The sequence below is a fragment of the Xenorhabdus ehlersii genome (genome assembly GCF_003610465.1).
Classification (GTDB): domain Bacteria; phylum Pseudomonadota; class Gammaproteobacteria; order Enterobacterales; family Enterobacteriaceae; genus Xenorhabdus; species Xenorhabdus ehlersii.
The window spans coordinates 1207489-1265159 of sequence record NZ_RAQI01000001.1; the positions used below are offsets into that span (position 1 = coordinate 1207489).

General features: G+C 45.5%; 46 protein-coding genes, 1 tRNA gene and 3 pseudogenes (2 of these 50 only partly in view). 11 read left to right on the forward strand and 39 right to left on the reverse strand.

The annotated features are described in order from the left end of the window. A protein-coding gene (locus BDE27_RS05750; RefSeq protein ID WP_099131845.1) for an acyl-CoA reductase crosses the window boundary here: on the reverse strand, positions 1 to 576 show its beginning. Its footprint begins 1860 nt before the window's first position; only the first 576 of its 2436 coding nucleotides appear in the window; its start codon is at positions 574 to 576; its stop codon lies beyond the left edge, outside the window. A gap of 1 nt (position 577) precedes the next feature. Beyond that, positions 578 to 1708, reverse strand: a complete 1131-nt coding sequence (locus BDE27_RS05755; RefSeq protein ID WP_099131844.1) for a LuxE/PaaK family acyltransferase — start codon at positions 1706 to 1708, stop codon at positions 578 to 580. Between the two features lie 693 nt (positions 1709 to 2401). On the opposite strand from BDE27_RS05755, the gene BDE27_RS05760 reads away from it, so the two are divergent. Continuing rightward, a complete protein-coding gene (locus BDE27_RS05760; protein WP_099131843.1) occupies positions 2402 to 2971 on the forward strand; it encodes an Ail/Lom family outer membrane beta-barrel protein in 570 nt (189 codons plus the stop codon). Between the two features lie 115 nt (positions 2972 to 3086). Here the strand turns inward: BDE27_RS05760 and BDE27_RS05765 are convergent, their stop codons facing one another. After that, the gene (locus BDE27_RS05765; RefSeq protein ID WP_099131842.1) at positions 3087 to 4304 is read right to left on the reverse strand and encodes a BaiN/RdsA family NAD(P)/FAD-dependent oxidoreductase; all 1218 of its coding nucleotides are present in this window, start codon (positions 4302 to 4304) and stop codon (positions 3087 to 3089) included. A 298-nt stretch (positions 4305 to 4602) separates the two neighbouring features. Here BDE27_RS05765 and pitA point away from each other — a divergent pair, with 298 nt between their 5' ends. Beyond that, a complete protein-coding gene (pitA, locus tag BDE27_RS05770) occupies positions 4603 to 6093 on the forward strand; it encodes an inorganic phosphate transporter PitA (RefSeq protein WP_099131918.1) in 1491 nt (496 codons plus the stop codon). A gap of 60 nt (positions 6094 to 6153) precedes the next feature. Here pitA and uspB read toward each other — a convergent pair whose 3' ends face one another. After that, positions 6154 to 6483: a universal stress protein UspB gene (uspB, locus tag BDE27_RS05775; protein ID WP_099131841.1), complete on the reverse strand. Its 330-nt coding sequence runs from the start codon at positions 6481 to 6483 to the stop codon at positions 6154 to 6156. A 290-nt stretch (positions 6484 to 6773) separates the two neighbouring features. Between uspB and uspA the strand changes: the two genes are divergently transcribed. Beyond that, entirely contained in the window at positions 6774 to 7205 is a 432-nt protein-coding gene (uspA, locus tag BDE27_RS05780) for a universal stress protein UspA (protein ID WP_099131840.1), read from the forward strand. 258 nt (positions 7206 to 7463) lie between these two features. After that, the gene (gene gdhA / locus BDE27_RS05785) at positions 7464 to 8807 is read left to right on the forward strand and encodes an NADP-specific glutamate dehydrogenase (protein WP_099131839.1); all 1344 of its coding nucleotides are present in this window, start codon (positions 7464 to 7466) and stop codon (positions 8805 to 8807) included. 85 nt (positions 8808 to 8892) lie between these two features. On the opposite strand, the gene rsmJ is transcribed toward gdhA, so the two are convergent. Both rsmJ and prlC read right to left on the reverse strand, forming a co-directional pair. Beyond that, positions 8893 to 9636, reverse strand: coding sequence for a 16S rRNA (guanine(1516)-N(2))-methyltransferase RsmJ (gene rsmJ / locus BDE27_RS05790; protein WP_167450550.1), 744 nt, complete (start codon positions 9634 to 9636; stop codon positions 8893 to 8895). Between the two features lie 5 nt (positions 9637 to 9641). Next, complete coding sequence (gene prlC / locus BDE27_RS05795; protein ID WP_099131837.1) at positions 9642 to 11684, reverse strand: oligopeptidase A; 2043 nt, start codon at positions 11682 to 11684, stop codon at positions 9642 to 9644. A 225-nt stretch (positions 11685 to 11909) separates the two neighbouring features. Here prlC and BDE27_RS19390 point away from each other — a divergent pair. Continuing rightward, positions 11910 to 11978: transfer RNA gene (locus BDE27_RS19390), tRNA-OTHER, on the forward strand. Between the two features lie 391 nt (positions 11979 to 12369). Here the strand turns inward: BDE27_RS19390 and BDE27_RS05805 are convergent. The 14 genes from BDE27_RS05805 to BDE27_RS05870 all read right to left on the reverse strand — a co-directional run bounded on the left by BDE27_RS05805 (position 12370) and on the right by BDE27_RS05870 (position 33627). Then, positions 12370 to 12696, reverse strand: a complete 327-nt coding sequence (locus BDE27_RS05805) for a lysozyme inhibitor LprI family protein (RefSeq protein ID WP_099131836.1) — start codon at positions 12694 to 12696, stop codon at positions 12370 to 12372. Continuing rightward, the gene (locus BDE27_RS05810; RefSeq protein WP_099131835.1) at positions 12697 to 13128 is read right to left on the reverse strand and encodes a hypothetical protein; all 432 of its coding nucleotides are present in this window, start codon (positions 13126 to 13128) and stop codon (positions 12697 to 12699) included. A 189-nt stretch (positions 13129 to 13317) separates the two neighbouring features. Next, complete coding sequence (treC, locus tag BDE27_RS05815) at positions 13318 to 14979, reverse strand: alpha,alpha-phosphotrehalase (protein WP_099131834.1); 1662 nt, start codon at positions 14977 to 14979, stop codon at positions 13318 to 13320. A gap of 18 nt (positions 14980 to 14997) precedes the next feature. Then, positions 14998 to 16431: a PTS trehalose transporter subunit IIBC gene (gene treB, locus BDE27_RS05820; protein WP_099131833.1), complete on the reverse strand. Its 1434-nt coding sequence runs from the start codon at positions 16429 to 16431 to the stop codon at positions 14998 to 15000. 434 nt (positions 16432 to 16865) lie between these two features. Beyond that, entirely contained in the window at positions 16866 to 18404 is a 1539-nt protein-coding gene (locus tag BDE27_RS19860) for a M28 family metallopeptidase (protein ID WP_244208698.1), read from the reverse strand. A gap of 82 nt (positions 18405 to 18486) precedes the next feature. Next, entirely contained in the window at positions 18487 to 19029 is a 543-nt protein-coding gene (locus BDE27_RS05830; RefSeq protein ID WP_244208699.1) for a dihydrofolate reductase family protein, read from the reverse strand. A 257-nt stretch (positions 19030 to 19286) separates the two neighbouring features. Further along, positions 19287 to 20318 carry a methyltransferase gene (locus BDE27_RS05835; protein WP_099131831.1) on the reverse strand — a complete coding sequence of 344 codons (1032 nt, stop codon included), beginning with the start codon at positions 20316 to 20318 and terminating at the stop codon, positions 19287 to 19289. A 128-nt stretch (positions 20319 to 20446) separates the two neighbouring features. Then, positions 20447 to 21514 (reverse strand): methyltransferase, encoded by a 1068-nt coding sequence (locus BDE27_RS05840; RefSeq protein WP_099131830.1) that lies wholly within the window; start codon positions 21512 to 21514, stop codon positions 20447 to 20449. Positions 21515 to 21593: 79 nt separating this feature from the next. Continuing rightward, complete coding sequence (locus tag BDE27_RS05845; RefSeq protein WP_339352507.1) at positions 21594 to 21842, reverse strand: MbtH family NRPS accessory protein; 249 nt, start codon at positions 21840 to 21842, stop codon at positions 21594 to 21596. Beyond that, positions 21826 to 22884: a hypothetical protein gene (locus BDE27_RS05850; protein WP_099131828.1), complete on the reverse strand. Its 1059-nt coding sequence runs from the start codon at positions 22882 to 22884 to the stop codon at positions 21826 to 21828. Before BDE27_RS05850 ends, BDE27_RS05845 begins: the two co-directional genes overlap by 17 nt. Position 22885: 1 nt before the next feature. Next, positions 22886 to 27220: an amino acid adenylation domain-containing protein gene (locus BDE27_RS05855; protein WP_099131827.1), complete on the reverse strand. Its 4335-nt coding sequence runs from the start codon at positions 27218 to 27220 to the stop codon at positions 22886 to 22888. Positions 27221 to 27223: 3 nt separating this feature from the next. Then, complete coding sequence (locus BDE27_RS05860; RefSeq protein WP_167450551.1) at positions 27224 to 29131, reverse strand: non-ribosomal peptide synthetase; 1908 nt, start codon at positions 29129 to 29131, stop codon at positions 27224 to 27226. After that, positions 29052 to 30446 (reverse strand): condensation domain-containing protein, encoded by a 1395-nt coding sequence (locus BDE27_RS05865; protein WP_120211320.1) that lies wholly within the window; start codon positions 30444 to 30446, stop codon positions 29052 to 29054. The genes BDE27_RS05860 and BDE27_RS05865 overlap by 80 nt, the downstream gene beginning before the upstream one ends. 13 nt (positions 30447 to 30459) lie before the next feature. Next, positions 30460 to 33627 (reverse strand): non-ribosomal peptide synthetase, encoded by a 3168-nt coding sequence (locus BDE27_RS05870; protein WP_099131825.1) that lies wholly within the window; start codon positions 33625 to 33627, stop codon positions 30460 to 30462. 241 nt (positions 33628 to 33868) lie between these two features. Here BDE27_RS05870 and BDE27_RS05875 point away from each other — a divergent pair, with 241 nt between their 5' ends. From BDE27_RS05875 to BDE27_RS05895, 5 genes and pseudogenes are all read left to right on the forward strand, one after another. Next, the gene (locus tag BDE27_RS05875) at positions 33869 to 34531 is read left to right on the forward strand and encodes a class I SAM-dependent methyltransferase (protein WP_099131824.1); all 663 of its coding nucleotides are present in this window, start codon (positions 33869 to 33871) and stop codon (positions 34529 to 34531) included. Then, the gene (locus tag BDE27_RS05880; RefSeq protein ID WP_167450553.1) at positions 34521 to 36026 is read left to right on the forward strand and encodes an FAD-dependent monooxygenase; all 1506 of its coding nucleotides are present in this window, start codon (positions 34521 to 34523) and stop codon (positions 36024 to 36026) included. Before BDE27_RS05875 ends, BDE27_RS05880 begins: the two co-directional genes overlap by 11 nt. Before the next feature lies 1 nt (position 36027). Further along, positions 36028 to 36174, forward strand: a pseudogene (locus tag BDE27_RS05885) (RNA-guided endonuclease InsQ/TnpB family protein); the annotation flags it as partial. 123 nt (positions 36175 to 36297) lie between these two features. Further along, positions 36298 to 36381: pseudogene (locus BDE27_RS19865) on the forward strand (hypothetical protein); the annotation flags it as partial. Between the two features lie 25 nt (positions 36382 to 36406). Next, positions 36407 to 37597 carry an FAD-dependent monooxygenase gene (locus BDE27_RS05895; protein WP_099131822.1) on the forward strand — a complete coding sequence of 397 codons (1191 nt, stop codon included), beginning with the start codon at positions 36407 to 36409 and terminating at the stop codon, positions 37595 to 37597. A 5-nt stretch (positions 37598 to 37602) separates the two neighbouring features. Here BDE27_RS05895 and paaX read toward each other — a convergent pair whose 3' ends face one another. From paaX to paaA, 12 genes and pseudogenes are all read right to left on the reverse strand, one after another. Beyond that, entirely contained in the window at positions 37603 to 38544 is a 942-nt protein-coding gene (paaX, locus tag BDE27_RS05900; RefSeq protein WP_099131821.1) for a phenylacetic acid degradation operon negative regulatory protein PaaX, read from the reverse strand. Between the two features lie 169 nt (positions 38545 to 38713). Beyond that, a complete protein-coding gene (paaK, locus tag BDE27_RS05905) occupies positions 38714 to 40000 on the reverse strand; it encodes a phenylacetate--CoA ligase PaaK (protein ID WP_120211321.1) in 1287 nt (428 codons plus the stop codon). Between the two features lie 186 nt (positions 40001 to 40186). Beyond that, positions 40187 to 41401, reverse strand: coding sequence for a 3-oxoadipyl-CoA thiolase (gene pcaF / locus BDE27_RS05910; RefSeq protein WP_099131819.1), 1215 nt, complete (start codon positions 41399 to 41401; stop codon positions 40187 to 40189). After that, positions 41401 to 41880 carry a hydroxyphenylacetyl-CoA thioesterase PaaI gene (gene paaI / locus BDE27_RS05915; protein WP_099131818.1) on the reverse strand — a complete coding sequence of 160 codons (480 nt, stop codon included), beginning with the start codon at positions 41878 to 41880 and terminating at the stop codon, positions 41401 to 41403. The genes pcaF and paaI overlap by 1 nt, the downstream gene beginning before the upstream one ends. Continuing rightward, positions 41870 to 43502 (reverse strand): annotated as a pseudogene (locus BDE27_RS05920) (3-hydroxyacyl-CoA dehydrogenase). Before BDE27_RS05920 ends, paaI begins: the two are co-directional and overlap by 11 nt. 2 nt (positions 43503 to 43504) lie before the next feature. After that, on the reverse strand, positions 43505 to 44302 hold the full coding sequence (gene paaG, locus BDE27_RS05925) for a 2-(1,2-epoxy-1,2-dihydrophenyl)acetyl-CoA isomerase PaaG (protein ID WP_099131816.1): 798 nt from the start codon (positions 44300 to 44302) through the stop codon (positions 43505 to 43507). A 3-nt stretch (positions 44303 to 44305) separates the two neighbouring features. Further along, a complete protein-coding gene (gene paaF / locus BDE27_RS05930) occupies positions 44306 to 45079 on the reverse strand; it encodes a 2,3-dehydroadipyl-CoA hydratase PaaF (protein ID WP_099131815.1) in 774 nt (257 codons plus the stop codon). Positions 45080 to 45117: 38 nt separating this feature from the next. Continuing rightward, the gene (paaE, locus tag BDE27_RS05935) at positions 45118 to 46206 is read right to left on the reverse strand and encodes a 1,2-phenylacetyl-CoA epoxidase subunit PaaE (protein ID WP_099131814.1); all 1089 of its coding nucleotides are present in this window, start codon (positions 46204 to 46206) and stop codon (positions 45118 to 45120) included. Between the two features lie 31 nt (positions 46207 to 46237). After that, positions 46238 to 46756, reverse strand: coding sequence for a 1,2-phenylacetyl-CoA epoxidase subunit PaaD (paaD, locus tag BDE27_RS05940; RefSeq protein ID WP_099131813.1), 519 nt, complete (start codon positions 46754 to 46756; stop codon positions 46238 to 46240). A gap of 39 nt (positions 46757 to 46795) precedes the next feature. Further along, complete coding sequence (gene paaC, locus BDE27_RS05945; protein ID WP_099131812.1) at positions 46796 to 47566, reverse strand: 1,2-phenylacetyl-CoA epoxidase subunit PaaC; 771 nt, start codon at positions 47564 to 47566, stop codon at positions 46796 to 46798. An 11-nt stretch (positions 47567 to 47577) separates the two neighbouring features. Then, positions 47578 to 47865: a 1,2-phenylacetyl-CoA epoxidase subunit PaaB gene (gene paaB / locus BDE27_RS05950; RefSeq protein ID WP_099131811.1), complete on the reverse strand. Its 288-nt coding sequence runs from the start codon at positions 47863 to 47865 to the stop codon at positions 47578 to 47580. A 39-nt stretch (positions 47866 to 47904) separates the two neighbouring features. Further along, complete coding sequence (gene paaA / locus BDE27_RS05955) at positions 47905 to 48846, reverse strand: 1,2-phenylacetyl-CoA epoxidase subunit PaaA (protein WP_099131810.1); 942 nt, start codon at positions 48844 to 48846, stop codon at positions 47905 to 47907. Between the two features lie 328 nt (positions 48847 to 49174). On the opposite strand from paaA, the gene paaZ reads away from it, so the two are divergent. Next, a complete protein-coding gene (gene paaZ, locus BDE27_RS05960) occupies positions 49175 to 51241 on the forward strand; it encodes a phenylacetic acid degradation bifunctional protein PaaZ (RefSeq protein WP_099131916.1) in 2067 nt (688 codons plus the stop codon). A gap of 327 nt (positions 51242 to 51568) precedes the next feature. Here paaZ and soxR read toward each other — a convergent pair whose 3' ends face one another. The 7 genes from soxR to BDE27_RS05995 form a co-directional block, all read right to left on the reverse strand. Beyond that, positions 51569 to 52030, reverse strand: a complete 462-nt coding sequence (gene soxR, locus BDE27_RS05965) for a redox-sensitive transcriptional activator SoxR (RefSeq protein WP_099131809.1) — start codon at positions 52028 to 52030, stop codon at positions 51569 to 51571. A 148-nt stretch (positions 52031 to 52178) separates the two neighbouring features. Beyond that, positions 52179 to 53147: a methyltransferase gene (locus BDE27_RS05970; protein WP_099131808.1), complete on the reverse strand. Its 969-nt coding sequence runs from the start codon at positions 53145 to 53147 to the stop codon at positions 52179 to 52181. A 324-nt stretch (positions 53148 to 53471) separates the two neighbouring features. Then, on the reverse strand, positions 53472 to 54557 hold the full coding sequence (locus BDE27_RS05975; protein ID WP_099131807.1) for an aminotransferase class V-fold PLP-dependent enzyme: 1086 nt from the start codon (positions 54555 to 54557) through the stop codon (positions 53472 to 53474). Positions 54558 to 54561: 4 nt separating this feature from the next. Then, entirely contained in the window at positions 54562 to 55911 is a 1350-nt protein-coding gene (locus BDE27_RS05980; protein ID WP_099131806.1) for a YhfT family protein, read from the reverse strand. Positions 55912 to 55921: 10 nt separating this feature from the next. Next, complete coding sequence (locus BDE27_RS05985) at positions 55922 to 56284, reverse strand: DUF2620 domain-containing protein (RefSeq protein WP_099131805.1); 363 nt, start codon at positions 56282 to 56284, stop codon at positions 55922 to 55924. Positions 56285 to 56386: 102 nt separating this feature from the next. Beyond that, positions 56387 to 57295 (reverse strand): phosphotriesterase-related protein, encoded by a 909-nt coding sequence (locus BDE27_RS05990; RefSeq protein WP_099131804.1) that lies wholly within the window; start codon positions 57293 to 57295, stop codon positions 56387 to 56389. A gap of 89 nt (positions 57296 to 57384) precedes the next feature. Beyond that, on the reverse strand, positions 57385 to 57671 hold the final stretch of the coding sequence (locus tag BDE27_RS05995) for a YhfX family PLP-dependent enzyme (protein ID WP_120211322.1). It continues 904 nt past the right edge of the window; 287 of the gene's 1191 nt are visible here — the last part of the coding sequence; its start codon lies beyond the right edge, outside the window — the gene reads right to left on this strand; the stop codon is at positions 57385 to 57387.

The window sequence follows — 57671 nt, forward strand, 5'->3', positions numbered from 1 at the left end:
AGCCTGGCTGAACAGCTCAGTCAATTGTGTCACTGGCAACGGTAAGACTGCTACCCGAGCAGCTAAATCACCTGAAATATCATGAGCCAAAAATTCTGCCAGCAGTTGTGCACTAAACCCGTTATCGCTGCTGCTTGGACGTAACCAGTTAATATTACCCACCAGCAAACTCTCTATTACGGCCATAAAGGGCAGAAGTTCAGCATTGGAAGGTGTAATATGGACGACCAAGCCTAATGGCTTCCAGGTCTCGTATCGGTTCTGGTTATAATCGAATCGACGCAGTGAAAAAGGGTTTTGCCCAAGTTCCCGCTCCAGTTTGGCTTCCAGGGCTTCACGTTGGCAAAAAGCGCTAAGTGATTCTCGGGTTTGGGCATCAAACAATGGGTGTTCACCCAGATTGGCAAGATATTCGGCAAAGCGTTGTGCGCAATCAAGTACCTGCTCAGAAGTATGGGGGTGTGCCAACAGATCAGGTAAACACTCATGCAATTTCGCGATTTCTTGCCCTGCCAATTGCTCTGAAGACATCGGATTATTCATCATTTTTACGGAAACGGTATTTACGGAAGACATATCAATATCTCTTAATCAATTCTGAAGCGGCAATCGCACAACTACGGCTTTTGCTAGTGCCAGCGCGGCCAAGCAGTTCAAACCAATCTGTTTCAAGTTCACAACCACAGCTTTCACCGTAATGCAGTACAGCCAGATCACTTGTAACGATGCTATGGGCTGGGCAGGAAGTGATATAAGGTGATGTAAGATGCAGAAATCCTGGTTCCCCATAGGGTTGGCAGGTTAAATTTTGGGTGTGGCGTACATAAGCACGGGCATAGACCGGAACATGAAAATTATGGTGAGAACATTCAACATAAGGGACTGGGTGTTCAACGGAACCATAACCATCGCGGCAGCGAATATCTGGGATACCCAATTGCTCGGTTATCCGTTGGTACAGTTCTTTTTTAGGAATGGATTGATCGGCATGTGTTTTCCAGCCCCCACCGAGGAAAACCAGCGATTCAGGATGTAATTCTAGTGCTGGCAGCCCCATCTTCTCCATCCTTTGCAGGGTGAACCACAAAAAGGCAGGAAAACCGAAAATCCGAACTGGCAATCCTTCCTGAGCGAATTGCTGGAGTGCTGTAATAGTACCGAAAGGATCGAATTCATTACCTTGTCCGTTATGGCGCAAAGCATAATAAGCCCGATTTACCGGAGCATATTTACACAGGAATTGATCGGTGTAGGCTGTACCCAGTGTGACGGCACCAGCGGGTTCGTAGCTAAGCAGCAGGTAGTTACAGAGTTGATTAGGAGTATTCCAGCCATAATAGTCAAAAATACAGTCCACCATATGCTGGGCAGCCGCAATACTTACAGCATCATAGCGCATACGGCTTTTTTGTCCGGTGGTTCCAGAGGAAGTCAGTTCCAGCGCATCGTGTGCACTATCGCTGAGTATTAGGTTACGTTTGAAATAATTGGCAAATAGCAAAGGCAGATTTGACCAATCATCCAGTGCCATTAGTGCTTGTTTATCCAAGCCATGATCTGACAGCCATTGCTTGTAACCAGGGGTATGTGCGCAGTGATATAGCGTCAGTTCACACATGGCGTTATTAAATAGTGCATCATATTCGGTACAAGCACGGTAAGGATGTGTGATAGCACACAGTGCTTTGACGTGAGGTAAGTTTTGCATATCAGTACTCATTCTTCAGTAACAGCTACAAAGGATTATTAATTAAAATTTATTAATTAATTTTTTATTCTTAGGTTGGGTGTAATAATTAATTTGACGTCTATTTTAATTTAATATTTGGGCGTTGTTGGAGGATGATATGTTGGATCTGACAGTGGTATTTTTTTTGAAAATAGTGATATTGCGTATAATGATAAATGTTTTTTTTACCGTATTACAGTTAATGTCAGTCCTGCGTTTGCGGAGCACATTATTTCAAACCAAATGATAGCAATCAAACTTTTTTTCTAATGTTTTGTTTTTAATTCAATCATTATTTAATACATCTATCTTATTATTTATTATTATGTGTGACGGAGTTAAGTTTCTTTTGGTGTGTGAATGGATTAGGAAAAACACCTATTTTAGAGATAATTTAAGAAATTAAAGCGAATTTTATATTCAAAAAGAGTCTGGCTTTGCCATATGGAAAATTAAAAGTAAATATACCATCAATTGGGGATTATTTGTGTCTCAATTCGTAAAATTCAGTCAGCAATATTATAAAAATATCATCATAACATGCGGTGTAAAAGATAATAATAAATTGTGATTATTTTATATGAATTATTTTTATGGGTTATATTTTACGTTGTATTTTTTCGAAATTTAAGTATATTTCTATGCGATTTATACAACAAAGAGATACTTATAATGAAAAAAGCTCTATTGACTTCAGCGATCGTTGCTGGGTTATCTATTTCTTCATTGACAGCGCATGCAAGTGGTAAACACACCATTTCATTAGGCTACGCCCAAACCGATATAAAGGCGCAAATTGAGGGAAGTGAACCAAATATGAAGGATCTGGATAAGGATCCAAGAGGTCTCAACCTGAAATACCGTTATGAGATTAATGATAATTGGGGCTTTATCAGCTCGGTCACACAAACCAAGCTAGAAATTAACTACTATCATCCTCATAATCGACAGTTATCAGTTGGTAATGGGGACATTACTTATAGATCATTGATGGCTGGTCCGACATATCGCTTCAATGAATATGTCAGCGCCTATGCCTTGATTGGTGCAGCTAAAGTTGAAGGTAAAGCTCGTTTGACTGCACAACCAAGTGTAAGTAAAAAGAAAACAGCTGTTGCCTACGGTACAGGATTACAATTTAACCCGATACCAAGTGTAGCTGTTGATGTTTCCTACGAATATTCTGATTTAAGCCAGGCTAAAACAGGAACGTGGACAGTTGGCGTTGGCTATCGTTTCTAATTTGCTCCAATAGCTATCCCAAAACTTCACCCTGAATGTCAAACTGATGTATGAGTATTTAGGGTGTTGTTCTGTCCAATATTCTCAATTTTTAGGGAATATCAACTCCATTCAACTAAATGCCTTCTTCAGAAAAATTTCTGCACAACACCAAAGCCTGCGCACAAGCCCACGCCGAACTCCATGCCCATTGGAAATTATATCCACCAAGCCAACCGGTTACATCGACCACTTCACCAATAAAGTACAATCCCTTCACCTTATGGGTTTCCATCGTTTTTGATGACAACTCGTGAGTATCCACGCCGCCAAGAGTCACTTCCGCTGTGCGATAGCCTTCCGTACCATTGGGTTGTACCTGCCAGCATTGCAGGGTTGTGATCAGCGCTTTTTTCTGTGCGGGATTGAGTTGTTTCAGGGACAGTTCCGGCAATTGCCCAAGGGACTGCAAACATTCCACCAGACGTTTGGGCAGTAATTTAGCCAGTGTGTTTTTCAAACTCTGGTTGGGATGAGATTCCTGTTCCTTATCCAGAAAATTCTCGAAATCTGTGTCAGGAAGTAAGTTAATACTCACATATTCACTAGGTTGCCAATAACTGGAAATCTGCAAAATAGCTGGGCCAGAAAGGCCGCGATGGGTGAACAGAATGTTTTCCCTGAATACGGTACCATCTTTTGCGGTCACGACAGAAGGAACTGAAACGCCGGAAAGCGTTTGAAGTTGTTCCAGTAGTGGTTTATGCAGGGTAAAGGGAACTAATGCTGCACGTGTAGGCAGGATGTTGAGTCCAAATTGCTCTGCAATGCGGTAGCCCAAAGGAGAAGCTCCCAGGCCAGGCATGGACAAACCACCGGAGGCTACAACAAGTGAGTGTGCACTTACTTGTCTTCCTGTTACTGTAATGACAAAACCCTGCTCTTTCTTTTCGACATGGGTAACTTCACTGCGCAATCGAATCGTTACTTGCCCTATTTCGCACTCTTTCAAAAGCAGGTCTATGATTTGTTGCGCGGAGTTGTCGCAGAAAAGCTGTCCCAATGTTTTTTCGTGGTAAGGGATATTATAGCGTTGTACAAGATCAATAAAATCCCACTGGGTATAGCGAGCAAGTGCTGACTTACAAAAATGGGGATTGGCGGAAAGGTATGCCGTTGGTTCGGTATACATGTTGGTGAAATTGCAGCGCCCTCCACCGGACATCAAAATCTTGCGACCAGCTTTTTTGCCATTATCCAGTACCAGAACGTTTAATCCAGCTTGCCCTGCTTGTGCAGCACAGAATAAGCCGGCAGCGCCAGCACCAATAATAACTACATCAAATTTTTCCATTCATTTGTCTCTTTTAGCCGAGTTAATTGTGGGAATTCACTGCATTGTGAGGGCTCTGTTCACGAACTACGGAGAAAAATAGGCATTTGGTTTAACTTTCTACGATAAAAAGTTATTTTTCATCAAAAAAATATCAAAATATTAAAATTAAATAACTCTTTGATATAGTTAATAAATGCAAGGATTTTTATGCCATTTGACCATCATTAAATCAAAAAAAGGTCATATTTCTCTTTTCCCGCTAACGTTTGTCACTGATAATGCGCGCGTTCATGTCCTACTAACTGGCTTAACGTTTATGCTACATCTGTTTACTGGCCTGGAATTTTATACCGGCCTTATGTTAGTGCTTGCTCTGTTGTTTGTGCTTTTCTATGAAGCCATCAATGGGTTTCATGATACCGCAAACGCAGTAGCAACTGTTATTTATACCCGGGCAATGCGTTCACAGCTCGCTGTTGTGATGGCAGGGGTTTTTAACTTTTTGGGTGTTCTCCTTGGTGGGTTAAGTGTCGCTTATGCGATTGTGCATCTACTACCTACGGATCTTCTGCTAAATGTCAGTTCAGCTCACGGTTTGGCTATGGTTTTTTCCATGCTGCTGGCGGCGATCATCTGGAATTTAGGTACGTGGTATTTCGGCATTCCTGCATCCAGTTCCCATACGTTGATTGGTTCTATTATCGGCATCGGCCTGACTAATGCGATAGTGACCAGTTCTTCAGTGGTTGATGCGTTGAATATTCCGAAGATGATACAGATTTTCATGTCCTTGATTCTGTCTCCTCTTGTTGGCCTGATCATTGCCGGAGCGATGGTGTTTTTACTGCGTCGCTACTGGAGTGGTACAAAAAAACGTCGTCGTATCCATATGACGCCTGTTGAGCGTGAAAAACAGGATGGCAAACGTAAACCCCCATTCTGGACACGTACTGCCCTGATCCTCTCTGCTGTTGGTGTGAGTTTCTCCCACGGAGCGAACGATGGTCAGAAAGGAATTGGTTTGATTATGCTGGTTCTGATTGGCGTTGCGCCTGCAGGGTTTGTCGTCAATATGAATTCAACCAGTTATGATATTGCACGTACTCGTGATGCCGTTGTCCACTTGCAGCAGTATTATGGGCAGCATACTCCAGCGCTGACACATGCGATTGAGCTGAATCCAGCCGTTTCTTCTGTTGACGATCAGCTAGATATGACGTTCCATTGCGATAGTTCACGCGCATTAGTGGTGCTGAACAAGGCTGAAAGCATGTTGGCGAGTATTCAAAATTTCAACGAGTTAACGCCGGATCAACGTAACAGTATGCGCCGTATGTTGATGTGCGCCGCTGATACGACCAACGTTGTGGCTAAGCTGCCAGAAACCAGCCTTGAAGATGCACGTTTCCTGAATAAGCTGCGTAAAGATCTGCTAAGTACCGTGGAATATGCGCCATTATGGATCATTGTTGCCGTGGCTCTTGCCTTATCTTTGGGCACAATGGTTGGCTGGAAACGTGTTGCTGTGACTATCGGTGAGAAGATTGGCAAAAAAGGCATGACTTATGCCCAAGGTGTTTCTGCGCAGGTGACTGCTGCGGTTTCTATTGGTGTTGCCAGTTATACCGGTATGCCGGTATCCACGACACAAGTGCTCTCTTCTGCGGTAGCGGGGACGATGCTGGTTGATGGTGGTGGTGTGCAGAGCAAGACTATCAAGAATATCATGTTGGCGTGGGTTTTGACGTTGCCGATTTCCATTGCATTGTCGGGCTTACTGTATTGGATCGCCCTGAAACTGATCTAATCACATCTTAGAAAAAAGGTTGGCTGTTCGTTATTGCAAGCCAACCTTTTTTATTTTATCTCAGATCATCATCGCTACCAGACATAGCAGAACAACGCCACATAGCATTTCTGTCAATATAAATTGTTTTCTCATCCTTTCGCATAACAAGACGACATCAGGGTCGTGATGGTTGATATAACTTTGTGAATTGATATAACGCACGAGCCGAATCTGCTTATTGAATTGACCATTAGCTTTAAAAAAACCATTCCCATCAACGGCTTGATACAGCATTGGATCTGACTCGCGTAAAATTGACAGAAGTACACGGAGCGAAGAAAAGTAGCGCATTATGTTAACAATGCAGATAAGACAAACAGCCCAAAATAGTGCCGTGGTATTGAACATACTTCCCCCTCCTGATCGTGGCAGCAATAGTTGCCAGCAAAAGAAGAAACCAACCGGAAACGTTTTTATTTGAATAATGACTATATTAAATATTAGTTAAAAATACAGTGCTCAGCGGGTATTATCGTAAGGCATATAATCCGCTATTGTGGCCAGACTGCGAGAAATAAAACAATAAGTTGTGATCAAAACAACACTCAAAAGACACATTGAGCGGTTATAGTATAAACATCGAATCATGGCGTTTAATGTTGCCAATCCATTTAATCGACGTTATGGAAGGAGTTCTTATGGCTTACAAACATATTCTTGTTGCGGTTGATTTATCTCCAGAAAGTCAGATTTTGGTGGAAAAAGCTGTATCATTGGCGAAACCGTACAATGCCAAAATTTCCCTGATCCATGTTGATGTTAACTACTCTGATCTTTATACCGGCCTGATTGACGTAAATCTTGGTGATATGCAGGAGCGTATCGCGGATGAAACCCGTAATTCCCTGAAAGAACTCTCTGCTAGTGCAGATTACCCCATTCAGGAAACGTTGAGTGGCAGTGGTGATTTAGGACAAGTCCTTGTGGATGCTATTAAGCAATACGATATGGATCTGGTTGTATGTGGTCACCATCAGGACTTTTGGAGTAAGTTGATGTCTTCAGCTCGCCAGCTTATTAACACCGTTCATGTTGATATGTTGATTGTACCTTTGCGTGACGAAGAATAATCTTCGGTTGATATTTTATTCCGTAAAATCGCCTGCTTATGCAGGCGATTTTTTTATCCTCAGAAAAGATAATGAAACTGGTTTAGAAATTGTCAAAGTTATTTTTGAGAAAATATATAAAAAATAGTTGTTGAAATTTAAGCATAGAACAGTGCTATATTCAGAAAGCAAACCGTAATTACCTCACATTTTCGACAAAAAAATAATATGGGAAATGGCAGGGGGTCATCACATCTGAATGACAAAAAGGAAGCCCAAATGAATGTTTCATTATCTTTAGTTTCATTTCTTGATTCGGTTCAATCCCGTAATCAGCATCAACCAGAATACCTACAGGCAGTACGAGAAGTGTTGACCTCTCTCTGGCCTTTTCTGCAACAAAACCCGCAATATTGTGAGCAAGGGTTATTGGAACGCCTAGTGGAGCCGGAAAGAGTTATCCAATTCCGCGTTTGCTGGGTGGATGATCACGGGAAAGTACAGGTTAACCGCGCATGGCGGGTTCAGTTCAGCTCTGCTATTGGGCCATTTAAAGGTGGGATGCGTTTTCACCCTTCTGTTAATCTTTCTATCCTGAAATTTTTAGGCTTCGAGCAGACATTGAAGAATGCGTTGACAACTCTGCCGATGGGAGGCGGAAAAGGGGGTTCTGATTTCGATCCCAAAGGGAAAAGCCACGGTGAAATTATGCGATTCTGTCAGGCATTGATGACAGAACTGTACCGGCATCTGGGGCCAGATACCGATGTGCCTGCCGGAGATATTGGCGTAGGCAGCCGTGAAGTAGGTTTTATGGCGGGTATGATGAAAAAACTGTCGAACAATACGGCGTGCGTTTTTACGGGTAAAGGTCTTTCTTTTGGTGGTAGCCTGATCCGCCCTGAAGCCACCGGATATGGGCTGGTTTATTTCACCCATGAAATGCTCAAACGGCATGGTATGGAACTTGAAGGTATGCGGGTATCTGTGTCTGGTGCGGGAAATGTCGCCCAGTATTCTATTGAGAAATGTATGGAACTGGGGGCAAAAGTCGTCACAGTATCGGATTCAGGCGGTACGGTATTGGATGAAGATGGTTTTACACCGGAGAAACTGGCTCATCTTCAAGAGATCAAAAACCAGCGTTACGGCCGTGTAGAAGAGTATGCCAAAGAGCGTGGACTGACTTTCCTTCAAGGCCAGGATCCGTGGTCTATTCCTGTGGATATTGCCCTGCCTTGTGCGACGCAGAATGAACTGGATTTGGAAGCAGCAAAAACATTGATTAAAAATGGTGTGAAAGCGGTTGCGGAGGGCGCCAATATGCCGGCGACAATTGCGGCTACTACGGCTTTCCTTGAAGCAGGCGTTTTGTTTGCACCGGGTAAGGCGGCTAATGCGGGTGGAGTGGCAACTTCGGGTCTGGAGATGGCACAGAACGCAGCACGTTTGAATTGGAAAGCAGAGAAAGTGGATATTCGTTTACATCACATCATGCTCGATATCCATCAGGCTTGCGTAGAATATGGTGGAGAAGAGAAACAAACTAACTACGTACAAGGTGCAAATATCGCTGGCTTTGTCAAAGTGGCGAATGCGATGTTGTCACAAGGTGTTGTGTAGTTAGGTAGTTATGCAATTAATTTATTGTCTAACTACATGATTCGTTGTAATTAATAACCCCATTCAGAACATGGGGTTTATTTTTTTAACAAGGATAAATATCGAAACGGTGGTTTTTGGTGGTAATTGCAGCGGAAGCTTTAACACCTGCCAGTGGTTCTGCATAATCTGGTCGTTTCACTACAACACGACGTTTTGCCAATGTTCGGGCAGGTTCCAGCAAACTATCAGCATCCTCATCCGCCCCGACCAGCGATTGGAAAACCCGCATTTCTTTTTTGACCAGCGCGCTTTTTTGTTTATGTGGATACATAGGATCAAGATAAACCACATCTGGCGGCGGTGTAATATCCGTCAAAGCTGTAATGCTTGAGGCATGGATCAACGTCATGCGCTCTTTCAGCCAGCCGCCAATCTCTTCATCCTGATAGCCACGTTGTAGGCCGTCATCCAGCAATGCGGCTACCACTGGGTTGCGCTCTAACATCCTGACATGACAACCGATAGAAGCCAGTACAAAAGCATCGCGTCCCAATCCAGCGGTAGCATCCACAACATTGGGTAAATAATCTTTCTTGATGCCGACTGCTTTCGCGACGGCTTCGCCACGACCACCACCAAAGCGACGACGGTGTGCCATTGTACCGCTGACAAAATCGACATAAATCCCGCCCAGCTTAGGTTCATCGCACTTGCGCAATTCCAGTCGTTCGGGAGTCAGTACTAATGCCATGACTGATTCTTCATCGTGGATCAGATTCCAACGTTCAGCCAATCGCGATAAGGCGCTGCGATCAGCGCCTTCTTCACAAATCAAACAAATCTTCACTGGTTTTATCCGCCGATGCCGTAGCTCTTCAGCATTGCATCCAGTTCTGGTTCACGACCACGGAAGCGGACAAACAGAGTCATTGGATCTTCTGAGCCGCCACGGGTCAAAATGTTGTTGAGGAATGACTGACCGGTTGTGCGATTGAAAATTCCCTCTTCTGAGAAGCGAGAATAGGCATCGGCTGCCAGCACATCCGCCCACAGATAACTGTAATAACCTGCTGCATAGCCACCATTAAAGATATGGCTAAAGGAGTGTGGGAAGCGCCCCCAATCTGGTGATGGCACAACCGCAACCTGTTTTTTCACTGATTGCAACGTTTCCAGGATTTGCGCCCCCTTAGCTGGATCATATTCCACATGCAGACGGAAATCGAACAGTCCAAACTCAAGCTGACGCAGAATTCTCATTGCGGCCTGATAGTTTTTGGCTGCCAGCATATTATCCAGCATCTCTTGTGGCAGCGGTTCCTGAGTTTGATAGTGACCGGAGATAAATGCCAATGCTTCCGGCTCCCAGCACCAGTTTTCCATAAACTGGCTTGGGCACTCTACCGCATCCCACGGTACGCCACTGATGCCAGCAACATCCAAGGCTTCAATCTCGGTCAGCATGTGGTGCAGGCCATGCCCAAATTCATGGAACAGTGTTGTGACTTCATTGTGCGTAAACAGGGCGGGTTGATCACCGACTGGCTTGTTGAAGTTACAAGTCAGATAAGCGACAGGGTTTTGCAATTCACCAGATGCATGACGCATTCTGCCAACATAACTGTTCATCCATGCGCCACCGCGTTTATGTTCACGGGCGTAAAGATCTAAATAGAAACTGCCGCGCAATACCTGCTTATCATCATACAGATCAAAGAAACGAACATCAGGATGCCATGTATCTACACCATGGCGCTCTTTGGCAGTGATGCCATAAATGCGGCGAACCACTTCAAACAGCCCTTCCAGCGCTCGTTGTTCAGGGAAGTAAGGACGTAGTTGTTCATCATCAATAGAGAAATCGTGCTGCTTTTGCTTCTCGCTGTAATATGTCAGATCCCACGCTTCCAGCTCATTAACACCGTAGTGAGATTTGGCGAAGTCAGTGAGTGCTTCCAACTCTTCTTTACCTTGTTGGTGGGCACGTTTGGCCAGGTCGTTCAGGAAATCGAGTACTTGCTGAGGTGTTTTAGCCATTTTGGTCGCCAGCGAACTTTCAGCATAGTTCTTGAATCCCAGTAATTGGGCCAGTTCATGACGTAATGCGAGTAGTTCCGCCATCACTTCACTGTTATCCCATTTTCCGGCATCTGGCCCTTGATCGGAAGCACGGGTTGTATAGGCGTAATACATTTCTTTGCGCAGTTCACGATTATCGCCATAGGTCATGACCGGCAGATAACTTGGCATATTGAGTGTCAACAACCACCCATCCAGCCCCTTGGCTTCGGCGGCGGCCTTGGCTGCGGCTTTGGCACTTTCAGGCAGACCGGCCAGATCGCACTCGTCGGTAATCAGCTTGGTCCACCCCATAGTGGCATCCAGCAAATTATTGCCGAACTTTGCCCCTAGCTCAGATAAACGGGCAGTAATTTCACCGTAACGCTTCTGTTTCTCTTCTGGCAAGCCAATGCCGGTCAATTCAAAATCACGCAAAGTATCTTCAACAACCTTGCACTGTGGCAGGGAAAGGGTCATGAAGGCTTGGCTATCTCTCAGGGATTTGTAGGCTTGATATAACCCCTTGTGTTGCCCCAACCAGGTATCGAACTCAGAGAGCAAGGGCAGGCTTTGCTCATAGGCTTCGCGAAGCTCTGGACTATTCTTGACCGCATTCAGGTGTTCGACTGGCGACCACATACGGGAAAGCCGATCTTTCTCTTCTGAAATGGGTTGGCACAGATTATCCCAAGTAAAAGCGGAGTTTTCGGATAAAATCTTCTCAATTAATTGGCGGTAATTGGCTAACGTCTCTTCCACAGCAGGCACGACATGTTTTGGTTCGATTGCAGAGAAATCAGGCAATGCAGAAGATGTCAGTAGCGGATTAGTCATAATGAGCGCCTTATATGTATATTTAGGTATAGGCTGAAACCAGCCCCGCATCCCAATGGGTTGTTGACGATAGATGGGGATAAGATACCGTGAGTTCAATGCTAATGCTGCACTTTTATGCGAATAATTAGGCTCTTTTTCTATCAGAGATCTGTGAAGTCACGGAGAAGTTTAGATATTCTTGGAGACGCGCTATAATCCCTGCTCTTCATCAGTTTCATTAATGGAAGATCATCGTCCCCGGTGGGGCCGCCAGCGGCCCTCGGCAGGTTCGACTCCTGTGATCTTCCGCCAATTACCCTCCGCTTAACTCAATTTTTCCATTCAAATAAGTAAGCATAATAAGTATGCTGATGTTGATGCAAGGTTGCGTTGGGATTGTGTTAGCCGCTTTTATTACTCAAGTACCAATGTTTGCTTCTCAATGGGGAATGTTTCCAGGTCAGGCTGCATTTCTTATCACATTATTCGGGCTGATAGGTTGGCTCTCTCGTTTAGTACTCACACAGTAGTACACATTACTGGGTTTCTGTAGGATAAAAATGTCGGAGAATAAAAGTATGGCGCAACACTTTCATTGGCAGAAAGAAAATAGTTCGTCCAGATATTTATAATAAATATTAACGATTATTATTGATTGGAAGTTGTATTACGCTCCGTTCCTTGGAACCCTAATTATTTATTATCAAATCGGTTTCTCTATCCAATTATACAGTGTATCAAGTTGATGAATGCGTTGGTGGTAACTTTGCAGCAAACAGGCTGTATCACCCTTGCACTTTTGGCGCTGTTTCAGCCATGCAGTTTGGTTATCATACATTTCACCAGATACGCCCATGGCAAATAACCCTCGCAGAAAGTGATATTTCACATTTAATTCCACATCCAAATCATTTAGCTTTAGGTCTGAACAAATTGCTTTTTCATCCGGTGCCTTGGCTTTGGCACAGTCAAAACTGGCAGCAAAACTGAGTGGGGAGAAGATAAGTAACATAAGCCAGAGATATTTCATTTAATTCTCCTTTATGGGAAAGAACTTGAATGATCGGGCTTTACCAGTTGCATCTAATTTGCAGGAAAATCGAATGTCGTGCCAGCCATCATCCGTCCTATACATACCGATACCGACCAACTCAGAAGGGTGTTTGAGTCTTATACTATCTTCTGAAACCACACCGAGGAAAACTTTATCAGCATCTTTGTGATATTTCTTAATGATGGGTAAGGCAAAAGGACGACAAATAAACTCTGCCACTTTTTTGGTATCTGACCAACTTTCTACCATTGGTAGTGCAGATTTATCTGTAACTTGCTCATTAATCTGCTGTTGCAGGTATTTTTTCTGGTCTGGAGATAATTGTTGAGATGGTACTTTTGCTTGTGCAAAGGCAGATAATAGTAGGCTGATGATCCCCAAATAAGTTAAGTATCTTGAGTAAAACATAATGGCATACTCCTTGTTTGAGATTAAAAAAGTATGGCATGGATTTTGTGGGTGCGCCATTAATATACATGCATTTCATGAGTCTTTAAAAGAAAATACCCTACCTCGTTTTATTTTTAGTGAGGTAGGGTATTTTAAGTATTTTATAAATAATTCATTATGCCAAATGACGATATATCAATAATATTATCATTTGGATATTAAGTATATTGATTCATAAGGTTTAATTTTAATCTCATGATCTACCGTTGCAGGTGATGGGTAATTGCTCATCAATACCTGCCATTCTTTGCTTAAAAGAGCAGGTTCTGGAGACCAAAGTTGAGTTTCATCGCTTAGGTTTGCAATAACCAGCAAGGTTTGATCCTGCCAACGACGCAGATAGCACCACAGTGAAGGGTGTTCTGGCAGCAGATCCAGGTAATCACCGTATGTCAGAATGGGCTGTTGCTTTCTCAATTTAATCAAATTGTGGTAGCAATAGAAGACGGAATCTTCGTCCTGTAAGACGGTTTCGGCGTTGATCTCTGAGTAATTACTGCAAGGCGCAATCCACGGTGTTCCGGTGGTAAAACCAGCGCTTGCTGAATTATCCCACTGCATGGGGGTTCGGCTGTTATCACGGGATTTCTGCGCCAAAATCGCCAGTATATCCTCTGGTTGCACACCTTTCTCAATACGCTCTTGATACATATTCAAGCTTTCGATATCCCGATAATCTTCAATGCGCGTAAAGTGAGGATTTGTCATGCCCAGCTCTTCGCCCTGATAAATATAAGGCGTGCCTTGCATACCGTGCAACACCATCGCCAGCATTTTAGCGGATGTTTTATGGTGTTGGTGTTCATCCCCGAACCGAGAAACAATGCGCGGCTGATCATGGTTACACCAAAAAAGCGCATTCCAGGCTTTTTGGTGCATACCCTGCTGCCATGTTGCGAAAATCTTTTTCAGTTCAACGTAATCTGGTTTTGCCCGAGTCCATTTTTCTCCATTTGGGTAGTCAACTTTTAGATGGTGAAAATTAAACGTCATGGACAGCGTTGTTCCGTCCAGGGCAGCATAGCGTTGGCAGTTCTCAAGGCTGGTGGATGACATTTCACCAACGGTCATTAATCCTTTAGGCTGGAAAACATCACGGCTCATTTCTTGCAGAAACTCATGTATCCGCGGGCCATCGGTGTAGAATCGGCGGCCATCGCCGTGATCATCATTAGGATAATCTTGCTGTTTTGAGACAAGGTTAATGACATCCAGACGCAAGCCATCAACGCCACGATCAGCCCAGAATTCACAGATTTTTTTCAGCTCAGCGCGAACCGGTTCATGCTCCCAATTTAAATCGGCTTGTTCAACCGCAAACAGGTGGAGGTAATATTGTTGACTCTCTGCATGCCATTGCCACGCATTACCACCGAATTTGGATTTCCAGTTATTGGGCAGGGAATCTTCAGAACCATCCCGCCAGATATAAAACTGGCGATAAGGGCTATTAATGTCCTGTGCCGCCTGGAACCACGGGTGTTGGGTTGAAGTGTGATTGAAAACCATATCCAAAATAATGCGCATGCCACGTCGATGGGCATTTTGCACCAAATTATCAAAGTCCTCCATGGAGCCATAATCAGGATTGATAGCACAGTAATCAGCGACATCATAGCCATTATCAACCTGCGGAGAGGGATAAATCGGCGTGATCCAAATGGCCTCAACGCCGAGTCGCTGTAAATAATCCAGCCGTTGGGTGATCCCGTTGATATCTCCCGTACCGCTACCGGTACTATCCTGAAAACTTTTTGGATAAATTTGGTAGATAACGCTATCCATCCACCATGGTTTTTGTTCCGTCATAAATAGATACCTACAAAATTAATTGGCCTGTTCATTGGGTAAGAGCGCCTTGCGTTCATTTCTGCGATAAGCCAGAACAGTCAGGAAGAATGGCACAACAATAGCGATGAGCATGGCAATCAGATAAATCATCCAGAACTGTGGCTTGATAGAAAGAATTCCTGGTATTCCGCCAACGCCGATACCATTAGCAATCACATGGTTGAGTCCACAAACCAGTCCAGCCAGAGCTGCGCCAATCATCGCACAGAACATGGGGTAACGGTATTTGAGGTTGATACCATACATGGCGGGTTCGGTTACGCCCAGATAGGCTGAAATTGCCGCAGGAACAGAGATTTCGCGTTCTTTTTGTTTCTTGCTTGCCCAGACAATGCCGAGAACGGCAGAACCTTGTGCGATATTAGATAGCGCAATAATAGGCCAGATCGGTGTTCCTCCGGTGCTTTGGATCATTTGCAGGTCGATGGCCAGTGTTGTTTGGTGTACACCCGTGATAACCAGTGGAGCATAGAAGAAACCAAACAAGGCGGCTCCGATAGGGGCAAAGCTACCCGTCATTAGACTTTTAACAACCCAGGCAACACCATCCCCGATAGCACGTCCGGCAGGGCCTATCAGGGCGTGGGCAAGGAGGACAGCCAGTACCAGAGAAGCCACAGGGACAATCACAAGATAGAGATAGTCTGGTACCCATTTTTTCAGCCGGGTTTCAATCCACCCCAACGTGAGGCCAGCTAATAGGGAAGGAATAACCTGTGCCTGATAACCGACTTTAGAAATGGTAAACCAGCCGAAATTCCAGACTTCGGGCGTTTGTTGCCCAAGCAGGTAGGCATTCATCAATTGTGGGGAAACCAGGGTAATACCGAGAATAATCCCCAGAATGGGTGTTCCGCCCATCTTTTTGACGGCAGACCAACAGATACCTACAGGGAGGTAGAAGAATACAGCTTCACCGATTAGCCAGAGAAAATCATAAATACTCTGCCAGACAGGATAGAGTTGCGCGAGCGATTTGCCTTCACTAAACGGGATATCGCCGATCAGGTTACGAAAACCGAGGATTAAACCGCCGCTGATCAGGGCTGGCAGTAGGGGGAAGAAGATCTCAGCAAAATGTGAAATTGCATTTTCATACCATTTCATATTTTGGCGAGCAGCTTGTTTAACTTCTTCTTTATTAACGGATTGTTTCCCTGTGGTTTCAAGCAGAGCTTTATAATAGACATCCACATTTGTCCCAATCACGACCTGAAATTGTCCGGCATTAGTGAAGCATCCCTTGACCATTGGTAACTCTTCAATGGCTTTGGCGTCGGCATTTTCTGGTGTATTAAGAACGAATCTGAGGCGGGTGATACAATGACTGACGGAAGCGATATTTTCTTTACCACCAATCAAGGTAATAAGATTATCAATATCCTTTTGATTTATTTGTTTTTTCTTCATGCCTTTCTCCTTGGTGTGGCAGGAGTTATAAATAATGGAGTTTTGCGATTAACAGAATGATTTCTCTCATGATGAGATAATGAATAGACTGAAGTAATAGCAGGTTAATCCTAGACAGATTTTTATATTTTGAATATGAAAAGTTGCTTTGTTTGAGTTTTAGATCACATTTTAGGCCATTGATTTGAAATTAAAGGGTTTTTTATATTCGTAGTACTTATTATTATCGGGTTTTTAGTTTTTTCAGTAATTAATAGATGTGACTTATAGGTTCATACCATCGATGGCTTGGTAAAATAAAGAAAGATCCGTACCCTAGCGAGTCACAACTTGGATCTGCGCCCGGTGGCGGCGCAGAATGTTATTCAATTCGATGATATCCGTGTGAATGGTGTGGTTGGAAAAACAGATCCACGGGAATTTTAACCTGTTATCTATCGGTTTTTCGTGAATGAATGAGGTATTGCTCTCCATAAGCACCAATAATTGATACTCCATATGATTGTCGGTATTAAGGCTATAATGAAAGCAAATAGTAAGCTTTGTAATCCGCTGTTGATCAGGTAAACCACAGGCGTATATAAGAGGCTTGAAAAGTATATTCCTAATGTTGTGATAATGAGCGCGAGATAAAATCGATTAAATTTAAATAGAATAATGTGTGAAATTAATAAAAATAGGCACGGGATGGTAATTAAATAAGACAGGGCGGGTATTTTTATGGAAATTATTGCACAGAGTAATCCAATAAAAATAAAGGGGATCTGTCTGTAAGATTTTTTTACATTACGATTCATCTGATGGTGAAAAAGATGTTTTCCCCAGAATAAACAAAGAATTAAAATGCTGATACCAAGGACAGCGGTGATATCGGAGGGAATTATAACTAACCCGTATATGGGCAACGGAAAGTAAACTGCATCTTTATTATGTCCCAGTAGTTCCATATCTTGCTGTACGATAAAATAATAACCCACTTTTCTCACGGTATTCTGGTATTGAAATAAGGTTTCAGGGGAAAGATTTTCTAGCGTATCGCTCATTCTGTGATAATGTTCGAAGCCTTGTACGACTGCAAAATTCAGTCCGGCTATCCCTTTTTCTTTAAATACCGTGTAATCAGTATCGTTCTGTAAAATATCATATATCAAAGGGGTAAATGAGAATGCAGTGACGTTGCTTAAATTCTTATTTAATGCCGTCATCAGAGCATAAGGTTGAGCAGAGGTTTCAAATAATACAGGAATACCATGATTTCCCCTTGCTTCAAAATTCAAAACAAGGCTAATCGATTGTAACTCTTCATCGGTCAATTGGTTGGCAAAATAATTTGCGCCTAATAAACCTAACTCTTCACCATCGGTTAGTAAGAAGATAACATTATTTTTTATCGTCGTTACTTGGGTCAGATCCCGCATTAGCTGCAACATGGAGGCAACAGCCATGCCATCATCCCCTGCTCCAGGAGAGGTGCCCACACTGTCATAATGCGCGACAATCAATATCGTGTTTTTAGCGGCAGGAGAAGTTCGTTTAGCAATGATGTTGGTGCCGTAAGCGGAGTTTCCCTGTTTTAGCCCTGAGCGGATGCGCACTTCTTCTTCAAAAGTTTTGGCACCGACTCGTGCTAGTTCTGCATCAAATGCGCGGCGTTGGTATTCATCAAGTTGTGAGTAGATTTTTTCCTGACGAGCAACAAGTTCATCGATAGTGAACAGGAACGGTTGTTCGATAACATGGTATCCCATTGCTTGAATTTCTGTGAGTAAATAGCGGCGGATCTGTTCTTGCTGTGTGGATACTGTAGGATGTGGTTTGGCTGCAATGATACTGAGCGCTTTTTGTACGTTTAAATATCCTGTTTCTTTAGTTGGTAAGGTGGTCATCGTTGTCGGTTGTACCATGCTGACACCTTGATATACAGATAAACCAAGAACAACGACTAAAATCAGGCTCAAAATGATACGAGTCATGTTGTTTCCCCAGTGTTGTCAATAGGCTGCGTGATAACAGTTTCTTGGCAAGAACAAGTACTGTCACACGCAGTGCTAATACTTAGCTCATTTTTACGTCCATTAAGGTTTCGATAGCACCACTTTGTAATAATCGCTGCATCTTAGGAACCACTTTAGTCTTTTGGTCAATTGGCAGAACATTAACGCCAGAACCCAGAAATACGGGAATGGTTGTAATGAACAATTGTTGCAATTCACCTGCATTAGCAAAATATGCAGCTGTTTTTCCTCCTCCCACGACCCAGACATTTTTGTCTTTTGCTGCCAGTCTTGCCTTGGAAGCGATGGACTTAGGGGATTCTTGGGTGACTACCGCGTTGATCCCTACAGGAATGGATAGTTTTCTTGAAGAAAGAATAAATGACGGAATATCTTTATAGGGCCAGTCATCCGCTGAGTTTTTCATGATCCATTCATAAGTTTCAGCACCCATAATGGCCGCGCCAATTCCACGGTAAAAATCATCATACGGGGTGGCATCATCGCCAAGTGTGAATTCATAGAGCCAATCCAACTCGTGGTTTTCCGTTGCGATATAACCATCCATTGTTGCAGCGACAAAATAAATGAGCTTTGACATCATTTTTCCTCATAGTTACACATTACAATTAAAACTTTGGCTAATTAACCCTGTTTGACAAGTAAAAAGTTTCATTAATTAATTTCAGCCAATTTAATAACATTATTAAATTAGTTTTATAAAGCCTATTCCCTTAGGCTCTAAATTATCAGGTCGATTAGGCCGTGTTCTTTATAATCTATAAAGTAAGATGTGTCATTGTATATTCGCATTATGGTGTTACTGGTTTATTAGTGTTACGAGTTTATTGGCGCCATGCGTCACTTGGGTGTGGCATATATAATGCCGTTGCCACTGGGTAATTGGGTGATCTCTTTAACGGTAAAATTAGCTTGTCCGAGTAATTCTCTAAATTCTTTTTCCGTGCGTTCCTTACCGCCAGAAATACCAAAAAGAGACAGCATATATAAGTCCATCATGGCAGCAGTTTTATTTGCATTTGTGTCTTCTATGTCTGAGGCTAATAAATCGATAATGATGAGTATGGCCTTTTTAGGCATATTTCGATGGCACGTTGATAATATTTTTCTGCAATTGTCATCGCTCCAATCATGGAGTACATGTGACAGCAGGTAAATACTGGCATTTTCAGGCAATGCTTTGAAAAAATCACCTGCGATGATTTGGAATAACCCCGTTTTTCCTTGTTCAGCCAATTTCTTCCGAGCTATCTCTGTAGCGACAGGTAAATCAAGGAGAATCCCCTGATTGTTCGGCCATTTTTCTAATATTCGCGTGAGTAGATAGCCTGATCCTCCCCCAATATCTAAAATGGTTTCTGATTCACCAATGACAAGATGATCTAATAATTCAGGGACTTCCAATTCTAATCCCATATCCTGTGAACGGTCGAAAATAGCTCTTTTTTCTGGATTGGCTTCAAGATATTTGAACAGGGTAGCGTGATAGAACTCTTCAAAGCTGGATTTTCCACTACGGATAGTCTCTGTTATACCACGCCAGGCCTGCCCTATTTCTCCGTTGATCAGCAATGCAGTTGGCTGTGCAGAGGCGACTGCTTGTCTTGTTAGGCTCTTACCTAATAAGGTTAAAGCAAATTCTCCATCCGTGTTGGTGACGAGACCAAATTGGGTCAGCGCCCGAAGTAGTCTCGCCAGAGCGGCCGGATTGGTTTGAGTTTGGTTTGCTAATTGTTCAATTGAGCTGTTAGACGTGTCAATTAAATCGGGCAAATTGAGGACACAGAAAGTCTGTATAGCTTGGGATATCAATTGACTGTATAAGATCTGTCTAATTTGTTGAGGTGTGTTGTTGTCACTTTGCGTGTCCATTGTTGTTTCCTTTCATTGAGCATGTTGTTAAATGGGTATCGTGTTGAATGTGTGGCAAAAAGTCATCCGGCTTTAAGAGGCTGGATGACTTAATGTGATTTATACCCTCAGTCTTTTATAGGTAATAATTATTTATGGGCAATGATGATGCCATGTGGCGTCCAGCCTGGAATGCGGATGCGTTGTGGATCTTTGAATCCGGCTTCATTCAGGCAGTGTTCATATTGTTCCCAAGAATAAATCATCCCTCCTTCAGCGGGCAGACAGGCGAAGTAAACGCTGTCTAGCGCAGCAACAACAGGGCCATCTCCTTCATCGTTTGACATTGAGTTGAAAATCACAACCCGTCCCCCTTTTGGCAGGGCATCATAGGCTTTGCGCAACATGCGTATGTTTTCTTCCAGTGTCCAAATAACCAGTTGATGGGCGAAAAGGATGCAATCGTAGCCTGTTGGGAAAGGATCATGCAGGATATCCAACGCCTTGGCTTCAACTCTGTCTCCAAGCCCTGCTGCTGCAATTTTGGATTTGGGAACTGCCAACGCTGATTCTATATCGAGCAAGGTCACATGCAGGTGAGGATTGGCCTGTGCCAGGGCAAGAGCATTGACTGCATCGCCACCACCTGCGTCCAGCAGACGATGTGTGTTGGACAGGTCAAGGTGTTTAATCAAATCTTTGTTGGCAAGTTCAGACCAAGAACGCATATATTTATAGAAAACTTTTTCAAGTTCAGGATGTTGGTGCATACGGTGGTAAAGGTCACGACCTGTGCCTGGAAAACGCCGTAAACCGACATTGTTATTTGCCCGCAGAGATTCGGTAAAGTCGAGCTGGCTCTCATAGACAATATACTGCTCAAATGCCACAGTATCTTTAAAGCGTTGCCAATCAGCCGTGCTCATGAGTTCTTCCAGGACCTCAGCATTTCTGTAAATTCCGTTGTCTTTTGTCAACATACCCAATGAGGTGACACCTAATAGCAAGATATCTGTTGCTCGCTCTTCCAAACCCAACGCTGTTCTGATTTTTTCCTTCGTAGGTTCATGAAGGTCTGTGATCGTTTCAAACAAATTAAGCTCACAAGCTGCTCTAAGATATTGGAATGCCGCATGACTAAATAGGAGATAACTGAGTCCCGCCATATCAAGTTGAGCAGGCTTTGTATAGTCAACTGAGCGATGGGTAGATGTCATATCTTAATTCCTTAATAATAATATTGTTATAGGTTAATGGTTGGGTCGGCATATAACGTTTTTACTACTGTTTTTACTATTACTGTGTCGAGCCATAAGCCGTAGGCTCTGTCCATACGAGGTCGATGTATTTCAGACAGTCACTACGTGATCCTTCAAACCCTTCTTTAGACCATCCAGACGGGAGTTCCCGCCCACTTGGCCAGATTGAATATTGTTTGTTGGCGTTAGTAACGACAAGGCACAACACGGAGTCATTTTCACCAAGAAAAGTTGCCATATTGGTCTCCTTAATAAATGGCATGCTGGGATTATTTTTTGTGTTCATCTGGGGTCAGGGAGCTTGTATCCAGGGATCTCATCCGAGTTTTTTTAAGCCCTTCCAGAATTTGGCCGGCAGGGGTAGCCGCTTTTTTTCTGGCGAGTAGGCTACTGCTGCTTTCCCCCACAAATTTTTCGCAAACGCTACGATGAGCGGTGTAAACTTCAGTCAGCACCGAGCGCATGCGCTCAACAGTTTTGGGATGTGTTTGTTCAATAAAACTCCAGATTGGTGTCGACTGGCGCATCAGGCGAACCAATACTTCGTGATCACGCCAATTAATGCCGCTCATTTTGGGAGGTGCTATGGGCGGCATTAATGTCGGCCGGATTTCGCTTAGATATTGTTCTTGATTGAGATCGGTAGCGAACTCAAGCGTGATCCGAGAGATATCCATCAATTGAATAATTCGGTTGGCTTGTGCATGAGCAAGTTCTATATCGTTATTCTGGGCGGCCCTTGTCATCAGGTTGAGGGACAGGCTCATTCCCTGGCAGAGCACCATAAACAGCAGGTGTCCTCTTACCCAGCGTCTAAAGGGCATGTTTGGATCTTCTTGCCGAGCAGGGAGGGCCAATGAATAGTTCCTGGTTTGCGGCATACTGCGTGGCTCGATAATCGTATGCAAAATAGCATCGACGGTAGAGATGACCTGATTCCACTCGTCTTGGCTCAAGTTGGTGCCCCAACGCTCGACTAATTCACAGACCTGCACGGTGGCTTCCAGTGTAGCTTTGATTAATAGAGCGGTGCTTTCTCCCCGATGCCTCTCAATCCAGAACGCTTTATCATTATCTCTGTTTTCCTGACTTTCTCGGGGATCATCCACTACGACGCCATCGGAAACCTGAGGGAGTTGTTGGTGAATTTTGTTTAATGTGCTTATGAACGTCGTCAAGCTCCGATAAGCCTGTGCTGCTTCAATTTGTGTTATAACTTGACTTGCCAGCATTTTTGCTGACTGCAAACCTTGTTCGTCCACGGGTAAGTCTTCAGGTATGCCCAGAATGAAAGGATTGCTTGATATCGGGAAAGATGACTGACTCATGTTATTTCTGTTCCTGTGTCTGGTGTTGTAGAGTTTCTGGTGCTATCAGGAAATCGGTCTCAATCAGATAATTCAGGATCTTGTGGGCATATCCTTTCATGGTAATTGGACGGGGGATGTCTGAGGATGCCAGTAACTCAAACGTCTGCTGTCCTTCTAATTCTGGGTTCACTTCATGCCTATAAGCCGGATCAAGTGCCCGATGTGGTTTGGGATCGGCATCTTTGATCAGGGGGATCAATGGGTAAAGGTGATGACCGGGTGGAACGGCTAAAGCGCGTTTTCTACCTTCCTCAAAAGGCACTATCTTGAATTTATAGCCGAAGTCCTGGATCCAATCGCAGAATTGGCGAATGGAGACGGGGTCTGGGTTAAAGAGATGGAAGAATTTACCCCGACTCTGTGGTTGCTGTGAAATATGCACAATGGCGGCAGCAACATAATCTACCGGTACGATATCAAAAATACGTGGATAATCCGGCACGATGCCCATTGGCAAAAAGCCGCGTAGTGCAACCAATAAATAGTCGATACTCTGAGATGCACCTGTTTCTGTATGTCCCAGAATCAATCCAGGACGGAAAATACTTACGGGAATACCTCGCTGGCGAGCGAGATTGGCGACCCCTTCGGCTACCCACTTACTGCCCGTATAGCCAGCCGGAACGCCAACGGCGGACTTCAATGGGTTGTCATTTTCCAGGAATGGTCGTGGCATGTGTGTCGCCAGCAGAGTATCCACAGTAGAAACGTAGTGGACGTTTTTTAATCTGGCTGTACAGGCGAGTTCGAAGACTGTTTGAGTACCACCTACGTTGGTGGCTTTTAGTGCACTGTAGGGATAAACAAAGTTGACCAAAGCACCATTGTGGTAGATCACATCTACATGGTTGGCTAGTGATTGCCATTGATTATCGGATAGGCCGAAGTGGGGAAGCGCCAGATCACCGACCCAAAAATCGACCCGCTGCAGTTCGGTTTCAATTTCAATGCGATATTTTTTCAGGCCTTCAATAACCCGTTCTTTGGCATGTTCACTGTCTTTAGCACGACACAGGCAGATTATTTTGCTGGATGTCCGTTTCAGGAGTTGTTCGATCAGATATAACCCCAAATAACCTGTTGCTCCGGTAAGGAAGACTAATTCAGGCTGATACCAATTGGCATGTGGCAGTCCCAGAGATTGTATGTTGTCATCCAGCCAGATATCGCCTTCCAGGGTTTGTGCATGCTGACGGGCAAGGAGGGAAGACAAACCTTCGCGCCGATAAATTTCTATGGCTTCTGCCACCGCAGCGGGCGTAGGAACCCGGAAAAATTCATGTAATGGGATCTGAACTTGGTGCAGTGTGGCCAGTTTACCCGCCAATCGGGTTAAGAGAATGGATGTACCACCTTGAACAAAGAAATCGGTATCAGGTGTGACTTCTGACAAGCCTAGTACCTGAGCAAAATCTTGCATGACGGATTCTTCCAGTTTTGACAGGGGATCACGTCCCTTGAGTGTGGTAGTCTCCGTTTTAGTTGGTGTTGCCAATTCAGCTAGTTTTAACAGATCCACTTTTCCGGTGGTGGTTTTGGGTAACTTATCCATCAGCAGGAATTGTGCTGGTACTAAATAAGTCGGTAAATGTTGGAATAATTGCGAGAGGATCTTGTTAGCATCCCATTCTGTTTTTTGGTCTGTTGCTGCAATCAGTCTTGCTTGTTCTGTTCCTGCATCAATCGCAAAAACGATCACTTCACTGATATCCAAAACCTGACGTATTACATGGGCAACTTCGTTAAGTTCAATGCGATGCCCGCGGATTTTTACTTGATGATCACGCCGTCCCAGATAACTGATCGCGCCATTAGACAAACGACGCCCTATATCTCCAGTGGCATATAGACGCCCTGTACCGAAAGGATTGGGCAGGAAACGCAGGGCGGTTTCCATCGGTTTACTCCGATAACCGCGAGCCAGACTTTTGCCGGTAATCATGATCTCGCCAGGAACACCACAGGGGACGAGATTAAGATCAGGATCAACGACAAAGGCATCAACATTGTTCAGGGGATAACCGATGGGAATAGGGTCGTAAATATCATTCGGAACAGCATAAGCCAGTGCATCAATAGTTGTTTCTGTTGGCCCATACAGGTTAATGACCTTGGCCTGCCAAACGGTGTGGAACCTCTGTACCAAATCTGAATTCAGTGCTTCACCGCCGCTGAGTACAAGCCGGATGGAATGACAACTTTCTGCCTGGGGATGATCGACCAAGGCTCCTAGCAAGCTGGGTACACCTCCCAATATACTGATTTGATGTTGTTTAATCAGGTTGATCAGGATGTTTGAATCTTCCATTGCTGCCGTATCTGCCAGCACAATGGTGGCGCTGCTGGTGAGAGGCCAGAATAGTGCCCAGATACTGGGATCAAAACTGAATGAATGATTATGTAGGACGTTATCTTGCGGATGCAGAGGCCAAGTTTGTTGACGCCATATTAAGTTATTGACCACTTGCTGATGTTCAACGAGTACCCCTTTGGGTTGTCCGGTGCTGCCAGAGGTGTAAATAATGTAAGCGGCATCTTTGTCTGACAAGTTTTCAGGGGCTTGCCAGCTAATTGAAGTATCAAGGTCTTCCATGCAAAGTATAGGCACTTTGGGCCAGTCACTGGTGATCTGCCCTTGTGAAGTGACGACCAATGAGCTACCGCTGTTTTCCAATAAAAAGCGGATTCGGTCACTGGGCAGGCGTGGATCAAGGGGCAGGAATGCGTGACCTGAACGTAATATACCTAATACTGTAGTAACGAAATCAACCGTTCTGGGCAGGCATACGGCAATAATTAGTTTTGATTGTGCAACGTGTGATTGAATATTCGCAGCCACAGATTCAGAGCGATTCCATAATTCTGCATAACTCAACTGTTGAGTATCATCCACGATAGCGATGTTGTCCGGCGCTGATTTTACCGTCTCAGCAACCAAATCAGAGAGTGTTGCATTCAAGGCTGGTGTTCTGCTGCCCTGTGAAACTGCCAAGATATTTTCCCGCGTTTTGTCTGATATCAACAATGCAGTTTCAAGACACTGATCAGGGGGAGCAAATAGCAGTGTTGTTAACGCTTCTTCCAGTGTATCGACCAATTTCTTGGTCAAAACGTTGCAGTCATAGTCCATTACCAGCGTCATCTCTTGTTCTCTCTCATAGCAGGTGATGTAGAGATCAAGGTCATTGGATGAGAACAGTGGCGAGCATTCCACCAGCTCGATCTTACGGTTTAAATCGGGATATTGCCTGGTTTCGACATATCTCAAGCCAGTTTGGAAGTAAGGTGTTCGGCTCAGATCCCTTTTGGGTGGGCAGATTTCCAACAAACTGGAAAATGACACTTTGTTTTCCGCGGCCAACTGTTCAGCGACCTGTTGGCTGATATCCCCCAGTGTACCGTTTTCGGCCAAATCAACCCGAATGGGCAGGAATGTTTGCAATGGCCCGATAACAGCAGAAAGAGAAGGATCGCGAACCTTAACGCCACAAACGGCAGCATGGGAACCTTGCCAGCGCATCAACACGGCGAGCCAGCAAGAGATAAAATGTTCTGGGCTTTTTGTCTGCCATGCTTTGCTGAGTTGTATTTTGTGGATTTTACGTTGTGTCAGTTTGATCTCTGGTCGAGGAAATTCAATCGGGATTTCGGTTGCGGCTGGAGCTTGCAGTTTTTGTCCCCATTGATAAATTGTGCTTCTGACTGCTTCATCGTCTAAGCGAACTTGTTCTGCCTGAAATGCAGCCGTCAAATCACCAGCCGATAACGAAGGCAAATCACTTGCTGGTAAAAATATCAATTCTGCAATAAGTCTTAGTGAGACTTCATCCAGAGAGATGGGGTGACCAGCCAAAACAACATCATATTTTTCTTCAGAGAATTTGTTGATGAAAATGCGCAGTAATGGGCCTTCACTGACATCAATAGGTTGCTGAAGTTGTTTGATGATAAGCTCAGATTCAAACTCAGAGGGGGTTGCATTGAAAAATTCAAATTGTACCTGTCCTGTCGGCATTAATAGCCTGACGGGTTGACCTGCCACTTCAATGAACAGGCTACGCAGGGTTTCAGCCTTGGTCACTAACTGACTGAGAGTAATTTGCACTGTTGCAATATCTACATGCCCGTTTACCTGAACGCGAGCAGTAATGGGCATCATGTTGGCATCAGATAAATGAGTCAGTAACCAGATCCTTTTTTGTTCTGTGGAAAGTGGATGTGCACTGAGTGCTCTCTGAGCCAGTGGGTGTGAACGCAGTTCATCTTCGAAAGCGACCATGTGTTTAGTTTGCACGATTTATTTCTCCTGAACCTGAGAAGAGGATGGGTCGTGGGCATGATTGTTGAAGGTATCGTTGGGGGAATTGAGTGCTATCGTGTTAAATTCCCAGTTCCCCTGGACTCCTTCGGTTTTTATTCCTGTATCGAATTGCATGGATTCCAGTGTTGCTGCGATACGGGCGATTGTTGGGGAAATATAAATATCTGCGATAGGTATACGTTCCCCGAACTCCATTTCAATACGTTCCACCATCTGGGCGACTAAAATGGAATGACCGCCAAGTTGGAAAAAATCATCGGTGACACCAAAATGGTTTATGCCAAGTAATTGGCTCCAAACAGCATGGATCTTAGCTTCTGCCCCATTTCTTGGAGCTATGCTTTCAACCGTAGTACTCATGCGGACGGCATGGGTTTGCAGGTGTTTTTTATCCCGCTTGCCATTGTGTGTCAGGGGAATGTCTGAAATGCGAAAATATTCTGTGGGTATCCATGCTTTTGGTAGATCTTGTTTCAGGATATTAAGGGCGTGGCTCATCCATGCCTGTTCATCTTCGACATGCGTTGAAAAAATAATGAATGCCTGAAGTCGTGCAGCACTTTCGTTTCCCTGAGCAGAGAGAGATACAGCAGCATCTTTAACATTAGGGAGTTTCCTGAGTGTGACTTCGATTTCTCCCAGCTCAATGCGATGTCCGCGTAGCTTGATTTGATCGTCACGCCGACCTGCGTAGAGCAGGGAATTGTCCGGTAACATACGTACCATGTCACCCGTCAAATAGGCTCTTGTTCCTGTGGTATAAGGATCCGGCAAGAATTTTTGGGCGGTTTCACGCGCATTACCATAATATCCAGCACTGACGCCCAACCCTGAAATCATCAGTTCACCTAAAAATCCTTTCGGAACAGGCTGGAGATGTTTATCCACGACCATCACTTGCGTACCCGCGATCGGTGCACCCAAGCGAATTACACAACGTTGATTCATTCGGGGTTGTATTTGGTATGCCGTTGACCAGATTGTTGTTTCTGTTGGCCCGTACAGATTCCACAATGTCATGCCAGGTTGACACAAGCGATCCGCTAAATCCTGGGGCAATTGCTCTCCGCCGCACAGCATAGTCAAGTTTTCCCGTGGCGACCAACCCGTCATTAAGGCGAGCGACCATGTGATAGGTGTTGCTTGAGCCAGTGTTATTTCATGGTTATTCAGGCATTCAATTAACTTGCTGCCATCCCGTTGTGCTGTGGTAGGGGCAATGTAGACACTTCCGCCGTGTACCAGTGTTAACAAGAGTTCCAGCAGAGAGATATCGAAAGAGAACGTGGTCAGAGCCAACATCCGATCGTTAGGACGGATATTCAGCAGATGACCAAATGCACTTAATGTGGAGACAAGATTATTCTGACGAACCAGGACGGCTTTGGGTTGTCCGGTCGAACCAGAGGTAAACATAATATAGCCTGCGGCTGTGCCGACATGGAGTGCAGGATTCTCGGTATGTTGCGGAGAATGACACCACAGTGATGCCATCTGGATAGGCGGCCATTGCCTGAAAGAATCAGGCACTGTTTCATCTGCTATCAGAGTCACATTGCTTAATCTTGATAGCATGTCTTGCAACCGGGATTCCGGCATAGTCACATCAAGGGGAATATAGATCGCATCCAGTTGCCAGATAGCTAACATGGTGACTACCCAGGCGACTCCGCGTTTACCCATAATGGCAACATGAGAGCCAGCAACAATGCCGTGTGTGTTCAATATGCCAGCTGCATGCATAATCTGCTGATTGAGTTCATGGAACGTTAGCTGGATATGCTCGTCACACAGAGCAAGCGCCTCAGGCTGTTTTTTTTGCCAAGGTTGATAATTGGGTAGGAATACTTTGGAATTCAGGCTCAATAGGGTTAGATACAGCACGGGAATCCCCATGACCCATGTTTAATTCATTAAGCAGCATGGAGGTTGAGTGAGCAAACTGCTTTAGGACATGTTCCAACATACTTGAAATCTTAATCGCGGTTGAAGCATCAAGGATGTCGGTGGCATATTCCAGAAAACCTGTTGTATTGCGATCCGGATCTTCAAACAGGAAAAGGGAAAGATCCAAACGAGAAGCACCGGTATCTACATCGGAAAACGTCAAATGCAGCGAGCCAGCGTCAAAAGAATGCGGCGTATCCTGTTCATAGCCAAATAAGATCTGGAAGAGTGGAGGAAGACCAGGAGACCGAACATGCTCGATGGTATGCAATATTTCAGGTAGTGGAGTTTCACTGTGATCAATCAGGTCAGAAAGTGTCTTTTGCACAGACTTTAGATAGTCTGTGACACTTTGTTCTTCATCATATTGGCTGCGAAAAACACAAATATTGGAGAGATAACCAATAACATTGCGTAACTCTGGTCTGATTCTGTTTGATGTTGGGATACCGACCAGAATATCATCCTGGTCTGTAATGCGATGCAGGACAATACAGTATGCAGCCAAAAATATTGCTGCTGCTGATACCCCTATTTGGGTTGCCCCCTGTCGCATGGATTGCCATTCACTATAGGTAAAATTCAGCGGGATACGGGCACCGGTGAAAGACTGTTTATCATTGCGCTGTGTCATGGGTGCTATTTCTAGCGTAGTCGAAGCCCCTGCTAGCTGTGATCGCCAGTAATCAAGACCCTGATGGGGAGTTTGTTTATTCCAGGCGGCATAATCGGCAAATTGCAGGGCATCCGCTTCCATAAAATCGTGTCCGGTTTCATAGGCAGTGAAGATTCTTTTCAGCAGCAATTGCAGCGATATTCCGTCACAAACAATGTGATGGGTGCTGAGGAGTAATTCATAGTGGCTTTGTCCTGTCCTTATCAGTAGTAACCGATAAAGTGGTGCCTGCTCCAGAGACCATTTCCGTTTGATTTCCATATTGATTAATCGCAATGCCCCTGCCATATCATTGAGATAATCCATTGTATGAATGGGTAGCGTGGCGGACGGTGAGACGACTTGACTCAGTTTTCCATTGGCATAGGAAAAAGATGTTCTCAATATTTCCTGTGATGACACGACCTGATTTACGGCACGTTGTAGTTTAAGCACATCAAGCTCACCATCAATGGAAACCCGAACGGCCATGGTATAAGCCAGTTGTGAATCTGGCGCCAGCTCATTAAGGAACCAAAGTTGTTCCTGACTATGGGAAGCAGGAAAAATCATCGTTTGGTGTGCATTATTGTTCATCCAACACTCCTGATTAATGGTGTGAATTGTTTCGGTTAAGCCGTGGAATCGGAATCGGCGCAGGTTTGGTATTAACAGAGTTCTGTAGGCTGCTAATGAGTTCGGCTTGTTGTCTTATGGTTGGCCTGATCCAGAGGTCATGCAGTAGGATATGAATATTGAATTCATTCCTTAATAATCCGGTTAATTCAGTTAACACGAGTGAGTGCCCACCGATTTCAAGGAAATTATCATTTGGGGCAGCGTCTATGCCGATCACGTGTTTCCAGCAAGCAGCAACGCGTTGCTCAATGGGGGACATCTCATTGGGAGGAAAATGTTGTTGCCTGGTCTCTTGTAATAATTGAGTCCTGTCAATTTTCCCATGTTTATTTCTGGGTAGCTCAGGAAGTAGGTAGAATTGTGAAGGAATGGCATAAGCAGGCAATGAGCGCAGTAATTGCTGTTTTATCTGGTTAATGTGGATATATTCCTCTTGAATGGGTTCAGTGAGGACAATAAATGCCACGATATGCCGTTTTTGCCCTGTTCCGGCAATTAATACGGCGGATTCCTTAACATTATCAAAATGTTGTAAAAATTCCTGAATAGCCCCCAGTTCTATGCGAAAACCACGAACTTTGACCTGATCATCCCGGCGCCCAATAAAATCAAGATTGCCATTTGGTAACCATCTGACAAGATCACCGGTGCGATAACAGCGTTCCCCATTGGGGGCAGGTAGAAAGGCTGCTGCGGAACGAGCGGCTTCATTGAGGTAGCCTTGTGCAACACCATGCCCATAAATAAACAGCTCACCGATCACGCCAATGCTAACAGGTGCCAGATCCTCATTCAGAACCTGAACGTAGGTTCCAGATAAGGGACTTCCAATGGTGATATCGTCGTCTTGGGTCAGTTCCAATCCTGTGGAATAGGTTGTGGTTTCTGTTGGGCCGTAGAGGTTGATAATTCGCACATTGGGCAGAATTTGGTGCAAACGGAGATAGAGATCGCGAGTTAAAGGTTCACCGGCAAGATTGATGACTTTTAAGTCGTTTTTCTGTCTATTGTCCTGTAAGTCGCTCTGTTGCAATGAATTATGCTGTATTAGCGCTTCAACGGCGGAAGGTACGGTATTTAGCAACGTGACATCTTCCATGATTGAAGGTTGATCGATAATATCGATGACGGAATGAATCATCTTGACGCTGGCGCCAGCGACCAAAGGTGCAAACATTTCAAAGACGGAAAGATCGAAAGTAATTGGTGTGACTGCCAGAGTGACACCCAGTTGCTCATAACTATATTCCAGATTGGCCCAACGCATTAAATTAGCGGCGTTGGCATGACTAATGGCAACACCTTTTGGTTGTCCTGTTGAACCACTCGTAAATAATATATAGGCGGTGGCGTGTAACTTGGACAGATCTACCAGTGCTTCATTCTGTTCCTGCATGAGATCGTCAAGGCACCAGTGTTCTACCCGATCAGATAGAATTAGCGTTGTGTTGTTGTGTGTAATGATCGCTTGGCATTTGGCTTTTTCTATAATTGAACTATTCAGCTCAATTGAATTGTCTGGACTAAGGGGAACATAATTTCCGCCGCATACCATGACAGCCAATAAAACAGGGATTAGGTTGATATCGCGTGGCAGTAAAATACCGACAGAGCGGCCAGATTCCAGGCCGAATGCGCGTAATGAACTGCTTATATTTGCGATACGTTTGCCTAACTCACCGTAATTAATAGATTCTGATTTGCTGAATATGGCGGGTCTATCTGGGTGTAACTGTATTTGCCGGATAACAGACGTGATCAGCGTTTCTTCAATTTCAGACAAATGCTTACGAGGCAATTGTTCCCATGTAGCCAGATACACAGCTTGGTGTATTGGGCGTTGTGGCAATGCTGACAGATTTTCTTGCGGATAGCGCACCATAGATTCGAGGGTGTGTTGAAAAAGCTCTGCCATAGCTTGTGCCAGCCACGCGGGATGCTGGGCAGGATCGATTTCGATCCGACCGAATAACTGGTCGTCATACTGGGTCATTAATACCGTGTTACTGAAAGGGCCGATACTGGTTGGTGCGATTACAGTAGACAGCGTCAGATCTTTCAGGTGTACCTTACCATAGCCCAGTAAAGCAGCGGCGACGCCTCTGGCCATGCCAGGAACATCTTGCTGAAAGATAACCGCTGAATTGGGAAGGGGGGGTTGTAATCCTTCTTGTGCCATGAGTTCAACGAGTTCGGGGTAACCTCCTCCGCTGGTGGCATGTATGGCATTACGCAATAGGTCGCCATTATTTTTGATGTAATTATGGACACTTATATCTTCAATACCGACAGGGATGGCAACGGTATTAGCCAAATAACCCACTTCTTGATGGTTATATTTATTCCTGCCATGCATGGTCACTGCAATAGGTACTCTTTGACTCATACCCAGCTTCGAAAGTGTGAGTGCTTGTGCTGCCAGCAAAATTGAATAGGGAGTCACGGAACACGTTTTGGCTAACTCATATATTTTGGCGGTATCTTCCGTGCTGAGGTTAAAATGGTGTGTCACCATTTTTCGAAAACCAGCGCTATCTTGGGTTTGCTGTGGCTGAGGTTTCGGAGGTAGTGTTTTCAGGGGTAGCGAGAGAGAAGCGTCTTGTGAAAGCATGGCACGCCAAAAATCGCGATCAATGTTTGGTGGCAGAGAATCACTTTTTTTCTGGAGGAATTCAGGATCGGCATCATTTAAGTTTTCTATCAGCAAGCCAACAGACCAGAGATCTGCAATGGCGTGATGCACCCTGACCACTAAATATAAATCATGATTTCCTGTTTCAATGATTTCTGCCTTAAATAATCGTTCTGATTCGACCCCCATAAATTCGCGAGTATCGGGGAGCAGAATTTCAGATAATGATGAATCAGGGATTTCATCCAGGAAACGAATATGACAGTACCCTGATGCTTCCGGTGGTGCTTCCACAACCCAATATTTTCCATCCTGAAATTCAAAACGCTGCCTGAGCGATGCATGCCGCCTGACTATAGCGTCAATGCGCGATTTCAATTGTTGCCCGGAAAGGGAACCATCAATGCGAAAAACGATTTCAAGAATTAAACCTGGTAAATAGGGATCAATTGCTTGTTGTAGACATAACACTTCTTGTCGTGGAGTGGCCCGTTTTTTACTTATCATAATTAATTATGTTTTCTTATGTTATTTTAAAGTTAAAAAACATTATTTATTTGGTTATGTTTTTCTGTGAAAAAATAACCAGAATAAATTCATATTTATTTCATTGTGTTATTTGTTTTTGTTGGCTGGGTTCATAATAATTGTGATCGTTTTGTGATCGATAGAATTTGACATCGGGAGAGAAAAGTCAACACAATTGATTACGTTTGCTTTACTTAAAAGTGTTGGAGGTTTTCAGAAAATGTTAAATTCTGAGAAAACAAAGAGGGTGAAAAAAGGACCTGGTTTTATTGAAACTTTCGATCGAATAGCACCTACCTATGAAGAAAAATATGGCGATAAATTGAACCTGGCACATGAGGAATGTTTGAGCATCTTGAAGAAGATGGATTGGGCATCTTTGCCGCGTAGTATATTGGATATTGGTTGTGGAACAGGCGCATTGTTGCAGCACTTACATATACGATGGCCTCAGGCCAACTGCATTGGCATCGATCCAGCCCAAGGTATGGTGGATGAAGCGATCAAACGCAGGCCATTCGCCAGATTCCTTGTGGGAATGGCAGAGGAACTGGCCCTCCCATCAGGCAGTATTGATTTGATCGTTTGTTCGATGTCGTTTGGGCATTGGTATGATAAATCTGCCGGATTACGTGAGATACGACGGATTCTTCACGCTAATGGCCTGTTTTGTCTTATCGAAAATGCACCACCCGGGTGGGGAATTAACTCTTTGATTAACTGGATTATGGGTAGTCTGGGGAGTTACATACCCGAAGCAGAAATCGTTCGCTTGGCAGAGTCGGTGGGGTTACAGCGGATTTATTCTACGACGACGGCTAGAAATATTATTGTTTCCGTTTTTCAACTTCCCAATGGAGGGCACAGCTATCATGACCAGTAATATCCGTATCACCCAACGTGTATTGGTTGTAGGCGCTGGGCCAGTTGGGCTGGCGGTTGCTGCCTCACTCTGTGAGCAGGGAATTTCGGTCGACCTCATTGATAAACGACCATCGGCTTCCTTGCATTCGCGTGCCTTTGGGTTGGAGCCGATCACTCTTGAACTGTTGAGCGCTTGGCATATTGCGGATGAAATGATACGTCGAGGTATCGTGTGGGCGGAAGCTCCTGTTGGGGATAAAAAAGGGAGAACACTCTCATTTTCAACATTGGCGCTCGAATTTCCATACATGGTAATCATTCCACAATCGTATACTGAAAGTGTGTTGACAGAGTGGGCAAATAAGGTCGGCGTCAACCTCAAAAGAGGAATGGAACTTAAGACTTTGACACCGATGGGTGAAAAAGTTGTAGTGAAGATTGAAGAAACCCAGTCACATTCGGTAACCAAGATAGAATACGATTGGGTTCTCGGTGCTGATGGTGTCAACAGTATCGTGCGTCAAGTGTTGGATATTCCTTTCGTTGGGCAGGATTATCAACATTCGTTGGTTGTGGCAGATGTGACCTTGAATACCCCTCCAACTCCGGCGGTGTATGCGCGTTCTGTTTCGAGAGGATTGGTTGCGCTATTTCCATTACCAGATGGTACTTATCGCATCAGCATTGAAGATAATCAAAGAATGGATCTGCCTGTGAAGCAACCCGTTACCAGAGAAGAGATTGCGAATAGTATGTCTGCCATTTTGGGGCAGGATTTTGGTTTAGGCGATATTTTATGGAGTGCACGCTACAGAAGTAAACAGAGGTTGGCAGAACGGTATCGGGAGGGAAAGATCTTCCTGCTTGGTGATGCGGCTCATACCCATGTTCCTGCTGGTGGTCAGGGGCTTCAAATGGGGATCGGCGATGCGGCTAATTTAGGTTGGAAATTGGCTGGAGTTATTCAGGGAACCTTATTGCCAGATATTCTGGATTCCTATGAAAACGAGCGCAGGCCGATAGCAAAAGCGGCATTAAAAAATACAGATTTACTGTTTAAATTCAATACAGCGCCGGGTATTTTGGGGCGAATGGTTCATTGGATTGGTGTGCAGGCAACCAAAATTCCCTATATCGAGAAAAAAGTTGTCAGGATGTTGGCTGGTGAAGATGCCCAATATCACTGTTTGCGTCAGAAAGGTGATCATAAGCGAGTCGGTCAGCGTTTACCGCATTTAGTGCTGTGTCACGCGGGACAGGAACGTAAGCTGACAGAAGTATTGCGGAAAAAACAATTTGTCTTAATACATAATCATGCACCAAGATTGGTATCTGCACTGCAATCATATTTTCAAACCGTTGCTCAACAATTGACGGTGGTTGAGATTATTTCCCCTAAAAAACTACTTCGAGATGGGCAGGCTACTATCGTTAGACCTGATGGCATTGTTTTGTGGTTAGGTAGTGATATTGCACAGGCAAAAACACGTTTAGATAGTTGGGTAAATCGTTAGCGTATGCGGATACACAGCGAACGCCGATGTCAACGGCGCGCGTAACATTTTAGCGGCAGGGCATGCCGTGCTTGCCTATGGAGGAGCGGTGCAGTCAGGCCGTCCGTTAAAGCAGGAACCCCCCGAAATGATTCATACTCCGGTTTGAACGTAGTAGGAATCCTCGGCCTTAGGCCGGGGAGGATGTCAACTTTCTTAATATCTATTGACTTCAATTTAACTTGAGGGCTTATAGTCCGTATCTGATGCTTCTGTCAAATCCCAAAAAGCTGATAAAGCTGGAGCAACATATTTTCGTATTATTTCTGTTATTGGTCAGAATCATTTAAATGAAGCTGCCGAAATCTGTCGGTAAATGATTCAAGGGGAGATTATTCATTATGGTATATCGCATAGACAAAAAAATCGTCATTGCCGGTGCCGGAATTGGTGGTGTCACTCTTGCCGCTCAGCTTGCTTCATTGGGTATAGAATGTGACATTTATGAACAGCAAAAGTTACTTTCTGAAGCTGGATTTGGTTTGAATATTCAACCTACAGCCGTATCAGCTTTGTATCGTTTAGGGCTTTCTGAACAATTGAATTCTGTTGGGATCCAAACGAGAGCTCATCGCTATGTGGATCATTTGGGAACTCTTCTTTTCGAAGAAGCAAGAGGCATAGAAGCCGGGTTTGATACCCCACAAATATCAATATCCCGTGCCAAGTTACTTAACCTAATATTTTCTATGGCGAAGGACAAACAAGCTTTTCACTTTGGTTCTGCATTTTCTGGTGATTTTTTTAATAAAGCGGATTGGGCGGACAAACTGATTGTGGGGGCTGATGGCATTCACTCGGCAGTGCGGCGGGCATTATTCCCTGATACTACGGAATTAAACGCTGGGGGCATAATGCTCTGGAGAGGCATGACCATTATGCCGCGGTTGCTGGATGGCCGAACCATGATTATTGCTAATGATGAAAACGGGGTTCGTCTGGTTGCTTATCCTATGTCCAAATCGCATGATTTATGCGTAGAAAGCCTTGTCAATTGGGTCATTCTTGTTCCTATGTCATATGAGACACTGCCTGAGACAGCAATCAATCATTTCCAGGCGACAAATTTCCTGCTTGATCTACTTAAAGAATGGCATTTTCATTGGTTAGATCTACAAACATTAATCACCATGAGTAAAACAATTATGCGAACCGCGATGGTAGATAAGCAACCATTAGAAAAATGGAGCCATGGTCAGTGTGTTCTGCTGGGCGATGCTGCGCACCCGATGTTTCCGGTGGGGGCAAATGGTGCAACCCAATCTATTCTTGATGCAGAAACGCTTGCCTATGCTTTATATGACTATCCTGATTTCGAATCTGCAATCGTGGCATATGAATATGTCCGTATCCCTGCTGTCTCCAAAATTGTCATGGCAAATCGTAAAATGAATGAAAGAGATCTGATGCTCCAAAACCTTGCTCCCCAAGAGCGTGGTCAAGAAATTGCCATTACGACAACCAATTACGAAACCGAAACGATTAAGGAGATGTTCGGATTGACACCATATAAAAACTTGGGGCTTCTATGAACCTTCTAATAGGCACCCATTTCACTGTGCAACCCACCAAAACGTCGGTAATACGCCGTGGTGGGTTGAGGTAATTGGCCAATGGTCGTTTCGCAATGCTCACTGACGTAGCGTGTCGCAGCAAGGCCAATGTGCTGATAAATATTTATACACAAATTACGGGCAATTTGTCCTTCCCATTGTGCGGGCAACAGGGCATCAGGCAGCAGTGGATCGCGCAGAGCTATGCGACGGTAAAAGTGGATCAGCAGCAGGCGCAATTGGAAACAGCGTTCTGGTGTCAGGTCGGCCTCATGGCAATCCCGTAGCAGTGTCATCAACGGGCGGAAGGAAACAATAAATTCGTGATAGTGTTGTGATATCTGCTCCAGTGACCAATTGTTAGAGACGAGTTCTTTCAAGCTCTGTTCCGAACGGGGGTAGGGATAATCAGCACGGAAATAGATGACAGAATCGCTGGCGTTAAGCTCCCCCAACAGGGAAGGAATGTCTCTTTGGGAATGACTTGGTGCGGCGATCAGGGTGCTGTTAAATTGCGCGAACCCGAACCAGGTCAGCTCTTTTTTTAAACGGTTACGCTCGTTTTTGGCGGTGCCTTCCAGTAGCAGCAGATCCCACTTGCCATCCCATTCTGGCTGCTCATTGAGATAGATTTTATCCTCTGCGTGACGAAATTGATGCATTCCCCGCTCGGTGATGCGGTAATAACTGCGTCGCCCTAGTTTTTCTACTGTAAGCCATCCCTCTTTTTGCAGCCTGAATACGGATGTTCTCACGAAACGGTCACTAAACCCCATCGGTTCCAGCAAGAGGCTCAAACTGCCAAGCCAAACCTCACCGCCACGGTGATTCAGGGCGTCCCCATATAAGGAGATGATCAGCGATGTTCCGCTGACAGGCTGTGCATTGAGAGCGTGTTGGATAAAATCGTCAAGTTTATGTGCCATAGTTTCTGTGATCTGCTCAAAAGTGTGTCATGACATTAGCATAACTGTATCAATGGGCTTAATCGATACGCTTAGAGAAAACCCGTCGGAGAAACACACTGTTGGGAAAAATGCCATTGAAAAAAGTGCCACCGCCGTTTCCTCTCATTTAACTTGCGGTGGCAAAAAGCTATTCGCGCGGTCGGTTGTCGATTACCCTCACCGCTTTACCTTCTGAGCGTGGAATGACCCCACAATTGACGATACTGACATCGGTGCTAAGTCCTACCGTCGATTTTATGTGATGGCGCAATTGATCACAGAGGTTGCAACGTTGTTCGTGGTTCAGCAGATTTGGCTCTTTCAGTTCAACTTTGACTGACAAGCAATCATGATTGCCCTCGTGGTTGACTTCCAATTGGTAGTGCGGTGATAGTTCCTTGATGTGCATGATCTGTTCTTCTATCTGTGATGGAAAGACGTTGATGCCACGGATAATCAGCATGTCATCGGAACGGCCGGTGATCCTGTCCATGCGACGCATATTACGTGCTGTACCAGGCAATAAGCGTGTCAGGTCGCGGGTGCGATAGCGGATCACGGGCATGGCTTCTTTGGTCAGGGTTGTGAGAACCAGTTCTCCGGTTTCGCCATCTGCCAGGTTATTCAGGTTGTCAGGATCAATGACTTCCGGGTAGAAATGATCTTCCCAAACAGTAGAGCCGTCGGCGTATTCCAGTGATTCCATGGCAACTCCTGGCCCCATCACTTCGGACAGGCCGTAGATGTCCAATGCCTTGATACCCATGCGTGTTTCAATTTCAGTACGTAAGGCAGCTGTCCACGGTTCTGCGCCAAAGATGCCAATACGTAAGGAACACGTGCTGGCATCCCCACCCATTTGGTGCTCCAGCTCATCCAGTAAAGTCAGGCAATAAGAAGGCGTCATCATAATGATGTCAGGCATGAAGTCCATAATCAGTTTCGCCTGTTTTATGGTGTTGCCACCAGACATTGGAATGACAGTTGCTCCCAATCGTTCAGCACCATAGTGTGCCCCCAAACCTCCCGTGAACAGGCCGTAACCGTAAGCAATGTGAACTTTATCTTTGGCACTGACTCCGGCAAAGCGCAGACAACGGGCAATGATATTTGCCCATGTGTCGATATCCCGTTGGGTATAACCTACCACAGTAGGGCTTCCGGTCATGCCGGATGATGCGTGGATGCGCACGACCTGCTCCATCGGGACGGCGAAGGCATTAAAAGGATAGTGTTCCCGCAGATCTTGCTTGGTGGTGTAAGGAAATTTGGCGATGTCACTGAGTTGCTTAAAATCACTCGGATGGACACCTGCTGCATCAAATTTGTGGCGGTACAGGGGAGCGTTGTTGTAGGCGTGGTTGAGGGTCCATTTCATCTGGCTAAATTGCCACGCCTGAATCTCATCACGTGAAGCAAATTCAATGGCATCCAGAGGTTGTTCAGAGGGTTTTTTTTAGGTTTTGTACGTTGTTGCTCATAGTTTCCTGTCCTTTTGTTGATTTGTTTGTAACAGGTTGCTTTTGTCGTTATGTGCACGTAGTGATATGCAGGTGTTGGTTAAGTCAGGTAACTGTGTATCAGTTTGTTGTTGTAAAAATGATCGTTGTGAAAATAGCTGTTATGAAACACGTTCAATAATCATGGCGATGCCTTGTCCCACGCCAATACACATGGTGCACAAGGCGTAACGTCCGGCATGTCGCTCCAGTTCAAGGGTGGCGGTCAGTGCAAGGCGGGCACCGCTCATACCGAGAGGATGTCCTAGTGCAATCGCCCCTCCGTTCGGGTTTACGTGCCCTGCATCATCCGGTAACCCCAGTTGGCGCATGACAGCCAGTGCTTGTGCGGCGAAAGCCTCATTCAGTTCAATAACATCCATTTGATTTAGGGTTAAGCCTGTGAGTTCCAGTACCTTGCGAATCGCAGGCAGTGGCCCGATCCCCATGATGCGTGGTTCAACACCACATGTTGCTGTTGCGATGATGCGCGCCCGTGGTGTCAGCCCTTGGCGTAGGGCTGCCGTTTCTGAGGCGATGATCAGTGCCACCGCACCATCGTTAACACCGGAAGCGTTACCCGCAGTAATGGTGCCGCCTGTACGGAATGGGGTTTTGAGCCGTTGTAATTGTTCGAGCGTCGTTTCTGGTCGGGGATGTTCATCCTGTGAAATGATCGTTGCGACGCCTTTTTTGTTGGCTGGAGGCAGAGTAACAGGGATGATTTCCTCGGCCAGTACGCCACGTCGTTGCGCTCTGGCGACACGTTGCTGGCTGCGCAGGGCGAAGGCATCCTGATCATCACGGCTAATTTTAAATTGGGCTGCCACATTTTCTGCCGTTTCTGGCATGGAATCTGTGCCGAATTGTTGTTGTATCAACGGGTTAATGAAGCGCCAGCCAAGGGTCGTATCAAAGATCTCTGCCTGTCGGCTGAAAGCGCTGTTTGCTTTGCCCATCACAAAAGGAGCGCGGGTCATAGATTCAACGCCACCCGCCAATATCAGTTGAGCGTCGCCGGATTTAATACTGCGAGCGGCGAAGGCCAGTGCATCCAAGCCTGAGCCGCATAACCGATTGACTGTCGTGCCAGAGACCGAATTTGGCAATCCTGCTAACAATAGTGCCATACGTGCAACGTTGCGATTATCTTCTCCTGCCTGATTAGCACAGCCGAGGATCACATCGTCAATTTGTTCCCAATCCAATGCTGGATAACGAGTCATCAATGCCCGTAGCGGCAGGGCCGCCAGATCATCAGCCCGCAGGCTGGATAGCGCACCACCATAACGGCCGATAGGTGTACGGATACCATCACAGATAAATGCATGATTCATTATTGCTCTCCCTGACGATGTGGCTGGGTTTTTTCCACAGTATTGCCAGAAATAGGGTGACTGAGACGATAGGAGTAACCGCGGAAAAAAGCCACAACTTTGCTATTCTGGTTAATGATCTCCACGTCGTACAGGCCAGTATTTTTGCCTTGATGCCGAACAGAAGCGGTGGCGGTCAGTTGATCACCCACTAATGCCGGACGGATAAAATCAATGCTGCCGCTGGAAGCGACGGCTGCCCTCCCCTCGCTGTTACAGGCATAGGCGAAAGCCGTATCCGCCAGGCTGAACAAAATGCCACCGTGACAACTTTGATGACCATTGAGCATGTTGGGCACGATCTTCATACTGAGTCGGGCGAACCCGATATCGATATGCTCAATGTGCATTCCCATATTTTGGGCGCAGGCATCCTGGGCATACATGGCTTCAACGTGATGGTGAGCCAGTTGACTTGCCGCGTTATCATTATCTTGCATGGTCAACCCCTTTCTTGTGTTTTGGAGCCTGCTGGAGAGGGAGTTTGGTATGTCCCGCCGCGAGTTGGCGCAGCAAGGGCACTGGGCGGTAACGGGGTTCCCCATAAAACTTCTGCAAGTTTTCTAACGTACTGAGAATATGTTTCCAACCCAACTGTTCACCCCATGTCAGCGGGCCGATGGGATAATTCACACCATGGCACATGGCCAGATCGATATCTTCAGCGCTGGCGATACCTTTATTAACGGCATCCAATGCCTCGTTACACAACATAGCAACGGTACGCATGGTTAGCAGGGCGGGATAATCCGGCAGGAGAATAACTTGCTTACCGAGGGATTGCAGAAAACCGATCACCTTTGCTGTTTGTTGGGGCGTATTCTGGCAGGCGGCACTAAGAGTAATGATAGAAGCTAATTGGTGATTGGCAGAAAGATCAAATTGCACCACGGGCGCCCTGACTTCGTCGGCAATCTGTGCACTGGTTCTCCCTTTGGCCAGAATCAAGAGAATTTCATCAACCTGTAAAGTCGGGGAGTGGAATCGGTCATTTTTGCTTTCTTCGAAGATGATTCCATATTGCTGTAACTTAGGCTGTTGTAGCAGGGCAACAAAGTGTGGCAATGCTGCCCAATTTCCTGTCGCCTTGATCCGCACTGGCTGTTTTTTGCGCTTTAGCGTGTTTCGGCTCTATTTTAGGCTGTGGCTGGGTTTCTTTTGTTCCACCGTTTTTTCTTATACTGTTGTTTCCTTTTATATCATAGGCATAGAAACCACGACCGCGTTTGCGTCCAAGATGATCGGCATCCACCAGCTCTTTTTGCAGTAGTGAAGGCAGGAAGCGGGGATCGTAATGGAAGGCATGAAACAGAGATTCGGTCACGGTATAGTTAATGTCATGGCCAATCAAATCCATCAGTTGTAATGGTCCCATCGCAAAACCGCCAGATTCTTTGAGGACGGCATCCAATGTGGCGGGTGTCGCAATCCGTTCTTCCAGTGCGCGCAGGGCTTCAGCATAGAATGGACGGGCGATGCGATTGACGATAAACCCCGGCGTAGAACGGCAAATCACAGGCTGTTTTTTCCAGCCAGTCACGAGGGTTTTGAGTGTTGCTACGGTTTGAGGGGCGGTTTCTAAACCTTGTACGATTTCCACCAGCTTCATTAGGGGGGCTGGATTGAAAAAATGTAGCCCTGCCATGCGCTGCGGGGTCGACAGCACACGGGCAATGGCGGTAATCGACAATGATGAAGTATTGCTGGCAAACAGGGTCTGGTGTGAACAAATGGATTCCAGTTGCTGGAAGAGATCCTGTTTCGCTTCCAGTTGTTCGACAATGGCTTCGATCACCAGACCACACGGTGCCAGCGCATGTAAGGCATTCACTTGCGTGATGCGTTGTAACAGGGTTTCTGTTGCACTGGCTTCAGCTTTGCCTGCTTCCACACGTTGATGCAGACGGGTGCGTAAATTGTCCAGTGACTGACTGACCGCTTCGCCATTGAGGTCAAACAGCAGGACGGAATGTCCTGCCTGAGCTGCAACCTGGGCAATGCCGATGCCCATTGTTCCCGCACCGATAACGGCTATGGGGCCGTGGAGGTGAGGCGTGGTCATGATCATTTCCCCTTGAACGTTGGCTGGCGTTTTTCAATGAACGCATTGACACCTTCACGGAAATCTTCGCTATGCCCGCACTGGCGTTGTAAATCTCGTTCGAGAGCAAGCTGTTGTTCCAGTGTATTGGTTGCGGCTGCATAGGTGGCTTGCTTGATACAGCTAAGGGCCAAGGTAGGTTGGGTAGCAAGGTGTAGGGCGAGCTTCTGGGTTTTCTCTTCCAACTCTTCTGGCTCAACGACTTGCCAGATCATTCCCCAATCCCGTGCTTGTTCAGCGCTGATTTTGTCGCCCAAAAGTGCCATCCCCATTGCCCGCGCTTGTCCAATCTTATGGGGCAGGAACCAGCTACCGCCAGAATCAGGTGTCAGGCCAATACGGCAGAAAGCCTGAATAAAACTGGCGGTACGGGAGGCGATCACAATATCACAGGCCAGGGCAAGGGAGACACCAGCACCCGCCGCCACGCCGTTGACGGCGCAGACAATGGGCTTAGGTAGGGAAGTCATACGCCGGATCAGTGGGTTGTAGTAGCGTTCAACAGATTGGCCGAGATCAGGGATACTGCCATCAGAAATGATGGCATTGCGATCATTTAAATCTTGTCCGGCACAGAAGCCGCGTCCGGCTCCGGTGAGCAGGATACTGCGTACGGACTTATCCTGTTCAGCAATATCCATTGCCTGACTTAATTGTTGGTGCAGTTCCTCGTTAAAGCTATTGAGGCATTCTGGACGGTTGAGAGTAATGCTAAGGACACCTGCTTGTATATCAGTCAGTACCGTTGACATGTTTTCCATCTATCAGAACCCCTTAAATGTTGGTTTACGTTTTTCCAGAAAGGCGGAGATGCCTTCCTGACGATCGGTTGTACCTGCCAAAGCAACAAAGTGTTGGCGTTCGGCGAGTAACCCTTGTGACAGACTTGTTTCTTGTGCGGCTTTGAGGGCTGCTTTGGCTGCCCGCAGTGCCAGAGGGGAAAATTCACTGATGCGTTGTGCGATCTGCTCTGCACGCTCTAATGTCAGAGCATCAGTGCAAACTTCGCTGACCAGCCCCGCCTCCAGGGCGCGATGGGCATCGATAGCCTCGCCGGTCAATACCATCTGGCCAGCCAATGCCTTGCCGCCGCTGCGGATGAGTCGTTGTGTTCCCCCCGCCCCTGGCATCAGCCCCAGGGTGATTTCTGGCAGACCAAAACGGGCGTTTTCTCCACAAATCACCAAATCACAAGCCAATGCCAGTTCGCAGCCCGCGCCAAGTGCGTAGCCATTGACAGCAGCGATCAGGGGCTTGCTGATATTATTTAAACGTTGCCAAAGTTGTGGACGGCGATCAGTCATAGCTGTAGCAATGTTTTGTTGTTGTAGTTCTTTCAGGTCGGCACCTGCCGCGAAACAGCGCGCTGATCCCGTAATAACAATGGCTCCGGTTCCGTTATCCGTATCCGCGAGTTCCAATTGCTGCACGAGTTGTTCCAGACAATCATTACTGAGGGCATTACGCACTTCTGGCCGATTTAGGGTCAATGTGCGTACCCTTTGCTGCTGGTGGCATAAAATCCATTCCTGACTCATGGTAGTTCCTCACAAGCATATCAAGTATATGAAAGTGGCTAGACATCAAAATCGACAACTACGCCATCACCTTTCGGCCATGATTGGCAACTTAAGATATAACCGGCAGCCAATTGATCGGGTTCTAGGCTGTAATTGACCCTCATGTCCACTTCGCCGGATTTAAGCTGACATTTACAGGTAGCGCATACTCCTCCTTTGCAGGCGTAGGGTAAGTCTGCGCCCTGGCGCAATGCGGCATCGAGGATACTGTCATCTTCGGCGTTCATGGCAATGTTGAGGGTGCGACCATCCAGATGGATCTCAACGCGAGTCTCACTGCGTTCTGTGAGATTGGCAGGTCGGGAATTTATTGTGGCTTGTCCGGTATTGAAACGTTCACTATGGATACGCTTAGCAGGTATTCCCACCTGTTCCAGGGCAGAATGAGCGTCATCCAACATGGCTTCCGGTCCACAGAGAAAAGCATGGTCAAATTGGGTAAAATTGAGCAGGGTTTTGCCAATGAGGTTCAGGTGTTCAGTATCAATGCGTCCGTTAAACAGTGGGCTATCAGTGGATTCCTGACTAAACAGGTACAGCACCTGAAAACGGCTCAGGTTGCAATTCTTCAGATCGGCCAGCGTTTCTTTAAACATGACAGAGCGACTGGTGCGATTACCATAAATAAGCGTAAAAGTGCTATTGGGTTCTAGTGCCAGCGTACTTTTGATGATCGATAAAATGGGAGTGATACCCGAACCGGCGGCGATAGCCAGATAATGCCCCTGTTGGCCGATATTGGGGGGATGACCAAAATTGCCTTGTGGCTGCATGACTTCCAGCTCATCCCCGACTTTTAATTGTTGGTTGATGAAGGTCGAAAAGCGGCCTTGATGAATAGCTTTGACACCAATTTGTAATACATCATCCAACGGTGAGCTACAGATAGAATAGCAGCGGCGTAGTTCTTCGTTATTTATTTTCGCCTTGAGTGTCAGGTGTTGGCCAGGGTGATAGCAGAACTGTTTTTTCAGCTCAGCAGGAATATGCAGGGTAACGACCACAGCATCCGGCGTTTCCCTTTCGATGGCGGCAATGCTTAAGTGGTGAAAGCCATGTGAGCGTGTTTGATGCAAAGTGGACATCTTCTACTTTCCTCTTTAAATGTGCACCTCGTTAAATGCATTTGAAATAATCAAACGGTTCCCAACAATCTCGACAGCGATAGAGGGCTTTGCAGGCAGTAGAACCGAATTCGCTGATTTTTTCTGTTTCATGGCTGTCGCAGTACGGGCAGATGATGGGGTTCATGTTTGCCGTTCTTTCGCAAGCTAATCCCTGGGGAGGGGCAATACCGGATTCTCGCAAGCGTTGTTTGGCATCTGCATTTATCCAATCGGTGGTCCACGCTGGGTTCAGGCTTACTTCAATATGCACCGGAGAAAAGCCTGCTTGTGCCAGAATTTCCTGAATAGTTTCAAGCAGGTATTCCGTCGCAGGACAGCCTGAATAGGTTGGGGTAAATGTCACCCGCCAGCCGTTTTGCAAGGACGTGACAGCTCGTATCATGCCGAGATCAGTAATGGAGAGAGCAGGAAGTTCTGGATCGGCAATTTGGTGCAGGCATTGCCAGATTTGATGCACTTCCGGCGGCTGTATCTCTGAATAAAAGTGAGTATTGCATAGCTGTTCCATGATTTTCCCCCATTACTCCCCGTTTTCTGACCGTTTTTGTCACCAGTTGCAGTTGGGGTAGGTGCGTTGCAGGTATTGCATCTCTGCCAACATGTATCCCAAGTGTTCCGTATGTAGTCCTTGTTTTCCACCTCGCCGATAAGGTGCTTCTTGTGGCATTTCTAGCGTAGCTTCGGTGAATGTTTCGTTGATGATTTGCCGCCATGGTTCATGCAGGGTGCGGGGATCAACGGCAATGCCTTCTTCTGCCAATTGCTGCTCTATTTCGTCGCAATGGAATAGTTCGCCGGTAAAGCGCCACAGTTGATTAACGGACTGTTGGATTTTTTCGTGACTCAGTTCTGTTCCATCCCCCAATCTGATCATCCAGCCTCGGCTAAATCGCAGGTGATATTCCACTTCCTTCAACGACTTGGCACTAATGGCGGCCAACTGGGGATTTCGACTTTGTCCCAGAGCCTGATGCAACAAGACGTGATAGGCATCGATAAAAAATTGGCGTACCAAGGTGTCGTTAAAGCCGCCATTGGGTTGTTCCACCAGCAGCAGATTGCAGAATTCGCGTTCATTACGCCAAAACGCCAGATGATCTTCATCCTGTCCTGAAAGAGTAGCTGCATAACTGAGGAAATGGCGTGCTTGTCCCAATAGGTCGAGTCCGATATTGGACAGGGCGAGGTCAATTTCCAGTTCTGGCGCATATCCACACCATTCGCACAGGCGTTGTGCCAGAATCAGCGGGGTATCACTCTGACGAAGTACATATTTGAACAGGGCATGGTTGGGTGATGAAATACTGTGTATATTCATATTCTCACCCCTTACATATTCTTGATGCCATCAGGGAGGGTGTAGAAAGTCGGATGACGGTAGATCTTGTCCTCCGATGGCTCGAAGAAAGCGCCACGCTCTTCCGGTTGTGAAGCCACCAGATAGATGGATTTCACTACCCAGATGGAGCAACCTTCATTGCGCCGAGTGTAGGCATCGCGCGCGTTTTCCAGTGCCATTTGATCATCTGCCGCGTGGAGGCTGCCGACGTGACGGTGCGCTAATCCCTGTTTACTGCGGACAAAGACTTCATACAGTGGCCAATCGGTATCGTTCATTGACTCCTCCTTCCGATGCTGTTCAGGTCACGCAAAGTATTAAGCCGCGCGATTTTTGGCAGCTATTTTTCTGGCATGAATAGAAGCCGCTTCGCGTACCCAGCTCCCGTTTTCCCAAGCCCGACGTTTGGCTTCCAGACGTTCGTGATTGCATATCCCCTGTCCTTTCAGTACTTGATAGAATTCATCCCAATTAATTTCACCAAAACGGTAATGCCCTGTTGTTTCATCCCAAGCCAGCTCAGGATCGGGAGCTGTCATACCCAGGGCTTCCAACTGGGGCACGGTGTTGTCGATGAATTTTTGCCGTAGTTCATCATTGCTGAATCGTTTGATTTTCCATGCCATGCTCTGGGCGCTGTTGGGGGAATCACTGTCATTGGGACCAAACATCATCAATGTCGGCCACCAGAAGCGGTTAATGGCATCTTGTAACATGGCACGCTGGGTTTCGCTGCCATTCGCCAGCACCGTTACCGCTTCATAACCCTGGCGCTGGTGGAAACTTTCTTCCTTGCAGATTTTCACCATCGCGCGGGCGTAGGGACCATAAGAGGCTCGGCACAAGGCAACCTGATTGACGATTGCCGCACCATCCACCAGCCAGCCAATCACGCCAACATCTGCCCAACTGAGGGTGGGATAGTTAAAAATCGAGGAATATTTCATCTTGCCATCCAACAATTTTTGGTAGATGTCCTGACGGGAACAACCCAGTGTTTCAGCGGCGCTGTAGAGATATAGCCCATGCCCTGCTTCATCTTGTACTTTCGCCAGCAATATGGCTTTGCGACGCAGTGTCGGGGCACGGGTGATCCAATTGGCTTCCGGTAACATGCCGACGACTTCCGAATGTGCGTGTTGACCGATCTGGCGTATCAGGGTTTGGCGATAGGCTTCGGGCATCCAATCTTTAGCCTCAATAGAGAGATCTGCTGCTATTTTTGCCTCAAAGCTCGCCTGAAGTGGATCAGTTGTCATATGCGACTCCATTATGATTCTTATTTTCTGATATAAAACATAAAAATGAATCACTTTTTATAACCACAAATCTACAAACTGATAACAAAAATAGCAAACACAAAAATTGTGTATTTGTCGTTCACATCACAATATGAATTTTAATTACTTATAAAACAATTGATTAATTATTTTTATTTAGCGGCGGGATAAATATTAACAAGTGATCAGGTACAAATGTTTGTATTTTGTTAATTATATGGGTGGTTTTGTCAATCATATATGTGATACATAAATGGCATTCCATTACTTAATGATTGTTTCATTGGTTAAATCGGTGGAGAAAAAAATGCAACAGTTAACGAGTTACATTTGTGGTGCTTGGGTTTATGGGCAAGGTGATCCCAGAACCATTCATCATGCAATAAGCGGCGAAGCTTTGTATCAGGTATCTTCAGAAGGTTTGCCATTGGCAGAAAGTTTAGTCTACGCCCGTGAAAAAGGGGGAAAGGCGCTGGCTGCGATGACGTTCCAGCAACGTGCGCAGATGATGAAGGCAGTTGCAAAACACTTGCTCGCCAACAAAGAAGCACTGTATGCCATTTCCACAGAAACAGGCGCAACCCGTGCGGATAGTTGGGTGGATATTGAGGGGGGCATAGCAACCCTGTTCTCGTATGCCGGATTAGCAGGGCGCGAACTGCCGGATGATACCCTGTGGCCGGAAGATGAGATGATCCCGCTATCTAAACAATCCCAGTTTGTGGCACGCCATGTGCTGACTTCCCGTCCTGGTGTTGCACTGCATATCAATGCGTTTAACTTTCCTTGTTGGGGGATGCTGGAAAAATTGGCACCAACATGGATGGCAGGCATGCCAGCGATTATCAAGCCTGCCACGGCATCCGCTCAACTGACACAGGCGATGGTGAGAATGATCATCGACAGTGGTCTGGTGCCGGAAGGGGCATTGCAATTGATCTGTGGTGGCATTGGTGATCTGTTTGATCATCTCGATTATCAGGATGCCGTGACGTTTACCGGCTCGGCACAAACGGGGCGGAAGTTGCGTGTCCATCCTCGACTGATAGAAAAATCCATTCCTTTTACGATGGAAGCAGATTCGCTTAACTGCTGCATTTTAGGCGAGGATGTGACACCTGACATGCCGGAGTTTGGCGTTTTCATCAAGGAAGTTGCTCGTGAAATGACGGTGAAGGCCGGTCAGAAGTGTACGGCTATCCGGCGCGTTATTGTACCTGCCAGCCAAATGGAAGCAGTCAAACAAGCGCTGCTCAAGCGGCTATCTGGTGTGGCAGTTGGTGATCCTACTGTGCCAGAAGTGCGCATGGGGGCGTTGATTAACCTGGAACAGCGTGATGAGGTGCAGGCGAGAGTCAACGAATTGCGCAATAGCGGCTGTGAGATTTTATACGGTGGTTCACTGGATAAATTGGTGCTGACAGGTGATAGCAACAGTAATGGTGCATTCTACCCGCCGACGTTGCTCTACTGCGCTGATCCAATGACCAATCAGGTGGTACACAGCACGGAAGCTTTTGGGCCGGTTGCCACATTAATGGCGTATCAGGATACTGAGCAGGCGATTGCATTGGCGATGATGGGACAGGGTAGTTTGGCGGGGTCATTGGTGACGGCAGATGAACAGATTGCAGTCCAGGTGATCAGAGCGACAGCGTGTGCTCATGGCCGTATGTTAGTGCTGGATGCCGCGGCTTCTGCGGAGTCCACGGGACACGGCTCCCCGCTGCCCATGTTGGTACATGGTGGGCCAGGGCGTGCTGGTGGTGGAGAAGAGTTGGGGGGCTTGCGTGCCGTGAAACACTATATGCAGCGCACAGCGATTCAAAGCAGCCCAAGTATGCTGGCAGCAATTGGCCGTGAGTGGGTGCGTGGCGCGAAAGTGAAAGAAGAGCCGATTCATCCATTCCGTAAGTACTTTGAACAAATTGAAATTGGTGAAAGTTTACTGACTGCTCGCCGGACGGTGACGGAAGCGGATATCGTGAATTTCGCCTGCCTGAGTGGCGATCATTTTTACGCTCATATGGATAAAATCGGCGCGGCTGAATCCTTGTTTGGCGAGCGCGTGGCACATGGTTATTTTGTTGTATCGGCTGCTGCGGGTTTGTTCGTTGATGGTGCGGTAGGGCCGGTGCTGGCTAACTATGGTATGGAAAACCTGCGTTTCATTGAGCCGGTCAAGATTGGCGATACTATTCAAGTTCGTTTGACCTGCAAGAAGAAGATTAAGAAAGTCCAGAAGGCGCCAGAAGATAAACCACATGGTGTGGTGATGTGGGATGTGCAGGTGTTGAATCAGGAACAACAGCCGGTGGCACTTTATAGCATCCTGACGTTGGTAGAACGGCAGCAAGGGGATTTTGCGGCTTAGGATAAGCGTTGTTAAGTCAAGGGAACAGAAGAGCCTGAGGGTATTTGTCAAAGGCAAGGGCAGCGGTAATCCTCAGGCTGTTTATTAAAGTTTAAATTCAGGCTGGATTTTATCGGTAGCATATGTGAGTTGTAACGTTCGGAATAATTTTTCCAATGTTGCTATTAAATACATGCTAAATATAAAAATGGTATATCTGTCTACTTATTTCTTTCTGACCAATATGAAGACCAGCGGGCAGCATCCAATCTCGTTTTAGATTGCGATAAGCAGAGCCAGCCGCCAAAATGAGGGGAGACTTCCTCAAGATGCGAGTGAACAGCGTGTTTAATCCTCTTCTAAAATTCTTGGGCCGGCCCCATCTTGTCCAAGAACATCATTCGGATTACGTAAAGGACATTCTGTTAATGAAAGGCATCCACATCCAATACAACGACCTAAATTATCTCGCAATCGGATGAGTTTTTTGATGCGCTGATCCAGAATATCCTGCAATTGTAAAGAAAACGTTAACCACTGTTCGGCTGTCAATTTACTATCAGGTGGAAACTGATCTAGTGCTTTTTTTATCTCTTTCAGAGAGATACCCGTGTTTTGTGCAACTTTGATGATCGCAATATAGCGTAATACAATCGAAGGAAAACGGCGTTGGTTACCTTGATTGCGTGAACTTTTGATTAACCCTTTCGATTCATAAAAGTGGAGGGCAGATATAGCAACTCCGCTACGTTTTGATACCTCTCCGATAGTTAATGCCCGATTAAAATCAATGGATTTATCTTTCTCCATATCTATAAACCTTAATTTAGCTTTAGGTTTTATACTGCACTGCTTTTTTTATAATTTGAAAAAAGACAGTGCCTTTTCTCTGAAAATTATATGAGCCTTAGCAGGGGCCATAATCTCAGCGCCCCTCAGCGGTCACTTTAGTATAAATTCACTTTTTCATTTCGATAATATAGTAACAGCCATTTTCTGTGGAAAAATTCAAGCTGTAGATATTTGTAATAGATAATCCAGCCTGTTTTGCCATAAATTCAAATTCTGATTGATACCGTTTCCGGCCTAACAGAAGAATATCTATATATAAATCAAATGACACTGCCTCATTTGGTTCTTTAATCATATCGATAACATATAAAACGGAATCTTCCCGCATTGCTTTCTGGCAATTTCTGAGAATATCAATGGCTTTATTATCTGGCCAATCATCCAAAACATTTTTTATGCTATAAGCATCATATCCTGATGGAATAGCAGAGAAGAAATTACCATTAATGAAAGTCATCCCTTCTGATTCTTGCTTGGTAAAATCATATTGATCCATAACGTGACATTGGATATGTGGATAATGCATTTTTATATTTTTTGCAAAAGAACCCACCCCGCCCCCGATATCAATAAATGAAGAAATGCCATTGAGAGGGATATGTTCAATAATATGTTTATTCATCTTATCAGTCATTTTTGCCAATAAATTATCAAAAATCGTTTTGATGGTTTTATTCTGTTCATGATTGAGATAATCAAAAAATGGCTCATGATGGGTAAGTTCAAAAGCAGATTTTTTATTCGTTTTGCTTAAGGAGGCACTGTATTGTGACCACGCTTTCCAGAAGGCAGGATCTAATTCGAACTTTATATATAATGTTTCAAAGCTATTTGGATCACTGAGTGATGCCCATTGTTCAGTGAGGTAAAATTTATCATCTTTTTTGGTTAACACATTGAGTTTTTGCATGTAATTCAATAGATTATGGAATCTATCTTGATAAACATTGCATAGCTGAGCAATTTGTTCCACGGTTTTGCCATCTTGGGTACTTAAGTATAATGGTGCTTTACTGTCTACAAAAGCATATAGTGCATTCGATTTACGATAGGCAGTAACCATTTCCAATGACATTATTATTCTCCTTATTCAAATTTTTAAATAATTTGAAATACATTGGGTGTTTTTATTTTAAATTTTATGATTGTTTTTCATTTAAAAATGGAAAGGATGCAAATGATTCACCAAAGTAACAAAAGCATCCTGATTATTTTTTTCCCTGGTTAATGGGCACACTATAAAACCTCAAGATAACTTGAGGTCAAGTAATATTTATCTAACTACATCTAATATTTTTTGAATGGAATTCTCTGGATAAAAATGGTGTGTCTGTATACTTGTTGTTTATCCATTAGCATTGTTTTTAACTATGCTATTTACCATTTGGGCTGTGCCCTTTTATTTCAATTGGCAGCTTTCCCGTAAAATGCGTATTACGGTATTTGCGCCGCTACGGTTAGGATTGATGCGGATCATGCGTTGTTCCAGTGTGGGATCTGTCTGACGGAAGGTGTCGGAAATGCGGTAAAATAGTGGTGGGATTTCAAATTTGGATTCTGCACCTACCGGATAAGGTAGTGCACCGAGTATATGGGCTGTGGCGAGTACTCTTTCTGCAATGGGATCATGAAATTCTACGAGTAACACTTTTGATTGTGCGTTGGCGAGAAGGGCTTGTTTTACTTGTGGCAACTCTCCCTGATTCAAACGAGTCACCAGTTCGTTATTCACTTCGGCCTGTACGGCGTGCATAACGGGTGCGAATACCATGCCACGAAGGGCTTCCATTGCCTGATAACCTTGTATCTGGCAGCCACCGGAGTACATGCTGTGGCGTAGATTATCAATGATTGCCTGCTTTCCTACAATTAACCCAACGCCTTGTGGTCCCAATAATTTGAAGCAAGAGAACGTGGAAAGGGTTGCGCCATATTGACAACCGATATGTGCCACTTTCATCGCCGCGTAGTTATCATCGACTAATGAAGGAATGTCATATTGATTCAGGGTGCTGATAACCTCTTGCAGGGAATAACTGTCAAACATTTTCTGGCGTGTATGTTGAATAAGGCTGGCTGCGGGTTGGTATTGCTGAATGGCGGCTACAATTTGCCCTGTGTGGTTGAAATCTGCCTGAACGACACGAAGTCCCATTTGTTCAATTGATGCCTTGGTTGTGGGATAAATCGGTGCATTATGTACAAGTAATGTTGAATTGGGGCTGACCAAAGCGGCCAGCCCCGCACGTAATGCGCCCGTTCCTGCTCCATTGACAAAAGCGGCGGTTTCAGCACCAAAAAACGCTGCAATCACCGCTTCAATGCGTCGGGTCATCCGTGGTTGGTGAAGATCTGGGACCAAGCCCAGATCACCTTGCGAAAGAAAATCAGCACCAGGAAAGTGACGACAGATAATATCAACCAACTTGAATTGTTGCTGTTGCGCTTGTGCCATCGTCATGCTTTGCAATGGATAGGTTTTCATTTTCTTATTTTATTCCCAGCAGAAAGAGCAAGTTTGCCAGAATGCCCACAATGATTGTTGCTATTGGGCCGATAGCCATTTCCACTAAAGGACGTTTGGATGTACGGTTAAGCAGATAGATACCCGCTACGATCATAAAGCCCATGCCCGGCAGAATAGCGTTGGAGGCAATCATCGCACCAACCAGCAAGGCCACTTCGAGCATTTTGGTGATCGCGGTACGAATATGTCCGCTGCATGCTTTCACCCCAGGGTATTTATCCAACCAGATAGCGATTTTTGCCAGTAGCTGGATTTCAATGAACATGGTGATGCCGCCTGCGACAAAGGCAATCCACGGATTGTTGGTTGCCAGTCCTGCCACAAACACAAATTTCATGCCATTTGGGCTATAAACGCCTGTGGCTATAGCCGTCGTGCCCACTAATGGGATAAAGCTGATGGCACGTGCCAGTGCTACCAGCAATGCATTGGTCTGTTCACCTTGAGCCATGAGTTGCAGGGAAACAGGCCCTTCCGCCAGCAGGCTAAAAGACATGGTGGCGGCACTGGCGGTGAGGCCGCCGCACAGGATTAGCAGCCATTTATTTTTCTGGATACGTTCTATACGGGTGGAAAATAGGCCGACTAAGACTTCGTTGGCGCCTTTTTGCTCTGCTGACTGCGTTGGGCGTTCACGCATTGCAAAGTAGAACATGGCAATCATCGACAGCAATAGTGCAGCTCCGTTAGGGTCAATGCTGACGGGTTTTTCGATCATCCCTCCAAAGCTCAATGGGCCAATGGCCTTGGTTGCCAGATAGCCGACCAGTGCGGTGAACATGACCAAAAGCCCTTTGCGATAGCCATATTGATAGCCGACGACCATCGCAGGAAACAAGGCAAAACAGGCCACAATCGGATCGCCCACTTTCTTGAGGTCATTGGTGAAATTGACAGGCAACATGGCAAACAGTTCCACCACCGAACGCAGCCCAGCCAGCAACGCGATAGCATATAAGGCACCAATGATGCCAGAGGCGATAAAGCCTCTCCGGCTGTTGGCACACCAAATCCCGATCATGTCTGTACCGAGTAACAGGCTGTGAACCAAGACAATTGGGGCGGTGAGTGAAAAGGGAATGCCAAAACCGACAACCAAACCAATGCTCAGTGCGAAACTGGTTGCGGCAAGCGCTTTGCGGCTCATGCGACCTTCAAGGTATTCCGGCAAAAGTGGGCGCAAGCCATCGTGGAAAACAGCGATACCACGGTTTGCCATCATAGCGGCAATGGCGCCAATGGCTGCCAATAACCCTGCCTTAAAAGGATCGACTTCCATCAATCTCAGCAGGAAATTATGGAAATGTTGCATGATTGCCTCCTTACAGTGAGATGATGGTACTGATGATCACAGGCAGGACGATATCAATATCCTGGCCTGTAAAACCAAATGCCTTCTTGCCTGCTTTCACATGGGCGATGATCTCGTCATTAGACAAGATTTTTCCCGGCATTCCGATGGTGGCACATTGATTTAGTCCAATAAGAGCAATTGCCATTGCCAGCGCACCTCCACCACCCGTATTGCATGCGCCAAAATAGTAATCCGCTTCGCCATTTTTAATTGCCATCGCCGCGTCAATATCATTCATGATGGTAATAGCAGTGGCTTTATTGCCTGCCAATTGACGAATACCTTCGGCTATTGCCTGTTTCTCTATTTGTCCACCAATGACAAATCTCATGCTGTTATCTCTCTCTTTGTATCTTCATATCGGATTGCTTTTTGAAAAAGCGATGTTTTTAGAATTAGCTTATTTTAACTTTCTGTTTTATATGTTTATTTTTTATTTAATCTTGCCTTGGAAAAATTGTGCAGGATTATCACGCAGCATTTGGTCTATCTGTTTTTGGCAAAAACCAGCTTCCAGTAACATGGGAACGAATACGGTTAGCAAGTAATCGAAGCCATTTCCTCCATTGTTTTTCAAATGAGATCGACGCGTGATATCTTGGGAAAGCATGACCCGATCAAGTAGCCGACGCTTGGCAACTTCTTGCAACATGGTAATGCGTCGACTGTCGGGATAGTAATTATTCTTGCCGATTGTATCGAATTGTACCCATGCTCCGGCCTCTAGCAGCGGAATAATGGTGTCCAGATTATCTCTCAGATCACAATGACCGATAGCCACATATTCAGGGGAAACGCCAAACTCCTTTAGCAGCGCCAACTGCTCACGTCCCATTGTGCTTAATGTGGTGTGGGTGGAAATGGGACAGCCTGTAGCCTGGTGTGCCAATGCCGCAGCGGTGAACACCTTTTGCTCATCTTTCGTGATTTGATCGAGACTAGAACCAATTTCTGCAATTACCCCTGCTTTTAATGCGGTGCCATCAATGCCAATTTCAATTTCAGCGATCATGTCATCGGCGATAGCCTGTACACTTAACTCTCTGAAATGAGCAGGGAAGAATGGTTGTTTATAGTAGCCCGTCGAGGCAATGATATTGATACGGGTATCACGCATCAGATCCAGCAGAAAAGCTGCGTTGCGACCCATGTAACGATTGGTCATCTCCACGATGTTTCTTACCCCAAGGATGTAGAGGTGACGAAGTTCTCCTACGATCAGATCGTATTGATCCAATCGACAATCCAGGTTTCCTTTCACATCAGAGAGATCGATATGCAAGTGCTCATGTACATAGGTATAGCCTGAAACATCAATCAAGTTATTTGCCTTTATTGCCAAACGGCCGGATCATGCGGTAATTCCGTTATAGCGGAAATAATATTATTTAATGATGGAATGATCTTATTTGTAATACCCTTATTGGGGGATTAGTTAGAATAACCACTATTTTTCCAATTTCCTTGACTGTCATAAATACCTTCAAGTTTTGGAGAGCCAGATTGAATACCTGAAATAAGGGCAACATCGCTGCGCGTTGTGAAAATCTGAGGGCGAAAACACATGATCACTGGGCTACCAATAGGGTGAATGCCTGCCAATGGAAGATGGTAGTCAATGCAAGGTTCACCCAGACGCAGTATGCGTACTTTTTTAGCCGGGATGATACCAGAAGGGATGGTGCGTTCAGGAAGAACCAATGCATGTTTCATATGCC

Coding starts and splice junctions, on each gene's coding strand:
- treB (WP_099131833.1), bottom strand. CDS start 16,431: ATGAAGAAAAAACAAATAAATCAAAAGGATATTGATAATCTTATTACC.
- BDE27_RS05810 (WP_099131835.1), bottom strand. CDS start 13,128: ATGTTTTACTCAAGATACTTAACTTATTTGGGGATCATCAGCCTACTA.
- BDE27_RS05760 (WP_099131843.1), top strand. CDS start 2,402: ATGAAAAAAGCTCTATTGACTTCAGCGATCGTTGCTGGGTTATCTATT.
- BDE27_RS19860 (WP_244208698.1), bottom strand. CDS start 18,404: ATGACTCGTATCATTTTGAGCCTGATTTTAGTCGTTGTTCTTGGTTTA.
- paaD (WP_099131813.1), bottom strand. CDS start 46,756: ATGGAACAGCTATGCAATACTCACTTTTATTCAGAGATACAGCCGCCG.
- treC (WP_099131834.1), bottom strand. CDS start 14,979: ATGACGGAACAAAAACCATGGTGGATGGATAGCGTTATCTACCAAATT.
- paaA (WP_099131810.1), bottom strand. CDS start 48,846: ATGACAACTGATCCACTTCAGGCGAGCTTTGAGGCAAAAATAGCAGCA.
- paaF (WP_099131815.1), bottom strand. CDS start 45,079: ATGAGTCAGGAATGGATTTTATGCCACCAGCAGCAAAGGGTACGCACA.
- paaB (WP_099131811.1), bottom strand. CDS start 47,865: ATGAACGATACCGATTGGCCACTGTATGAAGTCTTTGTCCGCAGTAAA.
- paaX (WP_099131821.1), bottom strand. CDS start 38,544: ATGGCACATAAACTTGACGATTTTATCCAACACGCTCTCAATGCACAG.
- paaG (WP_099131816.1), bottom strand. CDS start 44,302: ATGGAAAACATGTCAACGGTACTGACTGATATACAAGCAGGTGTCCTT.
- BDE27_RS05845 (WP_339352507.1), bottom strand. CDS start 21,842: ATGAACACAAAAAATAATCCCAGCATGCCATTTATTAAGGAGACCAAT.
- paaC (WP_099131812.1), bottom strand. CDS start 47,566: ATGAATATACACAGTATTTCATCACCCAACCATGCCCTGTTCAAATAT.
- BDE27_RS05880 (WP_167450553.1), top strand. CDS start 34,521: ATGACCAGTAATATCCGTATCACCCAACGTGTATTGGTTGTAGGCGCT.
- soxR (WP_099131809.1), bottom strand. CDS start 52,030: ATGGAGAAAGATAAATCCATTGATTTTAATCGGGCATTAACTATCGGA.
- BDE27_RS05875 (WP_099131824.1), top strand. CDS start 33,869: ATGTTAAATTCTGAGAAAACAAAGAGGGTGAAAAAAGGACCTGGTTTT.
- BDE27_RS05970 (WP_099131808.1), bottom strand. CDS start 53,147: ATGTCATTGGAAATGGTTACTGCCTATCGTAAATCGAATGCACTATAT.
- BDE27_RS05830 (WP_244208699.1), bottom strand. CDS start 19,029: ATGATGTCAAAGCTCATTTATTTTGTCGCTGCAACAATGGATGGTTAT.
- BDE27_RS05840 (WP_099131830.1), bottom strand. CDS start 21,514: ATGACATCTACCCATCGCTCAGTTGACTATACAAAGCCTGCTCAACTT.
- BDE27_RS05755 (WP_099131844.1), bottom strand. CDS start 1,708: ATGCAAAACTTACCTCACGTCAAAGCACTGTGTGCTATCACACATCCT.
- uspA (WP_099131840.1), top strand. CDS start 6,774: ATGGCTTACAAACATATTCTTGTTGCGGTTGATTTATCTCCAGAAAGT.
- BDE27_RS05980 (WP_099131806.1), bottom strand. CDS start 55,911: ATGCAACATTTCCATAATTTCCTGCTGAGATTGATGGAAGTCGATCCT.
- uspB (WP_099131841.1), bottom strand. CDS start 6,483: ATGTTCAATACCACGGCACTATTTTGGGCTGTTTGTCTTATCTGCATT.
- BDE27_RS05895 (WP_099131822.1), top strand. CDS start 36,407: ATGGTATATCGCATAGACAAAAAAATCGTCATTGCCGGTGCCGGAATT.
- paaZ (WP_099131916.1), top strand. CDS start 49,175: ATGCAACAGTTAACGAGTTACATTTGTGGTGCTTGGGTTTATGGGCAA.
- BDE27_RS05805 (WP_099131836.1), bottom strand. CDS start 12,696: ATGAAATATCTCTGGCTTATGTTACTTATCTTCTCCCCACTCAGTTTT.
- BDE27_RS05865 (WP_120211320.1), bottom strand. CDS start 30,446: ATGAACAATAATGCACACCAAACGATGATTTTTCCTGCTTCCCATAGT.
- prlC (WP_099131837.1), bottom strand. CDS start 11,684: ATGACTAATCCGCTACTGACATCTTCTGCATTGCCTGATTTCTCTGCA.
- paaI (WP_099131818.1), bottom strand. CDS start 41,880: ATGCAAGATAATGATAACGCGGCAAGTCAACTGGCTCACCATCACGTT.
- BDE27_RS05985 (WP_099131805.1), bottom strand. CDS start 56,284: ATGAGATTTGTCATTGGTGGACAAATAGAGAAACAGGCAATAGCCGAA.
- pcaF (WP_099131819.1), bottom strand. CDS start 41,401: ATGAATCATGCATTTATCTGTGATGGTATCCGTACACCTATCGGCCGT.
- BDE27_RS05835 (WP_099131831.1), bottom strand. CDS start 20,318: ATGGACACGCAAAGTGACAACAACACACCTCAACAAATTAGACAGATC.
- gdhA (WP_099131839.1), top strand. CDS start 7,464: ATGAATGTTTCATTATCTTTAGTTTCATTTCTTGATTCGGTTCAATCC.
- BDE27_RS05765 (WP_099131842.1), bottom strand. CDS start 4,304: ATGGAAAAATTTGATGTAGTTATTATTGGTGCTGGCGCTGCCGGCTTA.
- paaE (WP_099131814.1), bottom strand. CDS start 46,206: ATGTCCACTTTGCATCAAACACGCTCACATGGCTTTCACCACTTAAGC.
- BDE27_RS05975 (WP_099131807.1), bottom strand. CDS start 54,557: ATGAAAACCTATCCATTGCAAAGCATGACGATGGCACAAGCGCAACAG.
- BDE27_RS05850 (WP_099131828.1), bottom strand. CDS start 22,884: ATGAGTCAGTCATCTTTCCCGATATCAAGCAATCCTTTCATTCTGGGC.
- BDE27_RS05870 (WP_099131825.1), bottom strand. CDS start 33,627: ATGATAAGTAAAAAACGGGCCACTCCACGACAAGAAGTGTTATGTCTA.
- pitA (WP_099131918.1), top strand. CDS start 4,603: ATGCTACATCTGTTTACTGGCCTGGAATTTTATACCGGCCTTATGTTA.